The organism is Apibacter sp. (genome assembly GCF_025291155.1).
Lineage (GTDB): Bacteria > Bacteroidota > Bacteroidia > Flavobacteriales > Weeksellaceae > Apibacter.
Map to the genome: position 1 here is coordinate 1 of NZ_JAMBJZ010000005.1, position 45,500 is coordinate 45,500.

At 30.8% G+C, this 45,500-nt stretch carries 28 protein-coding genes and 1 pseudogene; 14 read left to right on the forward strand and 15 right to left on the reverse strand.

Annotated features, from left to right (window positions below; genetic code table 11):
* The first annotated feature begins 185 nt into the window (after positions 1–185).
* The 3 genes from M3Z80_RS01115 to M3Z80_RS01125 all read left to right on the forward strand — a co-directional run bounded on the left by M3Z80_RS01115 (position 186) and on the right by M3Z80_RS01125 (position 4,623).
* Positions 186–1,583: a hypothetical protein gene (locus M3Z80_RS01115; RefSeq protein ID WP_293916726.1), complete on the forward strand. Its 1,398-nt coding sequence runs from the start codon at positions 186–188 to the stop codon at positions 1,581–1,583.
* Between the two features lie 22 nt (positions 1,584–1,605).
* Positions 1,606–2,103 carry a hypothetical protein gene (locus tag M3Z80_RS01120; protein ID WP_293916728.1) on the forward strand — a complete coding sequence of 166 codons (498 nt, stop codon included), beginning with the start codon at positions 1,606–1,608 and terminating at the stop codon, positions 2,101–2,103.
* Positions 2,104–2,562: 459 nt separating this feature from the next.
* On the forward strand, positions 2,563–4,623 hold the full coding sequence (locus tag M3Z80_RS01125; protein ID WP_293916730.1) for a sulfatase-like hydrolase/transferase: 2,061 nt from the start codon (positions 2,563–2,565) through the stop codon (positions 4,621–4,623).
* Between the two features lie 10 nt (positions 4,624–4,633).
* Here M3Z80_RS01125 and M3Z80_RS01130 read toward each other — a convergent pair whose 3' ends face one another.
* The gene (locus tag M3Z80_RS01130; protein WP_293916732.1) at positions 4,634–5,329 is read right to left on the reverse strand and encodes a 3'-5' exonuclease; all 696 of its coding nucleotides are present in this window, start codon (positions 5,327–5,329) and stop codon (positions 4,634–4,636) included.
* Between the two features lie 79 nt (positions 5,330–5,408).
* Between M3Z80_RS01130 and M3Z80_RS01135 the strand changes: the two genes are divergently transcribed.
* From M3Z80_RS01135 to pyk, 6 genes are all read left to right on the forward strand, one after another.
* Entirely contained in the window at positions 5,409–6,197 is a 789-nt protein-coding gene (locus M3Z80_RS01135) for an HAD-IIB family hydrolase (RefSeq protein WP_293916734.1), read from the forward strand.
* Between the two features lie 223 nt (positions 6,198–6,420).
* Positions 6,421–6,660, forward strand: a complete 240-nt coding sequence (locus M3Z80_RS01140; protein ID WP_055424989.1) for an acyl carrier protein — start codon at positions 6,421–6,423, stop codon at positions 6,658–6,660.
* Positions 6,661–6,681: 21 nt separating this feature from the next.
* Complete coding sequence (gene fabF / locus M3Z80_RS01145) at positions 6,682–7,932, forward strand: beta-ketoacyl-ACP synthase II (RefSeq protein WP_293916741.1); 1,251 nt, start codon at positions 6,682–6,684, stop codon at positions 7,930–7,932.
* A gap of 21 nt (positions 7,933–7,953) precedes the next feature.
* Positions 7,954–8,706: a ribonuclease III gene (rnc, locus tag M3Z80_RS01150; RefSeq protein WP_293916743.1), complete on the forward strand. Its 753-nt coding sequence runs from the start codon at positions 7,954–7,956 to the stop codon at positions 8,704–8,706.
* 5 nt (positions 8,707–8,711) lie between these two features.
* Positions 8,712–9,188 carry an IPExxxVDY family protein gene (locus M3Z80_RS09770; RefSeq protein ID WP_366519836.1) on the forward strand — a complete coding sequence of 159 codons (477 nt, stop codon included), beginning with the start codon at positions 8,712–8,714 and terminating at the stop codon, positions 9,186–9,188.
* A complete protein-coding gene (gene pyk, locus M3Z80_RS01155; RefSeq protein WP_293916745.1) occupies positions 9,188–10,615 on the forward strand; it encodes a pyruvate kinase in 1,428 nt (475 codons plus the stop codon). Before M3Z80_RS09770 ends, pyk begins: the two co-directional genes overlap by 1 nt.
* Before the next feature lie 70 nt (positions 10,616–10,685).
* Here the strand turns inward: pyk and M3Z80_RS01160 are convergent, their stop codons facing one another.
* The 10 genes from M3Z80_RS01160 to M3Z80_RS01205 all read right to left on the reverse strand — a co-directional run bounded on the left by M3Z80_RS01160 (position 10,686) and on the right by M3Z80_RS01205 (position 31,097).
* The gene (locus M3Z80_RS01160) at positions 10,686–12,176 is read right to left on the reverse strand and encodes a hypothetical protein (RefSeq protein ID WP_293916747.1); all 1,491 of its coding nucleotides are present in this window, start codon (positions 12,174–12,176) and stop codon (positions 10,686–10,688) included.
* Positions 12,177–12,282: 106 nt separating this feature from the next.
* Positions 12,283–13,470, reverse strand: a complete 1,188-nt coding sequence (locus M3Z80_RS01165) for a glycosyltransferase (RefSeq protein WP_293916749.1) — start codon at positions 13,468–13,470, stop codon at positions 12,283–12,285.
* A gap of 4 nt (positions 13,471–13,474) precedes the next feature.
* Positions 13,475–14,662, reverse strand: a complete 1,188-nt coding sequence (locus tag M3Z80_RS01170) for a glycosyltransferase (protein WP_293916751.1) — start codon at positions 14,660–14,662, stop codon at positions 13,475–13,477.
* 20 nt (positions 14,663–14,682) lie between these two features.
* A complete protein-coding gene (locus M3Z80_RS01175) occupies positions 14,683–15,444 on the reverse strand; it encodes an alpha/beta fold hydrolase (RefSeq protein ID WP_293916753.1) in 762 nt (253 codons plus the stop codon).
* Positions 15,422–15,721 (reverse strand): acyl carrier protein, encoded by a 300-nt coding sequence (locus M3Z80_RS01180; RefSeq protein ID WP_293916755.1) that lies wholly within the window; start codon positions 15,719–15,721, stop codon positions 15,422–15,424. The genes M3Z80_RS01175 and M3Z80_RS01180 overlap by 23 nt, the downstream gene beginning before the upstream one ends.
* Positions 15,709–20,040: a type I polyketide synthase gene (locus tag M3Z80_RS01185; protein WP_293916757.1), complete on the reverse strand. Its 4,332-nt coding sequence runs from the start codon at positions 20,038–20,040 to the stop codon at positions 15,709–15,711. The genes M3Z80_RS01180 and M3Z80_RS01185 overlap by 13 nt, the downstream gene beginning before the upstream one ends.
* A 12-nt stretch (positions 20,041–20,052) precedes the next feature.
* Positions 20,053–27,159: a type I polyketide synthase gene (locus M3Z80_RS01190; RefSeq protein ID WP_293916758.1), complete on the reverse strand. Its 7,107-nt coding sequence runs from the start codon at positions 27,157–27,159 to the stop codon at positions 20,053–20,055.
* 177 nt (positions 27,160–27,336) lie between these two features.
* A complete protein-coding gene (locus M3Z80_RS01195) occupies positions 27,337–28,701 on the reverse strand; it encodes an MATE family efflux transporter (RefSeq protein WP_293916759.1) in 1,365 nt (454 codons plus the stop codon).
* A gap of 126 nt (positions 28,702–28,827) precedes the next feature.
* Positions 28,828–29,532: a response regulator transcription factor gene (locus tag M3Z80_RS01200; RefSeq protein WP_293916760.1), complete on the reverse strand. Its 705-nt coding sequence runs from the start codon at positions 29,530–29,532 to the stop codon at positions 28,828–28,830.
* A gap of 8 nt (positions 29,533–29,540) precedes the next feature.
* On the reverse strand, positions 29,541–31,097 hold the full coding sequence (locus M3Z80_RS01205) for a sensor histidine kinase (protein WP_293916761.1): 1,557 nt from the start codon (positions 31,095–31,097) through the stop codon (positions 29,541–29,543).
* Between the two features lie 177 nt (positions 31,098–31,274).
* Here M3Z80_RS01205 and M3Z80_RS01210 point away from each other — a divergent pair, with 177 nt between their 5' ends.
* The 3 genes from M3Z80_RS01210 to M3Z80_RS01220 all read left to right on the forward strand — a co-directional run bounded on the left by M3Z80_RS01210 (position 31,275) and on the right by M3Z80_RS01220 (position 34,718).
* Positions 31,275–32,957, forward strand: coding sequence for a glutamine--tRNA ligase/YqeY domain fusion protein (locus tag M3Z80_RS01210; protein ID WP_293916762.1), 1,683 nt, complete (start codon positions 31,275–31,277; stop codon positions 32,955–32,957).
* An 11-nt stretch (positions 32,958–32,968) separates the two neighbouring features.
* Positions 32,969–33,829, forward strand: coding sequence for a DUF2911 domain-containing protein (locus M3Z80_RS01215; RefSeq protein WP_293916765.1), 861 nt, complete (start codon positions 32,969–32,971; stop codon positions 33,827–33,829).
* A gap of 115 nt (positions 33,830–33,944) precedes the next feature.
* Positions 33,945–34,718, forward strand: coding sequence for a rhomboid family intramembrane serine protease (locus M3Z80_RS01220; protein ID WP_293916768.1), 774 nt, complete (start codon positions 33,945–33,947; stop codon positions 34,716–34,718).
* Between the two features lie 13 nt (positions 34,719–34,731).
* Here M3Z80_RS01220 and M3Z80_RS01225 read toward each other — a convergent pair whose 3' ends face one another.
* The 4 genes from M3Z80_RS01225 to rsmG form a co-directional block, all read right to left on the reverse strand.
* On the reverse strand, positions 34,732–34,953 hold the full coding sequence (locus M3Z80_RS01225; protein ID WP_293916771.1) for a PspC family transcriptional regulator: 222 nt from the start codon (positions 34,951–34,953) through the stop codon (positions 34,732–34,734).
* Between the two features lie 71 nt (positions 34,954–35,024).
* Positions 35,025–36,773 (reverse strand): TonB-dependent receptor, encoded by a 1,749-nt coding sequence (locus M3Z80_RS01230; RefSeq protein WP_293916773.1) that lies wholly within the window; start codon positions 36,771–36,773, stop codon positions 35,025–35,027.
* Positions 36,774–36,794: 21 nt separating this feature from the next.
* Positions 36,795–39,764 carry a tetratricopeptide repeat protein gene (locus M3Z80_RS01235; RefSeq protein WP_293916775.1) on the reverse strand — a complete coding sequence of 990 codons (2,970 nt, stop codon included), beginning with the start codon at positions 39,762–39,764 and terminating at the stop codon, positions 36,795–36,797.
* A 4-nt stretch (positions 39,765–39,768) separates the two neighbouring features.
* On the reverse strand, positions 39,769–40,395 hold the full coding sequence (rsmG, locus tag M3Z80_RS01240) for a 16S rRNA (guanine(527)-N(7))-methyltransferase RsmG (RefSeq protein ID WP_293916777.1): 627 nt from the start codon (positions 40,393–40,395) through the stop codon (positions 39,769–39,771).
* 290 nt (positions 40,396–40,685) lie between these two features.
* On the opposite strand from rsmG, the gene M3Z80_RS01245 reads away from it, so the two are divergent.
* Both M3Z80_RS01245 and M3Z80_RS01250 read left to right on the forward strand, forming a co-directional pair.
* On the forward strand, positions 40,686–42,815 hold the full coding sequence (locus M3Z80_RS01245) for a Tex family protein (protein WP_293916779.1): 2,130 nt from the start codon (positions 40,686–40,688) through the stop codon (positions 42,813–42,815).
* 284 nt (positions 42,816–43,099) lie between these two features.
* Positions 43,100–45,500: pseudogene (locus M3Z80_RS01250) on the forward strand (hypothetical protein); the annotation flags it as partial.

Below are 45,500 nucleotides of genomic sequence, written 5' to 3' on the forward strand. Positions count from 1 at the left end.
GGAGGGTCGGAAGAGCATTGCAACTATATAGAAGAAGTTCACGTAATAAAGATACACAGCCTATCACTACTAGTATTAAATTTTCAGGAGGGGCTGCAGCAGCTACCTTTGAAATATCCGATATTGATACGCAAGCTGAAGTATCTGATTAGGTTGTAGTATACGGAAAGTGTGGTGAAGGAACTGTGAAACCTAAGTTAATGTATGTGGCCCCTCAAAGAAGAAGTACATACACTATTAACGATAATGTCGCGAAAGGAAAACCTAGAGCCCCTAGGTCTTCAGGCTATACAGCAATCAGAGGACGAGTTAGAGTTGATTTTCCAATTGCTGTAGAAGAGATTGTTATCGAATATAAGGCACAATATAATAATAAAAATAATAATTTAAGAAGTCAATTAATAGGTATTGGACCTATTACACTATATTGTCCGAAACCGGTAGAGGTTAATGAAGACGGACTGGCTTTAACACTTAAAGTTCAGGATTCCTCTCTTACCTGTGAAGAAGTTCCTTTTACATTTTCAATAATGAATACAAATTGTGAGGATAAACTGGTAAACTTAAAAGATTCACTACCATCGGGAATGCAATGGGTAGAAAACTCTTTGAATGTAACAGATGGAGAATTTACTCAATCCCCAAATGATTATGGAAACAATGAAGTACTTGACGTACCAGGAATATTAGTTCACGGTGGTTCAACAACTATAGTTACAGCAAGAGCTAAATTTACTGAAGATAAAACCACATCATACCAAACTAGGGCTTCTATAAATTATTTAGATCGCGAAAATAGAGATAAAACATATGAAAGCTGTGATTTAGTATACGGATGTGGAAATAGTACAATAAATTCTATATCGGCTGGTTTAGCGAACCCGGTTACTATAGATGAGATTAAAGTAAATAAATCTTGTATTAATGATGGTGATAAAATTTTAGTAACTATACATGTAACAAATCCTGGTGATTTATTGGATGAAGTAACCTTGAATGCCGCATTTACAGAAGGTTTTGAATATATTGATCGTAGTTTTAAAACTTCATTTAAATTGACCAATGGTACTATTAACAAGGAAGTCATTCCATATTCTGAATTTGAAATCGAAAATTTTAGTTTACCACCAGGAAAGCATGAGATTAGCTTTCAAGTACAAGCACCGACCCCTATTTCCGATCAACTTAACGAGTTTGAGGTAAACATAGATATGTCAACTACAAGTGAGATAGATTGTGCCAGAATTGAAGTAAACGGAGACAATGAGGTTTTAGTTCCATTTTGTAGAGATCTTCCTTATTGTACATTAGATCCAAATACTGAAATTCCGACTGAAATATCGGAAATTGGAATAACCACCTTTGAAAAAACAATGGACAATTGGCCGCATAATACTTACAATGGGTTTATAGTGTTGGAATCTAAAAGTAAAGGATTTGTAATAACTAGAACAACTTCAAATTCAATTCCTGCTCAAGATTTGGTTGAAGGGATGATTATTTACGATACAGACGATAAATGTATTAAGTTATATAATGGAACTGATTGGAATTGTATTCAAAGAACGTGTCCTACTAATTAATCTAATTAAAGCAAAAAATAAAATGAAAAATAAACTATTGATCTTACTAGTTATATTTACTGCATTTACGTTGCATGCTCAAATTGCTATCGGTAAAATGGATGTTCAAGGAGGAGCTATCTTGGATTTTGATAGCGGAACAGAAAAGGGGATATTATTACCTATTGTCGAGGCTCTACCTGGGAACGCGGTGGACGGAACTTTATTAATGGATAAAAATGATTCTAAACTAAAAATGAAAGTAGATGGAACTTGGAGGGATTTATCCGATGCCGGAAGTGTTTCAACGGTAAATTTTAATAATTCCGACGAAAAAGGAAAAGGTATTATCATTGGTGATCAAGGATCTACAGCGGAAGGAGTTTTGGTTTTAGAAGCTTCAGATAAGGCTTTAGTTTTACCTAAAGTAAATGCTCCCCATTTAAATGTAAAAAGTCCGCATCCGGGAATGATTTGCTATGATACTTTAAATAAAATGCTTGCTGTCTTTGATGGTCTTAAATGGAATTATTGGAAATAAATTTAAGATTGGAAAAATGTAGCTAGTAAAAAACTTTAATAATTTGTTTTCAAAATATTAAGATGGATAAAAAGGGTAAATTTATTTACCCTTTTTATTTTTATATAGTCTATATTTTTTGATAAATACAAAAAATCATCAAATATTAGAATAGAATTGTGTTTCGGTAAAAATATATCCTTTCGGTTTTATCATATTGATAATTATTACTATATAAATATTCTTTTTTAGATAAAAAATGATAAACAAAAAATGGTAAACAAAAAATGATAAAAAAATTTTTTAACAATTTGTGAATTGAATAATTATCTGTATTTGATGGACTTATGGGTTATAAGAAAGGTATAATTTTGCAAAGATTTATAATATAAATATGTTAATTTGAATAATATAGAAAAAATATATACTTTTGAGTTTATTATATGATAAATAAATAAATATAAATACTAAAAATTATTAATGAGAAAATTAATAACTCCATTTATTAAAATTTCCAGTTTTTATGTTATAGTAGGTTTGATCTTAAGAATTGTCCTTTTGTTTTCACCTGTTACTGATTCAAATTTTTCATTTATTGATTATTTGAAAATATTTACGATTGGTTTAATAAATGATTTTTGTGTATCAATACTGATCTTTATTTTCCTTTGGGTTCATTTAATTTTTCTTTCAAGTACAAAATATAAATCACCATTTAATTATATAATTTTAGGATTTTTTGTAATCGTATTAAGTTATTTGTTTTTATTTAAAACAGTCTTTGACGATTATGGTAGTATTGTACCCACCTTAATAAAAACTTTTGTATTAATAAAGGCAATCTCCTTTATCATATTGTTATTAATGCAGAACATTAGACAAACTTGGCGATATTGGGTATATTTTTTTATTTTCTTTAGTTATATTTTTTTAATCAATTATAATGTTATCAGCGAATTTCTATTCTGGAATGAGTTTGGGGTGAGGTACAATTTTATAGCGGTAGATTATTTAGTCTATACCAATGAGGTAATAGGGAATATACTAGAATCTTATCCAATTATTCCTATGTTTTCATCATTATTGTTGATTTCATTATTAATTACGATAATTTATCTTAAAAAAGCGAAAAAATATTTTACCGATTTTCCTAACTTTAAAATAAAATTAATTGGTAGTCTTTTGTATATTGCTTTGTTCGTAGGGGCCTTGTATATTTTGAAAATAACTAAAAAATATGAAAATTCAGATAATAATTTTGTAAATGAATTGCAAGCAAACGGGTTAGTTAGATTTTATAAAGCATTTGAAGATAGTTCGTTAAATTATGACCAATTCTACGCAAAATTACCGTTAAAAAAATCTTTTTCAATACTTAATAATAGCTACGACAATCATTGGACTGAAAATTATAATACAAAAATCATTAAAGATTCTCTTCCCGAACTTCGTAAAAATATAGTTCTTATAACTATGGAAAGCATGAGCGCTGACTTTTTAAGTAGTTTTGGGAATACTCATAATATAACCCCCAATTTAGATAAATTAGCTAATGAAGGCTTGTTTTTTACCAACATGTATGCCACCGGAACTAGAACTGTAAGAGGATTAGAGGCAGTGACTCTTTGTATTCCACCTTCACCCGGAGAAAGCATTATAAAAAGACATAACAATGATAATATGTTTTCTACAGGGTATTTGTTTAAAAAGAGAGGGTATGTGGTCCAATATTTTTATGGTGGTTATGGTTATTTTGACAATATGAATACTTTTTTCGAAGGAAATGGCTATAGCGTGATAGACAGAAGTTCTTTTAAGTCTGAAGAAATAAGTTTTGCTAATATATGGGGCGTTTGTGATGAAGATATGTTTAAGAAGGCAATCGAAGTTTTTGATAATAATAATAAAAATAAAGTTCCTTTTTTCGGTCATATTATGACAGTAAGCAATCATAGACCATTTACTTATCCCCCGGGAAAAATAGATATACCGAATACCAGTAAGTCTAGAGAAGGAGGTGTTAAATATACAGACTATGCAATAGGTAAATTTATCGAAGAAGCTAAAAAACATCCATGGTTTGATCAAACAGTTTTTGTATTTGTTGCTGATCATTGTGCTTCAAGTGCAGGGAAAGAAAATATTCCTTTAGATAAATATAAAATACCAGCCATAATATATTCACCGGGATTTATTAAATCTGAAAAAATTACTAAAACAGTTTCTCAGATTGATCTAATGCCTACACTTTTAGGGAAGTTACACTTTTCTTATAATTCAAGTTTTTATGGTCAAGATATATTCAATAATACCTATCAACCAAGAGCATTAATCGCAACCTACCAAAAACTAGGATATTTAAAGAATAATACATTAATTGTTTTATCACCTAATCAAAAAGTAGAACAGTATAAAGTAATTAAAGGGTCGCAGCTGCTTAAAGATAAAAACATAAATCATTCCATTTTGGAAGAAGCTATAGCTAATTATCAGACCTGTTTTTATTTACTAAAAAATAATAGGTTAAAAGTAAAAAAATAAATAAATCGATTTATTCTCTTTCTAAAATAGGCTCATGCCGCATTTTACGAAATACATTAATAAGTGTAATGACATCAGTTTCACAATACGATTTTATGCGTTCTAAATTTTTCTCCTGATAATATACTTTAGAAACTTCACTTCCATCCATATCATCCTTGGGAGAAGGTAAACCGAAAACATGAGCTAATAAATCCAATGAAGTATAATGTTTATAATCTCCAAATTTCCATAAATCCATAGTATCGAGATGTGGAATTTCCCAGGGCTTTTTTCCATGCATCTTTAAAATCTTAGGAAGTTCAATTTGATGAATCATCATTCTTCTAGCCAGATAAGGAAAATCAAATTCTTTTCCATTATGGGCGCATAAAAGTAAATTAGATCTAAAATAATTAGATTTCAATAAATCAATAAATCCATTTAATATTCTTTCTTCATCATCCCCATAGAAACTTTTAATACGTATTTTTTTATCCTCAGTGATTAACCCACAAGATAAACAAATTATTTTGCCGAATTCAGAGAGAATTCCCCCTCTTTCATAATAATATTCTTCCGGAGAAATATTTTCTTTTCTTTGAAATTGTGTTTTTTTTTCCCATAAAACTTTTGTTCTTTCCGGCAATTCATTCCAGGTTTCATATTGTGGAACAGTCTCCAAATCAATGAATAAAATCTGTTTTAAAGGAATGGAAGATAACATAATTTATATTTATTAATTCAAAGATAAGTAAAACTAATAACTCAGATAATATTATGTATATTTAATAAATATTAAAAAAATGAAAAATATTTTTGTTTCAGATATTGATGGTACATTAACGAATTTCGGCAGTCCATCGTTAGATTTATATGGGATAAAAGCATTGCAAAAAGCTTCAAAGCTAGGTGAAGTAATTTTAGCTTCCGGTCGACCATATAACGGAATTATAACGATGTATTCAAATGAGGAATTTATCATTGATTATATTATAGCATTGAATGGAGGACACATTCTCTATAAAAACAAAACCTTTAAAACCTATCCGATTTCCAAAGAGGTAATTAATTATTTTGTTAATAATCAGCAACAGTATGTAAATCTATGGTTATACACAGAAGATGCCTGGTATGCTACATCTTTAGAGACGGAAGCCTATAAAAAAGAAGAAAAAGGGGTAAACTTTAAAGCCCTCTCATTAAAGGAATATAACTTCCAAAAAGTTTTAAAAATATTAATTGTAGATGATGGAGATATTAATCAATTAACAAATATTTTGAGAAATAAGCTGACAGGGGTAGAAATAACCACTTCCTCAGATTCCTACCTTGAAATATTTTCATCAAAAATAAATAAATATTTGGCTGTGAAAGAAATAACGAAAGATATTGACTGTAGAATATTTTCATTTGGAGATTCAAATAATGATGTGGAAATGATTAAAAATTCTTTTTTAGGATGTGCTGTAAATAATGCTGTATGGTCAATAAAAGAGATCGCGCAGTACATTTCAACCTATAATTTTGGAAAAGGAGTTTATGATTCTTTAACGCACATCGAAAAAGAATATTTCACCGAATATTTATTGTGATTGGTAACAATAATGTGTTAAAAATTGATGGAAAAAACATAAATAATATTAAATTTTTATGTTTATGTCTAAATGTGGGTTAATATATTGATTTTAAGTGTGATAAATTCGCAATATATTCATTGATATATGGATAGGTCTATCAAAAAGTATTAAAAAGTATAATTATAGTAAAAAAATTTTTATATTTGCCGACTGAACTATAATAAAAAAATAAAAGGTTATGTCTGACATTACATCAAGAGTAAAAGCAATCATCGTTGATAAATTAGGAGTAGATGAAAGCGAAGTTACACCAGAAGCAAGTTTTACAAACGACTTAGGGGCAGATTCATTAGACACAGTAGAATTAATTATGGAGTTTGAAAAGGAATTTGATATTCAAATCCCTGATGATCAAGCAGAAAAAATTTCAACAGTTGGTCAAGCCATTTCTTATATTGAAGAAGTAAACAAACAATAATTTACACAAAGACATTAAAGTATGGCTTTAAAACGAGTAGTAGTAACTGGACTTGGTGCAATAACTCCAATCGGGAATAATTTTAAAGAATACTGTAAAGCTTTATTAAGCGGAGTTAGTGGAGCAAGTCCAATTACTCTATTTGACGCAACTAATTTTAAAACAAAATTTGCTTGCGAAGTAAAAAACTATAATCCGGAGGATTATTTTGAAAAAAAAGATATTCGTAAATATGATCGATGTGCCCAATTTGGGTTAATTTCCACTAGGGAGGCAGTTAGCGAAAGTAAACTACTAGAATATTCAGAATTAGACAAAAATAGAGTAGGGGTTGTTTGGGGATCCGGAATCGGTGGATTGAATACATTTGAGCAAGAAGTTTCCTCTTATGTTCTAGGAAACGGCATACCTCGATTTAATCCTTTCTTCATTCCCAAAATGATAGCAGACATGACTGCCGGTCTTATATCAATAGAATATGGATTTAGAGGGCCGAATTATGCTACCGTTTCAGCATGTGCCTCTTCCTCCAATTCAATAATAGATGCTTTAATGCTTTTAAGGCTAGGGAAAGCAGATGTTATTATAACAGGAGGCTCTGAATCAGCTATAGCGGCAAGTGGTGTAGGAGGATTTAACGCCTTACACGCAATGTCAACAAGAAATGATGATCCAAAAACCGCTTCCAGACCTTTCGATAAAGATAGAGATGGCTTTGTCTTAGGAGAAGGTGCAGGAACTCTTATCTTGGAAGAATATGAACATGCAGTTAAAAGAGGAGCTACTATTTATGCTGAAGTAGTCGGTGGAGGATTAAGCTCCGATGCCTATCATATGACTGCTCCACATCCGGAAGGATTAGGTGCGTATAATGTTATGAAAAATGCTATTGATGATGCAGGTATAGGACTTACCGATATAGATCATATTAATGTTCATGGAACCTCAACCCCATTGGGAGATTTAGCTGAAGCAAAAGCTATCCTTAAGCTATTTGGTGAGCATGCTTATAATATTCAGATCAATTCAACTAAGTCTATGACTGGACATTTATTAGGTGCAGCAGGAGCTATTGAAGCATTAGCATGTATAGTAGCAATCAAAGAAAGTAAAGTACCACCAACTATCAATCACTTCACAGATGATGAAGACTTTGATAAAAATTTAGATTTTACTTTTAACATAGCAAAAGAAAAAGATGTTAAATATGCAATGAGTAATACTTTTGGTTTTGGAGGGCATAACGCATGTGTTATTTTAAAGAAATTTTAAAATAAGAGAAAATAAAAACGAATGAGTATTTGGAAAAAAATACTTTTATGTTCATATTTATTCAGACAAGATTCCGAAAAAAAAGAGGAAAAAAATTTTAAAAAGAAAATTGAACGCCTTATTGGATATAGACCTTCCAATATTGGAATCTTCTATGAATGTTTTACACATTCCTCAGTAAATACCAATGATAATAAGAACTTCGAAAGATTAGAATTTTTAGGAGATTCCATATTATCAAGTATTGTGTCAGACTACTTATATCATCAAGCACCTGATAAAAAAGAAGGCTATCTTACTCAGATGCGTTCTAAACTAGTTAATAGGAAATCCTTAAATATTATAGGAGCAGACTTGAAATTGACCACTTTTCTACAAAAGAGGCAGAACACTAGTTTGGGAGAAAATATAAATGGAAATTTATATGAGGCACTAATTGGTGCAATTTATATAGATAGTGGGTTTGAATTTTGCCGGAAATATATTAATGAAACACTCATTAAGCATGAAAATTTTGAGCAACTCGAAAAAAGAATTACAAGTTATAAAAGTTTGATTATAGAGTGGTCTCAAAAAAATAAGTTGGAAATAACTTTTAATACTTTTCAAGAAGAAAATGCCGAAGAGTCGTTAATATTTAATTCCATAATTCAACTTGATAATAAAGTTATTGCCAAAGGGAGAGCTACTTCTAAGAAAAAAGCTGAAGAGTGTGCCTCAAGAAGAGCCTATCATAGGCTAGACAAGCATTTTATTACTCAACAAAATAAATAAGTATATTGAAAACTTATTCTTTAGACTGGGACATAGACGATCCTATATTTAATTTTAATTTATTAGGATTTAATTCTTATATTAGCAAGGATTATGATTTTGTTTTTTATTTAAATAAAAATTGTAATTTTAATTTTAAGCGCGTTAATGACCAGCAAATAATAGAAAATGGCATTACTTATGTCTTCTCTATATTTAGATTTTTTCTCGAAAAAACCGAACAAAAAATTGAATTGATAAGTAATTTTTCCTATCCTCAAATCATAATAAATGACAATAATAGTTTTTTTGATAAGATAGAAAAAGTTAAAATTTTAATTCCTGAATATAATTATTTCAATTATTTTTTAAAATCTGATAGCTTATTAGATGATGAGTTTTACATAAATTTGGAAAATCTTAAAAAGATTTGTAAATTTAATAAAATAAATATTGATAAAATAAAAATAAAAAATTTAGAAAATTTGATATTACCTACATAATGAGTGGATTTAGAAAAAAAACGAAAATAGTAGCTACTATAGGTCCTGCTTCTGAAGATAAGGATACATTGTTAAAGATGTTTAAAGCAGGAGTAAATGTAATTAGAGTAAATTTTTCTCATGCTGAAGAAGAAGTTGTAAAAAGATGGATACGTACCGTAAGAGACCTAAATGAAGAATTTGGTTTTAGTGTAGCACTATTAGCCGATTTACAAGGACCTAAACTAAGAGTAGGTGTTGTTAAAGAAGGAACAATTGTAAATGCAGGAGACGTAATCACGTTTACAAATGAAAATATTGAAGGAGACTCTAAACAGGTTTACATGAGCTATCCTCAATTTGCAAAAGATGTAAAGGTGGGTGAAAAAATACTTTTGGATGATGGTAAATTAATTTTTGAGGTTATTGAAACTAATTTAACGGATAAAGTAATTGCAAAGGTTATACAAGGAGGACCTTTAAAATCTAAAAAGGGAGTTAATCTACCTAATACTCAAATATCTTTACCTGCATTAACTGAAAAAGATATTAAAGATGCTTTAACAGCAATCAAATACGAATTTGATTGGATCGCACTTTCTTTTGTAAGACATAAAGAAGATGTTATTGATCTACAAAATTTAATACAAAAACATTGTAATCATAAAATTCCGATTATAGCAAAAATTGAAAAACCAGAAGCTATTACTAATATAGAAGAAATAGTTCATGTTGTAGACGGTATTATGGTTGCAAGAGGAGATTTGGGAATCGAAATCCCAATGGAAAAAGTTCCTTTAATTCAAAAGAATTTAGTTAGCATATGTAAAACCCAATGTAAACCTGTAATCATTGCAACTCAGATGATGGAAAGTATGATTGATGGGTTAACTCCAACAAGAGCAGAGGTAAATGATGTGGCTAATTCTGTTTTAGATGGTGCAGATGCCGTTATGTTAAGTGGAGAGACTTCTGTTGGAAAACATCCGGTAGAAGTAATTGAGAATATGGCTAAAATTATTGTTAACGTTGAGGATGACAACCATATTCAAGTACCTTTACATTATCCTAAAAAAGATAGTGAACGATATATAACAGATATGATTTGTTATAATGCTGCCGGTATGGTTGGACAAGTAGGAGCTAAAGCTATTATTACTTTAACACAGTCAGGTTATACAGCTTTCCAAATATCATCTCATCGACCACTTGCAAATATCATTGTATTTACATCCAATAAAAGAATTATTAATATGTTGAGCCTATTATGGGGTGTAAAAGCATATTTATATGAAGGAGCTAAAAGTACAGATGAAACTGTTGTTGAAGTTAATAACAATATTAAAGAAAAAGGATACATCAAGCCTGGAGATTTTGTAATTAATCTTAATGCTATGCCATCTTTTGCAAATAGTTTGACAAATACCCTACGTCTTACTCAAATATAAATAATAAAAAGTAATAAAAAAGAGTTCAAATTTAAATTTGAACTCTTTTTTTATTCATATATTTAAATGTTTATTTTTTTTTCTTATATAAAAAATAAATATCTACAGATCTTTCATCAATACAATTAACAATAGAGTCGGTTAGGATTAATTTGTAATTTTCTAAAAGAATAGGGTTATATTTTAATTTTTCGGCTACTTCAATAGGGTTTTTGTCATCATAATAACCATTACCAGGTATATATTGTTGTATAATTACGAAATCAGTTTTTTTGTCTTTTATATATTGTAACTGTTCATCTCTCATTTGAGGATAAAATTTATATGAAAGATTTGGAGTAACAAAATATTTAATATTTGGAACAATATTACAGGTTGTAAAAAGATTATTAGCTAAACCAAACCCTAAATTTAATAGAGTTGGATTTTTTTCTTTCATAATTTCTTTTTTAAGACGCATGGTCATTAAAGCTTTACGGCCATAATTGTCATCTTTCAATATCCAAGCTTCTACACGCGTATTATCAAGGCCTGATATACCTGCAGAAGTGAAAAGGAAAAACAAAATAAAAATAATATAAGGCTTATTTGAGTAAAAATTCACATTGTTAATATATTTTTTTAAAAATAATCCCAAATATATAAATCCGACGAATCCAAATATTAGAAATGGAATAGGGTAATAATATTGAAATTTACCCATAAATATTGCAATATATAAAATGATTGCGGCTAAAAATAATCCCCATCTCTCAAATAAATTATTGATGTACTTAAACGGGAATAAAAATATTCCCATAAATCCTAATAAAAATAAACAAGTTGGTTCGAGAAATAGATAAAGTATTCTTCCCAATAATCTAAAAAATATTTTCCTTGGCGAACCTAATTTTGCATAGGCACTATTTAATTCTATATAAATTTTGTAAGCTTCTTCTAAACAATTATGGGTATAAAGATATCCAATTACTGGGATAGCAATAACTAAAGATCCTAAAATAAATGCTATAATATTTATGTAAAAATTTTTAAATTCTTTATGATAAAGTATATTTAAAAATATGGCTAAAAGAGGAAAGAACCAAAAAGCTATAAGATTTATTTTTGTTAGCATAACAGCAGTAACCAAAATTCCGTGTATGAACATATATTTTGGCTTGTGTACAGGGTTCTCCATTTTAAAATATTTTAAATATAAGTACAAGCTTATTCCTTCCATACATAAAATGAATTCTTCTGCCGAACCACCTGCCTTCATTATTTTAACTATGCAAACAAAAAATGGTAAAGTTATAAGGAAAGAAGATACTTTATTCAAATATAATCGAGCACTTAGGTATAAAGATATTGCAAGTAAATACCAGAATATAATTTCAACTAAATACATTCCAAAAAAATTAGTATTTGAAATGATATATCCAGTTGCATAAATAAAAAATATAAAGGGCCCTTTATGATCGAATATTTCGGTATATAAAGCTTTTCCATTTACCATACCTTTTGCAACATTAAAATATATGTTGGGGTCTGCCCATTCATTAGTAATGTAAAGTGGAGACATCTTAGAACAAATAAACAAAGTACTTACTATGTATATAAAAAGCAAAAGGAAAATATTTTTTTCAGATGATTTTTCCATATTGTTAGAAATTTAATATTATATAGATTTATTTATTATTAGTAAGACTTTCAATTAATTCAGCAGCTTTTTTATTTCCGCCAGCTTCGATGAAGGATTGTTGAATCTCTTTTGCAGCCTTTTTGTATTTTTCATTATACAATAAGTCATCAACGGCTTGTTCAATATCCTTAGTTTTCATACGTTTGTATTTCAATCGTATACCGCAACCATATTGATCAATTAAGGTAGCAGTATGAGATTGGTCAAAAGCTATAGGAATAATGAGCATGGGAATACCGTTCATATAAGTATCGCAAACAGTATTTAATCCTCCATGACCAATAACCACATCAATATGTTTAAGAAGTTTAAGCTGCGGAACGTAGCTTTGTACGATAAAGTTATCTGGCCATTTTTCTAGAATAGAAGGATCTGTTGCAGCAACAACAGTTATATTTTTATCTTTAAGAGCTTCAATCATTCGGCTGAAAAATTCTTTTCTTATATCGACTAAAACAGTACCTAAAGAAATATAAATTTTAGGATTATTGAATTTATTAAACCGATCCCAATCAAAAGGAGTATTATCCGGACGTCCAGTTAATGCACCTATGAATTTCATATACGAAGGATATTCTCCATCTTTATATCCGGCAAGTTTTTGAGAAGTATAAAACATATTAACTTCTTTAGAAGAAATTAGTTCTTCATCGCCTGATATACCTACTGAATTTTGTAAACCAATTATGGAATCGTGAACCCACTTTGTCACTTTAGGAGCAGTGCCCGGATCATGCAAGGTATTAGGTGTTACCGGAGTAATAGTAGCTAATGGAATATTTTTTACATGAGCAACAAGCGCTCCAGCAAATGTAATACAATCATTAATAATAACATCCGGTTGATAAGTATCAACTAGTTTAGCCAATTCTTCAAACATAATTTTAGCAAAAGGGATATAAGTATCTTGCAGCCCTAGTTTTAATGCTTCTAAAGCAGGTAAATTTGCGCCTTTATCTTGTAATTTAATGATATCTTGTATTACTTCTTTATTTTTTTGATAAGATTCTTTTAAAATAAAAAAACTACCACCTGACGGTATAGTTTCAGCTTTAATTTCGGTTAATCCGGCCCATGCTACTTCATGGCCTTTTTCTAATAAAGTTCTACCAATACTTAGGCTGGGATTAATATGCCCAAAAAAAGGAGGAACAACAAATAAGAATTTTGACATAATTTTAATTTTTTACTAGTGTTTGTAAATAATCTGCTCCTTTATTAACTCCTCCAGCCATTTCGAATGAACGTTGAATCATCTTTGCATTATTTTTATATAAATTATTTGTTAATATGGAATGTACTGCTTCTTTAAGATGAGAAGCTTTAAAACGATTAAAATTTAAACGGATTCCTGCACTACTATCAGTTACACAGCTCGATACAAAAGATTGATCGTAGGCTATAGGAATTACTATCAATGGAATACCATAAGAAAGAGCTTCACATACTGTGTTGTTTCCTCCGTGGCAAATTACTGCTTGCATATGCTGAATTACTTCTAGTTGAGGTATCTGTTTTTGGATAATAAAATTATCAGGTATAAACTCAAATAGGTCAGGATCAGATACAACTATAACCGTAATATTTTCATCTTTTAAAGCGTCAACTACTTTACTAAAAAATTGTTGTTTCTGGGTATGATCAAAAGTTGTTCCTATACTTACTAAAATTTTAGGACGATTTTGGACCATCTTTGCTAATTTTGACCAATCAAAACCAATTCTCTGAGAGCGTGGAGCAATTACAGGCCCAATAAATTTGTAATGAGATGGTAAATCCGCTTCGCCGAAAAATTCTCTTGATGTATATACTAAAGTTAATAATTCGGAACAATCGAGACGAACATTTCCGGAAATTCCATATTTATTTTGAAAAGCTACCACTTGTTCTCCTTCCCATTCATGAATTTTAGGAAAGGAAGGATTTACCTTAATTGAAGCAGGTGCTGTAACAGAAGTAGCATAAGGTATATTTTTTTTAAATGAAACAATTGCTCCGGAAAAAATTTGATGATCAGAAATAATCACATCTGGTTTAATTTCTTCTAATGCATTTTCAATTCCACCCATCATTAATGAATTCATGGGAGTAAGTACTTCTTCATATAAGAATTTAAGGCTATCAATCCCATATACTTTTTTTTTCTGAAGCTCTCTTGCATGATCAAAAATTTTATTTTTTCCCTCTTCATCCATATCAATAGGGAGTACAATTGCTTGACCTTTTTCCGGTAATAGTTCTTTAAGATTAGGATCTAAGCTAATCCAGGAAACCTTATGATTTCTTTTTAAAAGTTCATTACCTAAGCTTAACGTTGGGTTAATATGCCCCGTAAGGGGAGGAACGATAAAAGCAAATCTTGCCATCTGGTAATTGATTTAATTTATTAAATAAAAAATTCACTTAGTTTTTCGTTAATCCATTCCGGATTTAGAATTGGTATATTATGATCACCTGTTCCTGAAAATAATGTGGAATTAGGAATATAGGATTTTAAAAGTTTACCATCCGGTAAACAATCAGATTCATTTCCATAAAGTAACAAAGTTTGATTTTTTATGAGACTCATATTTTCTTGCGAAGAAAACCCCTTATCTTTAATTAAATCCTGAGGCATCGAAGTTCTATGAAGTAAAAAATTAAATAATTTTTTACTTTTTTCAAGTTGTTTATTATTTGGAGTAATATTTGTTGAAATACTATAATTTTTCATATAGTGTTCTAAAAATTCATTACCGTATTTTTCTAGAATAGCTTCGGTATCTCCATTTTTATCAGTAATTGGAGAATCTATAATAGCTATTTTTTTTACTTTTTCAGGGTAATGTATGGCTGTATATAGAGAAATCAATCCTCCAAAACTATATCCAACCAGATCAACTTTTGATAAATTTAAATAATCTAATAGTTCTAACAGATCTTGAGATAGAGTTTCTAGATCATATCCCATATCCATTTTACCACTAAGGCCGTGGCTACGTAAATCATACATAACCACGCGGTATTTTTTAGCTAGTTCCGGAGCTATATTAAAATAAAATATTGAAAGATTAGTAAACATCCCGTGAACCATTACAATGGTTTCTGAAGCTTCTTGATTTAATTCTAATATATGAGTTTTTCTATTATTTATTTGAACTATTGGCATCTACAATATAATTAACGACATCGTTGATTGATAAATTGATTAATTGCTCCATTTCCATACCTGATAACCATCCGTTAAAATCAATATTGTCACCATAGGCAGCTTTTACTTTTTCAGCAAATGAAACAATTTCAATACTGTCCATTTCTAAATCTCTTGTGAATACGCTTTCAGGCTCAATATTTAATTCTTCAGCTACATCTTCACCGACAACTTCAGCTATAAAATTTTTAAGTGATTTAAAAATATCTTCTTTTTGTTTTTCTATAGAGTCCATCCAATTATAAATTTATTATTATGTTTATTTGTTTTTATTATTGTATCATTAATGGTTAAGTTTTCACCATCAATAGATGCTATTTCATACTGTTTAGGGTTTCCTTTAAGTCCCACCCCTAACATTTTTCCATAAGCTTCTTTGGCAACCCAAAATCGGGTGCTCCATTCTGCTATATCTTTTGATTTTATTAGGTCTAATTCCTTTTCTGTAAATGCTATATCTAAGAAGCTTTTGTCTCTTTTTTCGATAATTTCAAGGTCAATGCCTACAGGTTTATGGGATACCATGCATACGGTATTACTTCCTTTATGAGCGATTGAGATTTCCAATCCTTTAGTTTCGGGAACCCCATGTATTGAAGGCTTGTTATTTGAATCGTGTTGGATTGAAAATTCAATAGGGAAATATTTTTTTCCGCAAAGATTTTTAATATGATCTCTTACACTATCTTTAACACATACACGACTAATTAAGAAATCTTTTTTCTTATTTAACATTAAAGAATCGTAATGTCGTTTTTCTTCCGTATTTAAATAGATATGCATTAAGAAATCCTGATTCACAGCTTTTTTATATTTATCATAAAAGAAATAAATTCCAGGAGCTATTTCCTTTGCTAAGATATGTTCTGAAGGGTTCATATTAGTATTCCATAATTGATCATCAAACCCTTCAAAGATTTGGCTCTTCCATCCTTTAATAACACACCAAACTTTACCGTCTCTCTTCATAATAATATCAGCAACGGCCAATTTATTTTCAAAAGACTTTTGAAGACATATGCATTCAAAGATTCCTTCTTGATCAGCTACGTCCTGATAAAAATTAATTTCTTCTATTTTTACTGGGAAACTTACTTTAGATTCATCTTTTAACATTAGTTGAAGATATAATCCATAAAGCTGACCAATGGTATCAAGTAAAGATCCTTTACCAAAAGATTTCTTTACGATTCCTCTTAATCCTTTTTTAGAAATGTTTGTGACTTCTAAAATACCCTGATATCCGGGACCGTGAAACATATTATCTTTATAAATTATTTCAGGAGAAGGAGGAATAACTTCGTTCTCTCCCCAATCAATATCTTTAAGATAAACAGGATCTAAATTCGGATAAGCGTCTCCTAAAGTAACCTCACCATTGGCAAAATTTTTAATTTTTAACGAAATCAGATTTTCTGTCTTCCAAGTTCCTTCAATAGTGTGATGAAATGGCTTAAATACTTTCATCCATTGGAATACACTGACTGGCCCTAAACGTAAAACCTTTTTATTTAAATTTTGTTTATGGGCTGTCTCAATTAATAGCTCAAAAGTCATGGTCATAGGTATAACCGGACATATATCTTCGATGACAGTCCAATGTTTGGGTTGCTTAAATAAAGAATGATCAATTATATAAGGATGATCTTTTAGCTCTATATATAGATCTTCTACAAAATTACTACCCACTTTTGTTATTTCAGGAATTTCAACTTGAGAAACAACTGGCTGCTGAGTAATATATTCATTTCTTTGAACAGGGTTAATAGTTGTAAAGTTTGTATTAGTAGTAAATTGTTTTTGATTTTTAACTATTTCTGCAAACTCCTTTTGCATCAGAATCAACTCTTGTGTATAGTCATTCATGGCCTGGATAACCGGGTGATTTGATTTGATAAAAAGAGAATTTATTGATTCTGATTCTGAAGTATGATGAACTTTATATTTATTAGTTAATTCTTGTAATAAAGGAAAGTCTTTTATTAATGATTGGCTATCATAAACATGCATCTCATTTGCAGAATAATTTTTATCGGTTTTAATACCCATTAAAGAAATGTTAAAATCTCTCCCTTCAATAAATAATAAAGCGATGACTCTTCTCAACTGTTCTAAAGTAGAAACTCTTAGTGCGGTTGCTGAAATTGCAGCATACTTTTTATTTCTAAGAATATCATCTATAAATCCAATAAGACTTCCGCTACCAATTTGTATGAAAAACCGAGCATTTTCTTTTTTATATAATTTTTCAATTAATTCGCGAAAAAGAACAGCCTGCGTTAGATGCTTTAAAGTCAAGTCTCTAAATGAGTCAAAATCATGAGGATAGACGTCTAATGTGGTAGCTGACCAAACAGGAATATCATTTTTCTGGATTTTTATATAATTGAGATCTTCTAATAAATAAAGTTTCTTTTTTAAGAATGGAGAATGAAACCCTGATTTGAAATCTAAAATTTGATAAAATAGACTTTTATTTTTTAAAATTTTTATTAATTCATCTTTTGCCTGTTCTGTTCCACATAATAGTACTTGACTTGGACAATTATCATTAGATAAATAAAGGTCAGGGATTTTATCAATTATAGGTTGTACTGTTTCAGCTCCTGCACCTATGGCAATGAAATATACATCGTCCATTTTATATTTTTCCGGATCCATAGAATTTAGTAAATTTTCTACAGATTCATTTGAAACAAGACCTCCGGCTTTGGCAGCAAACCATTCCCCTAAGCTATGTCCTGCAGTCATATCGGGAACAACACCTATTTTTCTTAAGGCTTCAACTATAATTTCACCTCCATGAAATTGCTTAAATGCTTGATCAAGTAATAAGTTTCCTGTAATTCTTTCTTTAGGAATTTTGAAGCCGAAATGTTTAGAAAGGCTATCTACTTCCGGATTTGAAGAAAGATCAAAACCTGGAAATAAAAATACTATTTTTTCATTATTTTGTAATAAAGGTTCATTTGAAAACCAGATATCTTGTCTGCCTTTCCAAGGTTTATCTTTTGAAATAAGTTTTTTGGCTTTTTCAATCCTTTCAGGAGTTGGATTAAATAAAACTAATCGATAGGTATCGTTTGGATTTGAAATGGAAAAGTTTTTTTTATCTAAGGCTTCTAATAATGCTTCTTTAGTTGGTGAAGAAAGTGCTACGGCCTCAGTTTCAAAGTCCGGTAATAAGGTTGTTTCTTCCTTCGAATGATGATAGGCTTGTAGTACGGTATGGGCACTTGTTCCATCAATTCCAAATGTACTAATTCCTGCATGTAAAGGTATATTTTTTTCGTCCCAATCAGTTATTTCCGTAACAGGTATGATCTGAGTGTTTTGAAGAATATTATCTGGTTTTTCGCAATGTAAAGTTGGCGGGATTTTCTTATTATATAAGGATAATGCGGTTTTAATTAAAGCAGCTATACCTGCCGCGGAAATCATATGTCCTATATTGGATTTTACGGATCCAATTAATACTTTTTGATTTTTAAAGAATTGAGAAAGAGTATTCAACTCAATTTTATCATTGTCTTTAATAGCCGTTCCGTTGGCTTCAATATATCCTATATCTTTCGATTTTACTTTCGCTTTTTTCCAAGCTTTTTCAATAGCTTTTTTTTGTCCTTCTTCGAAATTATTCGTCCCGGATGTTATACTCACACCTTTAATAACAGCATAGATACGATCATTATCGGAAATTGCTTTACTTAATTTTTTTAGAACAACGAAACCGGCACCTTCACTTAATAGCAACCCATCAGCCTCTTCACTAAAAGGTTTTATTTCTTGTTTATGTGATAATAAACCTGAGTTTGAAAAAATACTCCAATAGGGAGAATTTTGACTGAATTGCATTCCTCCGGCTATTGCCATATCAACTTCATCATTCAGTAATTCCTGGATAGATTGTTCTATAGCAAATATAGAACTTAACTCAGAAGCATCTATAGTATAGGCCTTTCCTTCTGTTTTAAAATGTGAGGCAACGATTCCCGCAATAGATTTGGCTGTATTTTCTATAATTAAATCGTTTTGTTGTGCACCTTTATCTTTTTGAAAGGCATTTTTTACTTTTTCAATTTCTTCCTCAGAAACTGAAGGGAATACATTTTTAACTGCTAAAGCTATTTGTTCACTTGTATGGACAATATCGATTCTTTTCAGATCATTGGAACTAATATAATTTTCTTTTCCAATAATAATCGAACATTTTTTCAAAGGAACTTTTCTCTCAAATACAGAAGCATCTTCTAATGCTTGGTATATTAATTTTATAATTAATATCTGTATAGGGTCTAAACTCTTGACCCGTTCTGGAGATATTCCTATTTTAACAGGATCTATTGTAATAGGAGGAATAAATCCTCCTTTATTACAGTAAATATAATCTATTTTATTTGAATTATTTTTGAAGTAGGTTGAATCAATTTTTTCTTCGGGAACGTTTGTTATAGAATTGGTTCCATGCACAAGATTGCTCCAGAAATCATTGATATTAGTTGCTCCTGGTAGGAAACAAGACATTCCTACAATTGCAATATCTGTATCTTTCATAGTGTGCTATACTCAGATTCCGAAAAATTGTTTTACACCGTGATCACTTCCCCCCATAATTAAAACTTGGTTATCATTACCATACTTCAATTCATTTACGAATTCTCTAGCACCTTGCTTTAAAGGAATTAAAGCAACCCCTCTTTTATTAAATTCGTTTTCTAATGCACTTGATACCATTCCTGCTCCTTTCCATGGTCCCCAATTGATAGTTAGCACCCGAGCATTTATTTTATCTTTGATTGCCCATGCTGTCATATCAAATACACTGTTTGCAGAAGCATAATCGGTTTGCCCTCTATTTCCATATACAGAAGCAATACTACTGAAGAAAACAATAAATTTAACATCGCTTTGAAGCTCATCTAATATTACATGTAGTGGATTTATTTTAGTGCTATATACTTGTTCAAATGCTTCAAGTGTTTTGTGTGTAAATAATTTATCCACTAAAAGTCCTGCAGCATGAATGAATCCGTCGATTCTTCCATATTGTTTGTAAGTATCTTTTATAAGGCTTCTTAATCTTTTTTCATCAGTTACATCTAGTGAAACATAGGTAACTTTAGAACCGGATTTTTCAATATTGGAAATAGTTTGTATGATATGGTTGGTTTTATCAATTTTTTGTGCTTTTTTCTCAATTTCAGTTGGAGTTTTCATTTGCTCTTCATTGATAAGATATTTACGAATTTCATTTTTATCTTTTAATGAAATGTATTTTTTATCTTCTTCAGTGGGTTCAGCAGACCTTCCTACTAAAATATAATGACAAGGATATTCTGTAGATAATTGATTGGTAAGTTCAGCAGTAATTCCTTGTGCTCCTCCTAATACCAAAACTACAGAATCTTTTTCTAAGTTAAGTTGAGAATTACCATTTACTGATATATCTTCCGGCACTAGGTTTAAACGAAAACGATCAGTCCCTTTATAGATAACTTCAGCAGCAATATCAGATGTTTGTATTTCATCTAAAACGATTTGTGATATACCTTCAGCAGTAAAAAGGGTATTGGATACAATAGCTCTACAATTTATTTTAGAATATTCACGAGCTAAACTTTTTATTAATCCTGGGAAACCTTGAATCTTTTTCAATTCTTTACGATTCTTTTTGCCTTCTAATTCTCCCATAAGGTCGCTGAAACTATATATCCATTTAATACGATCCATATCAGCGCTTTTTATTAAAGTAAATGCGTCTTTAATGGTATAATGTTTAGTAGCTTTAGATGATGCTAAAATTAGTAGACCGTCATAAGAGGAAATATTTGTATTATTATCGGAAATAATATCAACTATGGCTCCTTTAGCTTCAAGAGCTTTTTTTATGTTTTTAGCTAAGGATTTACCATCATCTGTTAAGGCAAATTTTTTACCTTCTATAGTGATTTTTTCGGTTGAATTTATAGAATATTTCTCTAATTCAAAACGAGTTCGTAGAAGGGGCTCATCTTTTTCAGCTTCAAAGGATATTTTATTAACGGTCGGTTTGGCAACAATTTTATTATCGGATTTGTCGGAAGAATCACCATTTGCAAGATCTTCAATCCATCCAATTACTCCATTAAGAGTTTTTATGGAAGCCATTTTTTCAATAGCATCTTCTGATTCTTCAAAATCAGAGGTGATATTTAATTTTTCACGTAATGCACCTATGATTTCCATTCTTTTAATAGAATCAATACTTAAATCTGCTTCTAAATCTAAATCTAATCCTAGCATATCAATGGGATAGCCTGTTTTTTCACTAACGGTATTAAGTAAAGCGTCTTTAATAGTTTCTATTGAAAAAACTTCTTTTTTAGCACTAGGTATAGCTTCAGGCAAAATATTAGTAGCAACAACTATTGCTTGGGATGTGGATTGTTCAGATTTAACTAATTCTTCCATCCAACCAATAACACCACTAAGGGTTTTTATAGAAGCCATTTTTTCAATAGCATCTTCTGATTCTTCGAAATCAGCAGTTATTTTTAATTTTTCTTTTAATGCACCGATAATTTCCATTCTTTTAATGGAATCGATGCTTAAATCTGCTTCCAAATCCATATCCAGACCTAGCATGTCAATAGGATAACCTGTTTTCTCACTGACTGTTTCAAGTAAAGTGTCTTTAATAACTTCAATAGATAAAGCCGGTGTAGTATTTTTAGCGGATACCTGAGCAGGAGTACTTGCTTGTGATGCTACAACGACTTGTTGTTGTGAGGTAACAATAGAATTATTTTGAACTGGAACTTGTATGGTTGTTCTTGCCTGAGGAGCTGCGATAGTTCCTGGATTTTGACCAAAGTAACCTAACATAACGTCTCTTTGGTTTTGTATCATAGATCTCATGTTACCTAAATATTCAAGGATAACTTGGTCAGCTTGAGTAAGATTATTATTCATGGTATGATTATCGGAAATGGCGCCATAATTTAAATTAATTGGTTTACTAATTGGAAGGGCTCCGTTTGGAGGAAGGGTACCTACAGAAGGTACTGCATAATGACCATTGATTAACCAATTTGTTGATTTCTTTTTATAATTTTTCGGTTCATCAAGATTTATAGTTGATACTTTTCTTCCTTCAAATAATTTTTCTAGATCTATATTTCTACCCGTAGCAATGTATTTAGCTAAAGCATGAAGCAAGAAGTTAATACCTTCTTTTTCTTTTTCTTCAGTATGTATGGCCGTAATTTCTTGATTACCTAAAGTAGATTGAACAAGATTTATTAATACTTTGCCAGGACCGGTTTCAATGAAAACTCTTGCTCCTTCAGCATACATTCTAGTAACCTCCTTTGTAAAGTATACCGGATTGATTAAATGTTCAGCTAAACGTTTTTTGATTTCATCTGGTTGTGAAGGATATAATTCGGCAGTTGTATTGGACCAAACTGCTAAATTCGGAGATTTAAAATCAACTTTGCTAAGTTCTTTTAAGTATATATCTTTAGACTTATTTAATAATGGGCTATGAAAGGCACAATCAACAGCTAATTCTCTGTAAGTTATTTTATTATCTGTTAATTTCTTCATAAACTTATCCATGCCGGCAGTGGAACCTGCCATAATAGTTTGTTTATTGGAATTGAAATTTACAGCCCATACTTCTTTTTCTTTTTCAAGTAATAATTTTATTTCAGATTCCGGTAGATTTAAAGCAATCATTTTACCTTTGTCATGACCTACTGCTTCTAAAATCGCATTCGCTCTTTTTCTACTTAAAGAAACCAATTCTTCAGGTTTGAAAACGCCGGCAAAACTTAAGGCAGGAAGTTCTCCATAGCTATGTCCGGCAATCATATCCGGCTCTATTCCCAAAAATCTTAAGAAGCTAGCAATAGCATAATCTACAATACCTAAAGTAGGTTGTGCGTTTTGTGTTTTTGTGATTATAGCTTGTTGTAATTTTTTACTTTCCTCATCGAATACGGTATGGGGGAATAATATTTTTTCATATTCTTTATTCTTAAGCAATAAAGATCTCATTGACGGGAATGCTACAAAAAGATCGCGGGCCATATTAATTCTTTGGCTACCTTGTCCTGAAAACAAAAAGGCTACTTTACCTTCCTTAGGAGCTCTTAAATAAATTCCTGCATCTTCTTTACCAGAAAGGAAAATATCAATTTTATTTTCTAGTTCAAAAGTATTCGAAGCAACTATTGAAGCTTGAATTTCTTTAGTGTTAGCAACAGCTAAACTATAAGCAATATCTTTTATATTTAATGTGCTATTTATAAGTAATAAGTTTTTAATTTTTTGAGCTACTTGTTTGGCTTCTCGTAAATTATCTCCTTTTAAAACGAACAATTCAGAGGGCCATGCAGTTAAGCTGCTTGTAGATGGAATATCTGACTTATAATTTTCCAAAACTACGTGAAAATTGGTTCCACCAAAACCAAAGGCACTAACTCCTGATATTCTTTTTTCACTGCTCCAAATTCCTGCTTTGGTGTTAAATTTAAATGGACTACTATCTTTATTATAAAAAGAATTTGGATTCGTTAAATTAATAGTTGGGGGTTGAATACCGTAATAGGTTGATAAGGCTGTTTTAATTAATCCAGCCATTCCTGCGGCACATTTTGTATGTCCGATTTGTGTTTTTACGGAGCCTAAGTGAGTTTGTCCTACTAATGCCCCGGACTCTAAAAACATTTCGGTTAATGCACTTAATTCAGTTTTATCTCCAACTACAGTTCCGGTTCCGTGAGCCTCAATTAATTCTACCTCAGAAGGTAAAATACCTGCATGCTTATAGGCTCTTTGTAGGGCTTTCATTTGCCCTCTTTTATTTGGAGCGGTCATACCTAAACTTTTCCCATCACTGCTGGCACCGCTTCCTCTGATTACAGCATATATTCTATCACCATCTCTTTCTGCATCTTCCAACCTTTTTACTACAATCATTCCTATACCTTCTCCTAGCGCAATTCCATCGGAATTAGCATCAAAAGAGGCACATTTTCCTTTTTTTGAAAGGGCATGGGTAGCTGAAAACATTAAAAAGTCATTCAGTCCATTGTGTAAGTCAGCACCTCCAATAACTGCAATATCGGTTCTTTTATTCTGTAATTCTTGGCAACCTATATCTACGGCTGCTAAAGAAGCACCACAAGCTGCATCTACAGTATAATTAGTTCCTCCTAAATTAAGACGATTAGTAATTCTTCCTGCTACAACGTTAGATAAAACTCCAGGAAATGAGTCTTCATTTAATTTAGGAAGCATACTTTTTAATTCTTCGGGAAGATCTCCGAAAACTTGTTTAGCGTAACCTCTAAAACCATAGCTAGATGCTAGTTCTGTAGCACCTTCAGCTCCAATTATTACAGATGTATTCTCTCCATCGAAAGTCTTCATGTCATATCCGGCATCTTCTAAGGCTCTCTTTGCTACTAAAAGGCTTAATAATTGTACAGGCTCTATAGAAGCTAATGACTGTGGCGGGATGCCGAATTCTAATGGATCAAAGTCTATGGTAGGTATAAATCCGCCCCATTTTGAAGATACGAAATCTGTATCTCTTGTGTCCGGATTATAGAATAATTCTTTATTCCATCTATCATCAGGAACTTCAGTTATACAATCTTTTCCTGATAGTATATTTTTCCAATATTCTTCTAAAGTTCTTGCTTGTGGGAAAATACCTGCCATTCCTACTATTGCAAGTTTGGAGTTGCTTGACTCCCGGGCAGGTTCTACAAGATTATTCAATTGAGAAATGACTTTATTATTTTCAATAGCCACTTCTTTATGGAGTTCTTTTATAGAGAGAGATTTGCTCCTTAGAGCACCTACCTGGCCTATCATAAACACTCCTTTATCTAATTGTTCGTCACTTGTTAGTTTTACGAGCTCTTTTCCTTGTCTTTCAATACCTTTTGCAGCGATTCTTTGACGCCCTAAATTCATTTCTTCCAATTTCAGCCAAACTTCTTTGGAATCTAAGCCTTCAGCAAATAAACGTTGTTTTTCTTGATCGAAGAGCTTAGTGAAAGGAGTAGGTAAAGCTCTGGTTTCTTGTCCTGGAGCAGCTTCTAATAAAACTGTTTTATCATGAGCTACAGATTGTTTTTGATATTCTTCAGAGATAGCGCCTGTTTTTACAGCTTCCTTGGTAAATAGGTAAGAGGTACCCATTAAAATACCTATTTTAGCTCCTTTTGCTGCTAATGAAGCAGACATGATTGAAATAAAGGCAGAAGAAAATGCATCATGAATTCCTCCAGCAAAGAAAATATTCAAGGTTGAAGGCTGATCGTCTTTTAATAAACGGTAGATTTGCTTCTCCCAAAGTACCATACTAGGCAATGGGCCAACGTGCCCACCACTTTCTCTTCCTTCAAATATAAATTTTCTGGCACCTTCTTTTAGGAACATATCCAATAGAGCTACTGAAGGTACATGTAAAAAAGCTTTAATTCCTTCTTTTTCATAAGGTTTGGCTAAGGAAGGTCTACCGCCTGCAATAATAATAAAAGGAGGCTTATTTTCTAAAATGTATTTCATTTGCTCATCTCGCAATTGTGCGGGAGCAAATCCTAGTATACCAACACCCCAAGCTTTATCTTTAAGTAGGGTATGAGTTTTTTCTACAGCATCTTTAGCTGCTTGTCCTACCATAAGACTCATTGCTATGAATGGAACACCTCCTTCTTTAGCAATTTCATTTGCAAATTCAGGTACATCACTAACCCTAGCCATTGGTCCTTGTGCAATTGGAAATCGGGTTCCCAATTCCTGAGCAAGGGGACTGTGCTCTCCAATAATATTTAAATTTTTAGCTTGTAGTAAATGTCCGTAAGCAGCTTCTTGAATAGCTATAATTAAATTTTCAAGTTTTTTATAACGTTCTACAAAATCTACAGATAGACAGATATCTTGTCCCATTGGAAGTATATTTTGAGAAAGATCAAGACCGCCTAAAAATGGTAGAATATCTTCAAATTTAGGTTGTATAGGTAGTTCAGGAGAATTTTTTCTAAGTAGAATTCTAAAATTGTCAATAATAACAGTTTCACTTCCGCTTAATTTATTAAAAATATTTTTTAATTCTTTAGAAATGCTACATTCTGGAAAAAGAGCGATTTGACTATCAAGTATAATACCTTGCGCTCCCATTGCTAAGGCGGCAGCTGAGGTATGAATACCCATTCCTCCTTGTATGTAAATTTTAGTTTTTAATTTTTTGTGCTTATTTTTTATTCCTTGTAAAAGAACATATGAAGATTCATAAGCCACTTTTCCTGCGCCTTCATTCCCTTTTAATATGATAGATTCCGCACCCATTTTGATGGCTTCTTCTGCCTCATCTAGAGAATGAATCTGGTAAAAAATTTCCACATTTTTTTTAACGGAAATTTTAAAATTAAAGGGAATAAATACTTTGGTAACATTTTCCGGAAGTGAGATGTCTGTCATATTTTCCGAGACGAAACATACTCCAAATGATTCTTTTGTTTTTTCAGAGAGCTCATTTAAACTTTGAATAGCTCTGTTTTTATCTCTTCCCAAATGTAGGATTGGAAAGGCCCCGGTATTAATAGTTTTTAAGGCTAAATCAACGTCAGGTAATTCAAAAGGAGAAAGAACAAATAACGCTTTTTTTTCTTGCATGGCTTAAAAAAATTGTATTTAGTAAATATTTAACTTATCGATGCTTTTTTTCTATTGTAAGATAATCTATGATCATATATTATTAATTAAACATATTTAATTGTTTAATAGTAATGAAATTGAAATGCAAATATAAATAAAAAAAAAACTAATTTTAACATATCGTTAATAAATAGTTTAATTTAAAATTTTAACTTGTCGAAGTTGCCAATAAAATATGATTACAGCTAAGAGTGTTGATAAGAAGTCGGATAAAGGTATAGAACACCACACACCATTTAATTTTAGGTAATTTGGTAAAATAAATAAAGATGGAACTAATATTAAAAATTGTCTGCTCATGCTTAAAATAAAAGCTATGATAGCCTTTCCGATACATTGAAAAAAGTTTGAAATAACCATCTGTATACCACTTAATGGTAGTGTTATAGTCATAATTTGTAAAGCTACGGCCGCCTCTTTCGCTAAATTAGGAGATGGATTAAAGGGTTGAACTACGAGGCTAGGTAAAAGAAATCCAAATAAAAAGCCTAAACATCCGATAGTTAAACCTGTTTTAAGGCTATAATTTAAAGTTTCTTTAACCCTCTTCATATTTTTAGCTCCAAAATTGTATCCTATGATGGGTTGCATTCCCTGTGTTAGTCCCACTAATACCATTATAAATACCATAATAAGTCTATTGGCGATGGTATAAGCCTCTATTGCAGTACTACCTCCGTATACATTAAGTCTGTTATTAATAAATAAAACAACAATAGATGCTGCAATTAACATAAAAAAGGGTGCAAAACCCACATTAATAATTGACCATATGATTTTAAAATCAGGTTTTAAATTACATTCTTTAAACGATACAATTGATTGAGAGCTAAGAAAATGCTTACATACTACTCCTAGACCTATAGCCATAGACAAATTGGTAGCGATGGCGGCTCCTTTCATACCCCATTGTAATATAAATATAAAAATTGGGGCTAATATAATATTGGCTGCGACACCTATGAGCATCATGTACATAGCTTTTTTAGGATATCCAGAAGCGCGCATAATGCTATTAAGAGCATAATTTACAGTTAAAAATATATTTCCAGGGAGGTAGTATACCAAGAATTCTTTAGCAAATGGAAATGTTTGGGGAGTAGACCCAATGGCTAATAAAATAGGATCTATAAAAATATAAATAGCTATAATCATTAATAGGGTTAAGACAACAGCTAATAAAACAGAATTACCGACTACTATTTCCGCTGATCTTATATCCTTTTGTCCTAAGAATATAGAAGTGCGTGTAGATGCACCCGATCCAACCAACATACCTAATCCTGAAATAAAATTCATAATCGGCAATAAAATTCCTAATCCACCTATAGCATGGTCTCCCAAATTTTGTCCATGGCCTATATATATACTGTCAATAATATTGTATAATGCTATTACAACAGTTCCTATTATTGCCGGAATAGCATATTTCCAAATAAGTTTACTTGGTTTTTCATTTTCTAATTCTAATATGTTTTGAGAGTTGTCAAAGGTCTCCATTGGTAAGAAAAGATCGTCTAAATATTAATAAAAATTGTTAGTAAATTAAAAATTGTAAAAATAAGTTCATTTATTCTTCATAATATAAGAAGAATAAAAAACTTATTTCATACAAAAATAGTAAGGTTAATCTTTCACTAATAAGCGAAATCCTTCTCCATGTATATTTACAATTTCAACATTGTCGTCATCTTTTAATAATTTTCTAATTTTAGCAATATATACATCCATACTTCGAGAGGTGAAATAATTATCATTATGCCAAATTTTAGTGAGCGCTTCTTCTCTCGGCATTAGATCATTTTTATATTTACATAAAAGTTTTAAAAGTTCATTTTCTTTAGGTGATAGTTTGTGCATTTTACCATTAACTTCTAATTGTCTCAATTTTGTGTTAAATTTAAAATTAGAAATCTCATAGATTTCTTTATCTTCATTTTCTGAACTAACGGTAGAATTTGAATTTCTTTGTAAAACTGCATTTATCTTATATAGTAATACTTCTGAATCAAAAGGTTTTGTTATATAATCATTTGCTCCAAGCTTATATCCAGTTAAAATGTCTTCACGCATATTTTTTGCAGTTAAAAAGATAATTGGAACATCAGGATTTATGTCAATGATTTCTTTGGCTAACGTAAATCCATCTTTTTTCGGCATCATTACATCAGAAAGACAAATATCGAAATGATCTGCTTTAAACTTTTCTAGCCCATCTTCTCCATCCACAGAAAGAGTCACATCGTAATCGTGAATAGATAGGTAATCTTTTAAAACAGCACCAAAACTTGGATCATCTTCTACTAATAATAGCTTTACTTTTTTATCCATGATATTTATTAATTTAGAGGAATTCGTACTATAAAGGTGGTTCCTTTATGTAATTTACTTACAACTTTAATACCACCATTATGTAACTTAATAATATTTTTCACATAAGTTAAACCTAAACCATGACCTTTTACATTATGTATATTTCCAGTTTCTTCCCGATAAAATTTTTCAAATATCCTTTTCATTACATTTTCAGACATTCCTTTGCCTTTGTCGGATATTTCAACTACATAATTATTTTTGTCATTATAAGTTTTAACATATATTTCGGGTTTCTCCAACGAATATTTATTCGCGTTATCTAAGATATTTACAAAAGCATTGGTAAGGTGAAAACCATCTACATTTCCCACATGCTTTTTAGCTTGGTAGTCTTCTTTTATGGTGCCCCCTCTTTGTTCTACCTGAATTCGAACCGTTTTAATGCTATTTTTTAAAATTTGTTCTATATCCGTTTCTTTTTTTATAAGCTGAAGAGCATTACGTTCAAGTTTGGACATTCTCAAAACCATTTCTACCTGTTTTTTCATTCTTTCATTTTCTTGCTTTATTAGCGAGGTATAAAATTTCATTTTATCTGGCTCTGACTGTACTTTTTCTGAGTTTAATGCATCCGTGGCTATATTGATTGTTGCAATAGGGGTTTTAAATTCATGCGACATATTATTAATGAAATCTGTTTTTATTTCAGAAATCTTTTTTTGCTGAGACATATAATATATCGAAGCTATATAGATAGCTATTATTACGAGGGTAGATGCAATGGTAACTCCAATTGCTCCTAAAATAGGATTTAGTACAGAGTATTGCTTTGAAGGAAAATATACAGAAAGATAATATTGAGCGTTATCTTTTCCATCTGAAAACAATACAACGTTATAATTTTGAGTAAGGTTATTATTTAAAGTAAAATCTTCGCTGTGGATTTTGGTAAGCTTAAGCTTATTATTGAGAATTCCGCACTTAAATTCGGTATTAATGTTATGTTTTTTTAGTTCTAGATAAACCACAGAATCAATTAATTGGATATTAACTCTCGATTCTAAGCTCATCTGATTAACACTTAACCTAGCAAATTCATCCAATGTAAATTTAGGACTTATAAAACTATTTTCAATATTTCTTTCAATGGGCCTAATATTGGTTTGAAAAGAATCTTTTTTTATTTTGAGGACTCCTTCGTCTGTCAATAAGTTGGTTATCTTTAGCGTATCTTTTTTTGAAAAGGGGATGACGAGAGGTTTTTTATTGACAATCGTTTTTTTGTAAATGATATATTTAACAGATTGAGAATCAATAACACTCATTGCTGTTTGTATGGTGCTGGAATCTTTCTGTTTATTTATATCTTGATAAAAATTTGTGAAGGGTTTGTAAAATTTATTAATTTCAATCGTATTGATTTTTTTTGAAGAGCTGTTTAGTGCTTTATAGACATGAGAGGAAAAATCCTGTTCTCCAGCATCAATAGCCTGTTTTAACCAAAAAATCTGCAATCCCACAAAAACAATAAGGGAAATGGTCATTAATCCCGATAAAATAGGAATGAAACGTTCCTTCATCCTACAAAATTAATAATTTTCGTTGATCAATTTGCGAGAATTCTATATTTTTAAATATTCTTAAAGCCTTATCTAAGAAAAGTTAAATCATTGAAAATATTTTATATGTTTGAAATATTATATGAATTTTACTATTAAAAATGACTTAAATTTGTAAGCTTATAACTAAATTATATTATGCACCAAGAAGAAACAAAACCTTTAAATTTTTTAGAGCAGATTATAGAAGAGGATATGGAAAATGGTTTTCCTAAAGAAAAATTGAGATTTAGATTTCCACCCGAACCCAACGGCTATCTTCATGTAGGTCATATTAAAGCTATATGGATTAATTTCGGTTTGGGGCATAAATATAAGGTGCCTGTTAATTTACGTTTTGATGATACCAATCCAGTAAAAGAAGATCAAGAATATGTAGAGGCAATAAAAAAAGATGTTGAATGGTTAGGATATAGCTGGGATAAAGAGTGCTATGCTTCTGATTATTTCCAACAATTATATGATTGGGCGGTAAAATTAGTGAAAGAAGGAAAAGCATATGTGGATAATCAAACCTCTGAACAAATTAATGAACAAAAAAAGAATCCTTTTGAGGATGGTATTGATAGTCCTTATAGAAATAGAAGTGTAGAAGAGAACCTAGATCTTTTAAAAAGAATGAAAGATGGAGAATTTGAAGAAGGAAGTTGTGTGCTTCGCGCAAAAATAGATATGAAATCTCCCAATATGAATATGAGAGATCCTGTTATGTACCGAATTTTGAAAAAACATCATCAAAGAACCGGTAATGATTGGTGCATCTATCCGTTATATGATTGGACTCATGGTGAATCTGATTATATAGAGCAAATTTCTCATTCTTTATGTTCGTTGGAATTCGAAAATCATAGGCCTTTATACGAATGGTTTTTAGATCAAGTATATGAACCTACAAAAGTAAAGAGTAAACAACGTGAATTTGCTCGATTAAATTTGAGTTATACAATAACCAGTAAAAGAAAGCTTTTGCGTTTGGTTGAAGGAAATTATGTAGCAGGATGGGATGATCCGCGAATGCCTACGGTATCAGGTATGAGAAGAAGAGGGTACACGCCGGAAGCCATTAAAGATTTTATGGAAAGGGTAGGGGTAGCAAAAAGAGACAATATTATAGATTTTGCTTTGTTAGAATTTACAGTAAGGGATCATTTAAATAAGATTGCGCCTAGAGTGATGGCTGTAATCAATCCTGTTAAAGTGATAATTACCAATTATCCTGAAAATCAAGAGGAAAAGGTAATTGTTGAAAATAATCCAGAAGATAAAGATGCCGGCGAAAGAGAGGTACCTTTTTCAAGAGAAATATATATCGAAAGAGAAGATTTTTTAGAAGAAGCTCCCAAAAAGTTTTTCCGATTGACTCTAGGCGGAGAAGTGAGATTAAAAGGTGCTTACATTATTAAAGCTGAATCTGTAGAAAAAGATCATGATGGAGTAATTCAGACAATTTACTGTACCTATGACGATAAAAGCAAAAGTGGTAGTGGTACAGAAGAAAGTATGCGAAAAGTAAAAGGAACTTTACATTGGGTGTCAGTAAAACATGCATTGCCTATTGAAGTAAGAATTTATGATCGTTTATTTAAAGAAGAATCTCCAGACACCCAGGAGGATGATTTTTTAAATTTTTTGAATCCGGATTCTTTAAAAACTATTTACGGATATGCCGAACCTAGCTTGAAAGATGCAAATATTGGTAATAAATACCAATTTCAGAGACTTGGATATTTTGCTTTAGATGAAGATTCAACGACTGAACATCTTATATTTAACAGGACGGTAACTTTAAAAGATACATGGGCAAAAATCGTTAATAAATAAAGGTATTAAATATGAAAAAAATAATCTTATTATCAGCTCTTACATTATTTTCACATTTTAGTGAAGCTCAACAAGTAAAAACTCCGGCAGCAAGTTTAAAAGCTGAAGTTGAGCAAATGGTGGGTTTAACAGATGTTGAATATGTTTATTCACGGCCTAACAAAAAAGGAAGAGTTATTTTCGGTGGGTTAGTACCTTATGGGCAAATTTGGAGAACCGGTGCCAATGAAAATACGACAATCAAATTTGGTGATGACATTGAAATCGACGGTAAAACTCTTCCTAAAGGGAAATATGCCATATATACGATTCCTTATGATGATAAATGGGATATAATTTTTTATTCGGATCATGAAAATTGGGGAAATCCTGAAAAATGGGATGATAATAAAGTGGTATTAAAGACAACAGTGCCTATAAAAAAATTAGCGGAATCTGTGGAATCTTTTACTATTGGAATTAATAACCTTTCAGACAATTCTGCGCATTTACAATTTATATGGGATCAAGTGTTAGCAGATGTTATTTTTAATGTGCCTACCCAAAAGATAGCCAATGCAAGTATAGAAGGGATTTTATCTAATCCAAAAGCTGATGCAAATGCTTATTATGCCTCAGCTAATTACTACTTACAATCTAATGGAGATATGAAAAAAGCCTTGAATTGGATTAATAGGGCTATTGATTTGAAACAAGGAGAATCTCCTTATTGGTATTTTAGAGTTAAATCACAAATTCAGGCAAAATTAGGAGATATAAAAGGGGCAATAGATTCTGCTGAAAAATCTTTGGAGGGAGCCCAAAAAGAAGGAAATAAAGATTACATCCGATTAAATACAGAAGCTATTAAAGAATGGAAAAAAATCTTATAATTTTAATAATAAAATAATAACATAAAAACGGTAAGAAATTTCTTGCCGTTTTTATTATAATATGATAAAATTAAGTTTATTAAAAAAGAATCAAAAATACATATAATAAATCTCAGTGCATAAGATCCCTATACATAAAGAAGCCATTATAGTTCCTACCATACTTATAGGTGTTATTTGGCTTGTGTATTTATTGCAAAATTTCATAATTTTAAAAGAATGTTATGGAATTATACCGCTAAGCTTTAAGGGATTGAGAGGGATCATACTTGCCCCACTTTTTCATGGAAATCTTAAGCATATAATCAGTAATACAGTACCATTATATGTTTTAACGTTTTTTACTTTTCAATTTTATGATAAATTAGCTTATTTCGTGTTAATCAATGGATGGCTAATATCAGGGATAGTGGTTTGGATGTTGCCTGATTTTACGATCATGAATTCTTCTATTTTGTCATGTCATATAGGAGCAAGTGGAATTATTTATGTACTCGCTTTTTTTCTATTTTTTAGTGGAATTTTTAGGGGTGAAAAAACATTAATGGCGGTATCGTTACTAGTCGTTTTTTTATATGGGAGTATGGTTTGGGGAATATTCCCAAGAGAGTTGTTAGGAATTTTTAATGGAGAGCATATTTCTTGGGAAAGTCATCTTTCGGGAGCAGTAACAGGATTTATATTAGCTTATATGTTAAGAAATATAGGGAAAAAAAGGAAGAAACCTAATTGGGAGACGGAAGAATATGATCACTCGGATGATGATGAACTTTGGGAAAGATATAAAAATGAATATCCTGAGGATTTTAATTCCATAAGTTCTTCTGAATTCTTTAAAAATAAAGAAGATAAGAAAGATCTAACGACAGAAAACAGAAAAGATACTTGAAAAAATTAAAAATTTACAAATCGAATACAGAGGGACGCTTAATAATAATGCTATCTTTAATCCATAGAAAAAAAGCTCCAGTAAGATATAAAGCAAAAATGCCACCTAATGTAATAAACGAAAGATAAATAAATAGAAGCCTTAATTTAGAGGCACGTACCCCAAATTTTTCCGAGATTCGAGAAATAACCTCAAATCCGTTAGCTTCAAAAATAGTTCTTAATCTTTTGAACATAGATATAAATTAATTAAATTAATGACAAAAATAAGAATTATAAAGTTATTAATTTTGCTCTAAATTATATACTAAAATTGGACTAAAACACCTCCCATCACTTGAGCACCTAAAACTTTATATCCTTGAAATCTTTCATAATTTTTGCTGAATAAATTGGTTCCATTTATAAATATTGAAAAATTATTTATCAATTTATAAGAAGCTGAGAGATTAAGATCAACATAACTATCCAACGTAGTAATTCCTTCTTTAATAGTTGCTGATACAGGTTCATAGTAGAAATAATTACTTTTTCTTTCTCCGGTAAAAAATAATTTTGCCTCAAATTTCAATTTATCTTCTAAAGTTTTATAATTTCCATCTAATCCGATCTTGTAGTCAGGTAAGCTATATGCATGCTTAAGTACATCAAGATTATAGTTATGATATTCACCTTCCAAACCGAAACTTAAATCTCCGTTCCAAAAGTATTGTAAAGCACCCTTAACGGTAATAATATTTCCGTCATCATAAACAGCATTAAAAGTATTTAACCTATTGTAGGGTTTTAAATTAGAAGATATGGTAAGATCGTAAGGATTTTTCATATAAAAATAAAGATTTTCTGCTTTGCTGAAAGAACCTTCTGCTTCATATTTTATACTTTCATCAATATCTCCTTTCACACCAGCATATACTTTATAAAGTACATTAGTAGGTCTGAGCAATTGATTAGAATATAAATACGGATTTTCCGAAAATAGATTCGACATATTATTTAACTTTATTCCCCCGTCTATACCAGCATAGACGCTAATTTCTTTGGCAGCATTGAACAAAAATTCTGCTTTAGGATGAAAAAATATTTTTGTATTGTTGCCTTCTAACTCTCCATTATAGGCGATATTGGCTCCGACTTTAAGATAAGATCCCATACTGGATATCCGTAATACGGGAGAAAATCCAGCAGTAAGGAAAGAATATTTATTTTTAGTATCTATACCAAAATGTGTATAAGTATAATTAAATAATACATCTGCTTCTACACCAAAATTCAAACCTGATAACATAATATTTGTATTTTCTGAGCTTTTAGCTAACTTCGCTTTTAAGTCGACAAAAGTTTCTTTAGAATCGAACTTGTCCCACATATATCCGGTTTTTAAAGAAGCTTTATCTAGGTAATTATTGCTATACATATCATAGTCTGATTTAAAAGTAAGTTGGTTTGTATTTTGTCTTACATTCATCCCTGGAGTAGCATTTAATTCTGGAACATTTAGTCCGTAATAATTCGATCCGTTATAGGTATAATTTCCTGCAAAATGTAATTTTCCTGTTTTTAATTTAAAAATATAAAAAGCTTCGGCGTCTATATTTGTAGAGGACGTTTTCCAATCGTATTTATTTTTAGGGCCATCAGTAGAAAGTGTAGACAATTTTATCCCAGATAAATTATTATTTATCGGATAATTGAAATACAGATCTCCTAGCAATGTATTTCTAGTTCCGTATCCGATTTTTGCATGATTTTCGTAATACGAATTAGTAAAATCGGTATTTAATGATTGAGGAGGTAACTGAGAAGTTTGAAACTCAGAAACTGCCGGAACATCGATAATAGTATAATTTAAAGAATCCTTTTTTGATGGCATATTTTCATTCGTCGGTGGATATTTATCGGGGTCTGTTTTCTTTTTCTCTATATCTTTTACATTAACTTGCGGATTTTTCTTTTGTCTAATGTTTAAAGTCTCTTCTTTAATCTGAGAATATCCTAAATTAGTAAAAATAGTTAGCAAAAAAATAAGTGACAGTATTTTATATTGAGTATTCATAAACTTCTAAACTTGGTATAATTATTTAATTTTGTTAAGCTGAGCTTGGGCTTCTTGTATTACATCTGGAAACTCTTTATAATTTTCTATAATTTGCTCCAATATATAAGTAGCCTGATAATTATCTTTAAGATTTAAATAATTGTTGCTCATTATAAGTAATGCTTTAGCTCCCCAATACTGCTGATCAGAATATTTAGATGTCAAATTAAAAATAACTGAATTACTGGCCTCGTATTTTTTATCGATATTTTTAAACAAAGCATTATAGTACAAAGTCTCGGCTTTTACGGCATTATTTTTAGATTGCTCAAGTGTTGTAAATATTGATTTAGCTTCCTTGATTTTTCCAGTATTATATAAGCTTCGCGCTTTGATTAAAGATGCTTGTTCTTTTACAGTAGCAGAATTTTTTGAATTATTCAGCACTTTTACAGCCATCTCATTAGCCTTGCTAAATTCATTTTGATCGGAATAGATATACATAAGTTCTAATTCGGCAAAAGATCGATAATTTTGATTCGAAGTAATTTTATACAAAGATTCCAAGGAATTTTGAGCATCTCCATCTTTTTCCTGTTTTAGATAAATTTGGGAAAGCCTTACTAAAGCATCTTCTTGAAATTCATTGGATGAATTTGCTACGTCTTTCAATGCATTTACAGCTTGTGTATAATTATTGTTTTGAAAATTACATTCTCCTAAATAATAAAGCGAAGAAATTTTACGGCTTGTATTAGGAAATTTAATTAAAAAAGTAGTAAATTCTTGAGAGGCTGTTTCATAATCTTTATTTAAAAATTTCTTTTGGGCAGACATAAAAGTCAGCTCTTCAGCTTCAGCGTTATCAATGTTATATCCCTTGCTCTTAGCCCAATCTATGTATTCGTTTTCTTTGCCGCTTTCTATAAAAGCCGTTTTTGCTCCAGTAATAGCCTGTAATGCATACTCAGTTTTGGCATAAGTATCGGCAATAATTCCATAATTTACAATAGCTTTTTGATAATCTTTTTGAGTAGTCAAATTATCAGCAATATTTATATAGGATTTAGCCACCAAATCATTATTTTTTGAAAAGCTGATAACTTTTTGAAAATACGTATTAGAATTCTTATAATCTCCAATTTCAGCATATGCCGACCCTAATTCAAAATAAGCATTAATGGTATTTATTGATTTAGGATAATCTTTTATAAATTTTTCAAGTTCGGTAATTTTACTCTTGTAATTTTTTTGAAGACCGTATACAATAGCTTTTTGATACTGAGAATATTCTTTATCTTCGTTATTGGATGAATAAGCCTGTTCGTACATAGTGGCTGCCTGATCTAGGTGATTACTTCCTAAAAAAGCATCTGCTAGTCTAACCTCTGCATCCGCTTTAAATTCTTGCTTAGGATTTTTAAGATATTCCTGGAATGCATCAGCAGCCTTATCAAAATTCTTTAATTTTAAAAAAGAGTATCCTTTTTGATACATAATTTGCTGACTTTCAGGTATAAGTTTGCCGGTGCTTTGTAAAAGTTGTAAATAATCTATAGAATTTCGATAATTACCTAATTGATATTGACAATCACTCATCCAATATAGAGAGCGAGCATAAAATTCCGAATTATTTTTTAAACGAATAGCTTTCTCAAATTCATTAGAGGCTAATTCGATCTTACCTTGATTATAAAGCTGTACCCCATATGCATAAGCAACTTCTTGCTCTTTAAGTTTCAATTCAGGAGATTTGTTTGGGATTGAAGAAAGAATTTTTGAAGCTTCTAAAAAATTACCCGAATCAATATATGATCTAATTAGTAATTCATTAATCTCAAGAGTATAATTGGATTTGGGATATTTACTTAAGTAAGTATTTAAAACTTTAGAGGCAGATTCATATGGATTTCCTACTTCATAGCTCAATTTAGCATAATTTAAATAAGCATTTTCTTGAATTCTTTTATCAAAATCCATTTCAGCCGCAGCTTTAAAAGCGCTTAATGCCTCTTTCTTTTTATGAGTTTTTAAATAAGAATTACCTAGTTGATAATAGGCATTCTGTGAAATAGGTGAAATGTCACCTACCGTAATTTTATTAAAATAAGTGACAGCTTCGTCATATTTTTTGGCTTGATACAGTACATATCCTAGTTGGTAATAATCGCTTAAAGTAGGAGAAGTACTGTTTCTTATATATATTTTAAGATAAGGCTCAGCTTCTGCATATTTTTGTTTTTTAAAATAGCATTCTCCAATTATTTTTGTAATCTCATTTTTAAGTTCCGGATATTTATTAGAGGCTAATAATGAATTTCCGGTAGTAATTGCAGCGTCATATTCACCATCGTTAAAATAAATTTGAACCATGTAAGGTTTGATTTTTTCCGAAAAATCAGGATGATTTAAAAGAGAGGTAAATCTTTTTTTAGCCTCAATATGCTCTCCATTAGCATAGGCGATATGCCCTAATAAATAGTTGATCTGATCTTTATATTGATCACTATACGAGCCTTTTTCAAGATTTTTTTCAGCATTTTCAAAATCCTGATTCATAAATTGTGCATATCCGAGCTTAATGTATTGACTTGCAACTTGGCTTGGAGGAAGTTTTCCAATGTCGACCTTAGCAAGTTCTTCTGCTGCACGATAATAATCCTGATGCAATAAATAGTAATTTCCCAATTGAAGGTGTGCACCTTCCGACAATGCACTTTGCGGATATTTATTCGTAAATGCATCAAATTTCTTTTCGGCTTCTTCGTCTTGTAAAATAATACTTATGAGAGCATCGTAGAAATTTGCAATTTCCAACTGGTAGGATCTAAGATTGCAAAAATTTATTAAATCATTTATTATATATTGTGAACCTCGATAAGCTTCATTTTCATATAATTCTTTGGCATTGCTTATTGGATAATTGTTATAATAAATTTCTGATAGTTGAGCATTTACTAATAGATTTGCTCCTAACAGTGGAATAAGCCATTGGTTTTTTTTTCGCATAATTTTAGTGCATATTTTTAATATAAACGACTTTTTTAGTTATAAAAAACTCTTCATCAAAATAATCTTTTAAATCAAAGATCTTAGCTGCAGGGAAATTTTTGAGCTCCTCAGTTAAATCACCTCCTTTTAAATATAAAACGCCATTTCGTAAACTATTGTTATTTTTACTTAAAAATTTTCCTTTTATCCAAGACATAAAGATGGGCATTTGAGTAACTGCTCTGCTTACCACAAAATCAAATTTTTCTACAATATTTTCTGCACGTGCATTTACGCCAGTTACATTAGCTAATTCTAAATATTGGGCAATTTCATTTACAACCTTAATCTTTTTGCCTATGGAATCCACTAATGTAAATTGAGATTCAGGAAAGAGTATAGCTAAAGGTATTCCCGGAAATCCGCCTCCTGTACCGATATCTAAAATTTTTGTAGTGGGAGTGAATTGCATTACTTTTGCAATGCCTAAGGAATGAAGAACATGTTTTTCAAGTAAGGAATCTATGTCTTTCCTAGATACGACATTTATCTTCTCATTCCATTGAGCGTACAATTCGGGAAGCTTCGCGAACCTATTCGTCTGCTTTTCAGTTATCTTCGGGAAATACTTTTGTATTAAATTTATCATCTTTAGTAATGAGTATACAAAAATATAAGTTTTAATAATATAAGGCCGTATTTTGTAATAGACATTTATGATAGCATAGCGAAAATAAGGATTTAAGTATTAGATAAATATATAGATAATAGCTATTGACAGAATGGATAAATTATTAATTATAAAATTGATTTTTTTGCCCGATTCTATTAATATTAACAAAGATGGAAGAATTGATTTTAAAGAATCGATTAATTTTATATTACCTATTTTTATCACATAAAAAATGTAGATGAATTACTACTTTTAAAATTAATATTATGAATATAACCTCATTCATTCAGAAACAGATCAATATTTCTTCAAGGAGTATTGAAGCAACTGTAAAGTTGTTAGACGAAGATCATACAATTCCTTTCATTGCCCGTTATCGTAAGGAAATAACAGGAAACCTGGATGAGGTTCAAATATTTACCATAGCTAAACTTAAAGCTGGTTTTGAAGAAATTCAAAAGCGCAAGGAATTCATTATAAAAAGTATTGAAGAACAAGATGCCTTAACCGAAGATTTTAGAGATCGCATTGAAAGCTGCTTTGATTTAACTATTTTAGAAGACTATTATTTACCCTACAAAAAGAAAAGAAAAACGAAGGCATCTGTAGCCATAGAAAATGGCTTGGAGCCTTTAGCAAAAATTTTATGTGCCCAAAAGACAATTCCCAATATAACAACGTTGGGTGCTAAATACTTGTCGGAGAATATTACAACTCCTGAAGAAGCCTTGCAAGGAGCACGATATATAATAGCGGAGTGGATCAATGAAAATAATTCTGTGAGATCTGGCTTAAGACGATTTTTTCAACAAACGGCAATTATAGAATCCAAAATTATAAAGGGAAAAGAAGAAGAAAATGAAGCGCAGAAATTTTCGAATTATTTTAATTTTTCAGAAAACTTGAAAAGATCTCCCTCTCATCGATTATTAGCGATTCTAAGAGGAGAAAAAGAAGGCTTTTTACGAATAAAAGTAAAAGTAGAGGTAGATGAAGCCTTATCTATAATAAGTAGATATATAATTAAAACTAACGAAAAAGTAATCAAAGATCAGCTTTCCTTAGCAATAAAAGATTCTTTTTCGCGACTATTGGAACCGGCACTAAGCAATGAAGTATTTCAAATAGCAAAAGAAGCTGCCGATAAAACAGCAATACAGGTTTTTTCATCCAATTTAAAGCAATTGTTATTACAATCCCCTTTAGGTGAAAAAAGAATTTTGGCCATTGATCCGGGATATAAATCGGGTTGTAAATTAGTTTGCTTAGACGAAAACGGAAATTTATTGCATAATGATACCGTTTATCCACATCCGCCTCAGAAAGAAGGTAAAGAAGCGGTTAAGAAGATAAAATCTTTGGTAAATGCTTATAAAGTAGAGGCTATTTCCATAGGTAACGGGACAGCTTCCCGAGAAACCGAACGATTGATACAATCCATAGCTTTTGATCGCGCATTAAAAGTATTTGTAGTTAATGAAGCGGGGGCTTCAGTATATTCTGCCTCAAAGCTAGCAAGAGAAGAATTTCCTTCCTATGATGTAACCGTACGGGGCGCGGTTTCCATAGGTAGAAGATTATCAGATCCTTTGGCTGAGTTGGTAAAAATAGATCCTAAAGCAATTGGCGTAGGTCAGTATCAACATGATGTGGATCAAACTTTACTAAAAAAAGAACTAGATGCAGTAGTTATTTCTTGTGTAAACAGTGTAGGAGTAAATCTCAATACGGCGAGTAAATCTCTTTTATCCTATGTCTCTGGAATAGGAGAAAAGATGGCAGAAAATATAGTGAAGTATCGTTTGGAAAATGGAGCGTTTAATAGCAGACAAGAATTAAAAAAGGTACCAAGGCTTGGAGAAAAAGTTTTTCAACAAGCATCTGGTTTCTTAAGAATTCCCACTTCTCTAAATCCTTTGGATAACTCTGCCGTTCATCCGGAATGTTATCCTGTCGTGAGGCAAATGGCTGATGATTTAGGAGTTGAAATACATGATCTGCTTCGTAATAAAGAACAGATACAAAAAATAAATATAAAAAGCTATATTACGGATGATATAGGCATGTTAACCTTGGAAGATATACTTGCAGAATTGGAAAAACCCGGATTAGATCCTAGAAAACAGGTCAAAATGTTTGCTTTTGATCCTTCTTTAAAAACAATAGACGATTTAAAAATTGGAATGACCGTTCCGGGAATCATTAATAATATTACCAATTTCGGATGTTTCGTAGATATAGGTATTAAAGAAAATGGTTTAATTCATATTTCAAAAGTATGTAAAGAATTTATCACGGATATAAATACCGTAGTGCAACTTCATCAACACGTTGAAGTAAAAGTCATAGATATTGATGTTGAAAGAAAAAGAATACAATTATCTCTGATCGATTAATGTTATACACAAATCGATTTTAATTTTATAAACAACACATTTATTTTTCATAATATATAATTTTTTAAATTATTTAACCTTACGCTATATTTATTATATAAAATTTACGTTTTTGTAAATAAAAATTTTTAGAGAGAAGGTTACATAGTATAATTTTTATTAAAAACTAGTGCGAAAAAAATAAGAATTTATATCTTTATCCCTTGATTGTCTTGGTATTTTATAAAATTCTAAATTAGCTAGAATTTGATTAATTATACAATAATATAAATTAATTAAAAAAAATGAAAAATCTTTATTTGCTGTTTGTTTTAATATTTTTTATTGGTAAATTTTCCGCACAAGATTTTGAAGAACCGAAAGTATCACTTAAAGATCATAATGGAAATTCAAAAATTGTTAAGGTTGATTGCGATTATAATTTTTACGGTAATAAACAAATTGAGTTATCCGCAGAATATCCTATTATAAAACAATCTAATAAATATAAAGTTTCTGCTATTGAATATCCTGCTCATGTTGATTTTTCTAAAGGTACTCCAGTTTCAACTAGTAATACCAATGGAAAAAGTGACGATGTATTCGGAGATGAAGTTGTAGATATAGGTTTTAATTTTTGCTTTTATGGTAACAGTTATAACAAAATTATTGTTAGCGATAATGGGGTAGTCAGTTTTGATTTATCCCAAAGAAATAAAGAGTGCCCTTACTATATTGCAGGTCCTATTCCGAATTCAGGATTACCTAAAAATTCTATATTCGGTGTATATCACGATATGAATAACACAACTCCGAGCAAGATTAAGGTAGCTTATGAAGGTACAGCTCCATATCGTAAATTCATTATAAATTTTGATAACTTAAAGCAATACGGACCTGATCGAATTTATTCCTCTTCCCAAATTGTATTATATGAAACATTCAATATTATAGATATATATGTTGGAAATAAAAACAAAAATCCAAAAACTCCTAAAGATAAAAGAGCATTAATAGGTTTAATAAATTCCTACGGAAATTATGGAATCTCTGCTCCCGGGAGAAATACAGGTGAATGGGAAGCAAAAAAAGAAGCCTGGAGATTCACTCCTGATGGAACAATCGATATTAATGTTAGATGGTATCATGGAAATTCTTCCTATCCGTATCAGTCATCGGGAAATACTTCAGTTGTAAATCCGTCTACAGATACGTACTATCGAGTGGAGGTTACTTACAACGGATGCAAAAGTTTAACCATCACAGATACGATACGAGTTACATTTGATAAGGAATTTCCTAGTGCAAATAAAATTACACCCAAACCTTTTTGTATAAATAAAGGTGATAGTTATACCGTAGATTTGACATCCTATGAATCGGAAATGAATCCTGATTCAACCTTGCATTTTACCTATTATTGGGATAAGGATTTAAGAAATAGAATTCCCGACAATCAAGTAAAATCCTTTACTTTTTCAGGAGATAGAACTGTATATGTAAATGTATTGAAAAGTGGAGTTTGTTGGATCAACTCCGAAATAAAGCTAAGTCTTAACAAGAAACCCGATCTCAAAGATAATCGGCAGTTTATTGTATGTGATGAAGATAATGACGATAAAGAAACGGTAAATCTCTATAAATTTAATTACGGAATAGATAGTAATACGGAGTATATTATCCTGGATGAAAATATGAGAGAATTACCTGGAGTAGTTATTCAAAATTATCCTATAGATTTATCCGGTTCTACCGCCGATACCGTTAAATTTTACCTTAAAGCATGGAATAAATCAATTAAGGATAAAGATTGTTATACCTTAGTTTCATTTACGGTAAAATTGGTTAAAAAACTAGAGCTTCAAAAAAGTGAAGCCATTATCTGTTATGTTAGAGAAGGACAGACAGTTATCTTAGATCTTACACATTACGAACCTAATTTGCTTAAAAATTCTACTATAAATCCGATTCCATCAACAGTAAAATGGGAATATTATAAAGACGATAAATACAAGCAAAAAATTATAGATCCCAAAAAATGTGATGTTAAGCTAAATAGTGTTATTTATGTTAAGGCTTCACATCCTGATTATTGTGGTGAAGTATATACCCAATTAACTCTTCTTGCAGATGCAGATTGCGGCGGTGGCGGCGGTGGCGGCGGCAATGGCGGTGGTATGTTAATGCCTTCCATATGTAACTCCAATGAAACAGAAGAAGTTGATTTAGAATCCTATCTTCCTAACTTCTTGTACGGAACCTCATTAACTGCCCAAGACATCGAGATTATCGGCTTTTATAAAAACCTGGCATGTACTATAGAACTTGAATTAAAAGAATCAACTCCCGGATATATATATAGTGTAAAAGCTCCGGCTAAGCCTACAATTTATTTAAAATATAAAGTTAAAAAAAGCGGGTTGACAACAGTAAGTTCCATAACTATTTTCATATCCCAAAAACAAAGCTTAAGTGTAAAAGATTTTGATATTTGCGATACCTATAATGACGGAATAGAGATAATTGAGCTAAGCAAATATGAAAAAATACTCAAAGATTTGTATACCTATTCTTCTTCTAATCCTTCTTTCGGTAATGATCAGGGTGATAAAATTGTCTTTTTTGATAACCCTACCGATCGGGATATGTATCTAGTTGATGAAAAACATGAAACGGGAATGCTTAAAAAATCCTTTCCGCTGATTT

Excerpts from the sequence above, each read along its gene's own strand:
- M3Z80_RS01120 (WP_293916728.1), top strand. The coding sequence starts at position 1,606 with ATGAAAAATAAACTATTGATCTTACTAGTTATATTTACTGCATTTACG.
- M3Z80_RS01125 (WP_293916730.1), top strand. The coding sequence starts at position 2,563 with ATGAGAAAATTAATAACTCCATTTATTAAAATTTCCAGTTTTTATGTT.
- M3Z80_RS01130 (WP_293916732.1), bottom strand. The coding sequence starts at position 5,329 with ATGTTATCTTCCATTCCTTTAAAACAGATTTTATTCATTGATTTGGAG.
- M3Z80_RS01135 (WP_293916734.1), top strand. The coding sequence starts at position 5,409 with ATGAAAAATATTTTTGTTTCAGATATTGATGGTACATTAACGAATTTC.
- M3Z80_RS01140 (WP_055424989.1), top strand. The coding sequence starts at position 6,421 with ATGTCTGACATTACATCAAGAGTAAAAGCAATCATCGTTGATAAATTA.
- fabF (WP_293916741.1), top strand. The coding sequence starts at position 6,682 with ATGGCTTTAAAACGAGTAGTAGTAACTGGACTTGGTGCAATAACTCCA.
- rnc (WP_293916743.1), top strand. The coding sequence starts at position 7,954 with ATGAGTATTTGGAAAAAAATACTTTTATGTTCATATTTATTCAGACAA.
- pyk (WP_293916745.1), top strand. The coding sequence starts at position 9,188 with ATGAGTGGATTTAGAAAAAAAACGAAAATAGTAGCTACTATAGGTCCT.
- M3Z80_RS01160 (WP_293916747.1), bottom strand. The coding sequence starts at position 12,176 with ATGTCTCCACTTTACATTACTAATGAATGGGCAGACCCCAACATATAT.
- M3Z80_RS01165 (WP_293916749.1), bottom strand. The coding sequence starts at position 13,470 with ATGTCAAAATTCTTATTTGTTGTTCCTCCTTTTTTTGGGCATATTAAT.
- M3Z80_RS01170 (WP_293916751.1), bottom strand. The coding sequence starts at position 14,662 with ATGGCAAGATTTGCTTTTATCGTTCCTCCCCTTACGGGGCATATTAAC.
- M3Z80_RS01175 (WP_293916753.1), bottom strand. The coding sequence starts at position 15,444 with ATGCCAATAGTTCAAATAAATAATAGAAAAACTCATATATTAGAATTA.
- M3Z80_RS01180 (WP_293916755.1), bottom strand. The coding sequence starts at position 15,721 with ATGGACTCTATAGAAAAACAAAAAGAAGATATTTTTAAATCACTTAAA.
- M3Z80_RS01185 (WP_293916757.1), bottom strand. The coding sequence starts at position 20,040 with ATGAAAGATACAGATATTGCAATTGTAGGAATGTCTTGTTTCCTACCA.
- M3Z80_RS01190 (WP_293916758.1), bottom strand. The coding sequence starts at position 27,159 with ATGCAAGAAAAAAAAGCGTTATTTGTTCTTTCTCCTTTTGAATTACCT.
- M3Z80_RS01195 (WP_293916759.1), bottom strand. The coding sequence starts at position 28,701 with ATGGAGACCTTTGACAACTCTCAAAACATATTAGAATTAGAAAATGAA.
- M3Z80_RS01200 (WP_293916760.1), bottom strand. The coding sequence starts at position 29,532 with ATGGATAAAAAAGTAAAGCTATTATTAGTAGAAGATGATCCAAGTTTT.
- M3Z80_RS01205 (WP_293916761.1), bottom strand. The coding sequence starts at position 31,097 with ATGAAGGAACGTTTCATTCCTATTTTATCGGGATTAATGACCATTTCC.
- M3Z80_RS01210 (WP_293916762.1), top strand. The coding sequence starts at position 31,275 with ATGCACCAAGAAGAAACAAAACCTTTAAATTTTTTAGAGCAGATTATA.
- M3Z80_RS01215 (WP_293916765.1), top strand. The coding sequence starts at position 32,969 with ATGAAAAAAATAATCTTATTATCAGCTCTTACATTATTTTCACATTTT.
- M3Z80_RS01225 (WP_293916771.1), bottom strand. The coding sequence starts at position 34,953 with ATGTTCAAAAGATTAAGAACTATTTTTGAAGCTAACGGATTTGAGGTT.
- M3Z80_RS01230 (WP_293916773.1), bottom strand. The coding sequence starts at position 36,773 with ATGAATACTCAATATAAAATACTGTCACTTATTTTTTTGCTAACTATT.
- M3Z80_RS01235 (WP_293916775.1), bottom strand. The coding sequence starts at position 39,764 with ATGCGAAAAAAAAACCAATGGCTTATTCCACTGTTAGGAGCAAATCTA.
- rsmG (WP_293916777.1), bottom strand. The coding sequence starts at position 40,395 with ATGATAAATTTAATACAAAAGTATTTCCCGAAGATAACTGAAAAGCAG.
- M3Z80_RS01245 (WP_293916779.1), top strand. The coding sequence starts at position 40,686 with ATGAATATAACCTCATTCATTCAGAAACAGATCAATATTTCTTCAAGG.